This window comes from Nostoc sp. DSM 114161 (assembly GCF_052692665.1).
Window position 1 is genome coordinate 7,337,501 of record NZ_CP195141.1, and the last position, 57,671, is coordinate 7,395,171.

The 57,671-nt window shown below is 42.2% G+C and carries 54 protein-coding genes, 1 rRNA gene and 1 pseudogene (2 of these 56 running past the window's edge); 17 read left to right on the forward strand and 39 right to left on the reverse strand.

Annotated features, from left to right (window positions below; all coding sequences use genetic code 11):
* Positions 1 to 915: ribosomal RNA gene (locus NSTC745_RS30520) — 16S ribosomal RNA — on the reverse strand; it reaches 574 nt to the left of the window's first position.
* A 307-nt stretch (positions 916 to 1,222) separates the two neighbouring features.
* Between NSTC745_RS30520 and nadC the strand changes: the two genes are divergently transcribed.
* From nadC to NSTC745_RS30555, 7 genes are all read left to right on the forward strand, one after another.
* Positions 1,223 to 2,086 (forward strand): carboxylating nicotinate-nucleotide diphosphorylase, encoded by an 864-nt coding sequence (nadC, locus tag NSTC745_RS30525; protein WP_445634344.1) that lies wholly within the window; start codon positions 1,223 to 1,225, stop codon positions 2,084 to 2,086.
* A 64-nt stretch (positions 2,087 to 2,150) separates the two neighbouring features.
* Complete coding sequence (locus NSTC745_RS30530) at positions 2,151 to 2,357, forward strand: hypothetical protein (RefSeq protein WP_445634345.1); 207 nt, start codon at positions 2,151 to 2,153, stop codon at positions 2,355 to 2,357.
* Between the two features lie 130 nt (positions 2,358 to 2,487).
* The gene (locus NSTC745_RS30535; RefSeq protein WP_445634346.1) at positions 2,488 to 2,703 is read left to right on the forward strand and encodes a hypothetical protein; all 216 of its coding nucleotides are present in this window, start codon (positions 2,488 to 2,490) and stop codon (positions 2,701 to 2,703) included.
* A 103-nt stretch (positions 2,704 to 2,806) separates the two neighbouring features.
* Complete coding sequence (locus NSTC745_RS30540) at positions 2,807 to 3,481, forward strand: Uma2 family endonuclease (RefSeq protein ID WP_445634347.1); 675 nt, start codon at positions 2,807 to 2,809, stop codon at positions 3,479 to 3,481.
* A 173-nt stretch (positions 3,482 to 3,654) separates the two neighbouring features.
* Positions 3,655 to 5,397, forward strand: coding sequence for an ABC transporter ATP-binding protein (locus NSTC745_RS30545; protein WP_445634348.1), 1,743 nt, complete (start codon positions 3,655 to 3,657; stop codon positions 5,395 to 5,397).
* Complete coding sequence (locus NSTC745_RS30550; protein WP_445634349.1) at positions 5,394 to 7,223, forward strand: ABC transporter ATP-binding protein; 1,830 nt, start codon at positions 5,394 to 5,396, stop codon at positions 7,221 to 7,223. The genes NSTC745_RS30545 and NSTC745_RS30550 overlap by 4 nt, the downstream gene beginning before the upstream one ends.
* 2 nt (positions 7,224 to 7,225) lie before the next feature.
* Positions 7,226 to 7,765, forward strand: a complete 540-nt coding sequence (locus NSTC745_RS30555; protein WP_445634350.1) for a dihydrofolate reductase family protein — start codon at positions 7,226 to 7,228, stop codon at positions 7,763 to 7,765.
* A 110-nt stretch (positions 7,766 to 7,875) separates the two neighbouring features.
* Here NSTC745_RS30555 and trxA read toward each other — a convergent pair whose 3' ends face one another.
* Both trxA and NSTC745_RS30565 read right to left on the reverse strand, forming a co-directional pair.
* Positions 7,876 to 8,214 carry a thioredoxin gene (gene trxA, locus NSTC745_RS30560; RefSeq protein ID WP_445634351.1) on the reverse strand — a complete coding sequence of 113 codons (339 nt, stop codon included), beginning with the start codon at positions 8,212 to 8,214 and terminating at the stop codon, positions 7,876 to 7,878.
* Positions 8,215 to 8,667: 453 nt separating this feature from the next.
* Positions 8,668 to 8,976, reverse strand: coding sequence for a hypothetical protein (locus NSTC745_RS30565; RefSeq protein ID WP_445634352.1), 309 nt, complete (start codon positions 8,974 to 8,976; stop codon positions 8,668 to 8,670).
* Positions 8,977 to 9,520: 544 nt separating this feature from the next.
* Between NSTC745_RS30565 and NSTC745_RS30570 the strand changes: the two genes are divergently transcribed.
* The 3 genes from NSTC745_RS30570 (at position 9,521) to NSTC745_RS30580 (ending at position 11,798) form a co-directional block, all read left to right on the forward strand.
* Positions 9,521 to 10,486, forward strand: a complete 966-nt coding sequence (locus tag NSTC745_RS30570) for a fatty acid desaturase (RefSeq protein ID WP_445634353.1) — start codon at positions 9,521 to 9,523, stop codon at positions 10,484 to 10,486.
* A gap of 99 nt (positions 10,487 to 10,585) precedes the next feature.
* The gene (gene hisC / locus NSTC745_RS30575) at positions 10,586 to 11,644 is read left to right on the forward strand and encodes a histidinol-phosphate transaminase (RefSeq protein WP_445634354.1); all 1,059 of its coding nucleotides are present in this window, start codon (positions 10,586 to 10,588) and stop codon (positions 11,642 to 11,644) included.
* A 31-nt stretch (positions 11,645 to 11,675) separates the two neighbouring features.
* Complete coding sequence (locus NSTC745_RS30580; RefSeq protein ID WP_445634355.1) at positions 11,676 to 11,798, forward strand: hypothetical protein; 123 nt, start codon at positions 11,676 to 11,678, stop codon at positions 11,796 to 11,798.
* A 24-nt stretch (positions 11,799 to 11,822) separates the two neighbouring features.
* Here NSTC745_RS30580 and NSTC745_RS30585 read toward each other — a convergent pair whose 3' ends face one another.
* The 30 genes and pseudogenes from NSTC745_RS30585 to NSTC745_RS30730 form a co-directional block, all read right to left on the reverse strand.
* Positions 11,823 to 12,032: a hypothetical protein gene (locus tag NSTC745_RS30585; RefSeq protein ID WP_445634356.1), complete on the reverse strand. Its 210-nt coding sequence runs from the start codon at positions 12,030 to 12,032 to the stop codon at positions 11,823 to 11,825.
* A gap of 622 nt (positions 12,033 to 12,654) precedes the next feature.
* Positions 12,655 to 12,837 (reverse strand): hypothetical protein, encoded by a 183-nt coding sequence (locus NSTC745_RS30590; protein ID WP_445634357.1) that lies wholly within the window; start codon positions 12,835 to 12,837, stop codon positions 12,655 to 12,657.
* Between the two features lie 651 nt (positions 12,838 to 13,488).
* A complete protein-coding gene (locus NSTC745_RS30595; RefSeq protein ID WP_445634358.1) occupies positions 13,489 to 14,304 on the reverse strand; it encodes a class I SAM-dependent methyltransferase in 816 nt (271 codons plus the stop codon).
* A 50-nt stretch (positions 14,305 to 14,354) separates the two neighbouring features.
* Positions 14,355 to 14,915 (reverse strand): NUDIX hydrolase, encoded by a 561-nt coding sequence (locus tag NSTC745_RS30600; RefSeq protein ID WP_445634359.1) that lies wholly within the window; start codon positions 14,913 to 14,915, stop codon positions 14,355 to 14,357.
* A gap of 1 nt (position 14,916) precedes the next feature.
* On the reverse strand, positions 14,917 to 15,501 hold the full coding sequence (locus NSTC745_RS30605) for a histidine phosphatase family protein (RefSeq protein ID WP_445634360.1): 585 nt from the start codon (positions 15,499 to 15,501) through the stop codon (positions 14,917 to 14,919).
* Between the two features lie 31 nt (positions 15,502 to 15,532).
* Positions 15,533 to 16,114, reverse strand: coding sequence for an O-methyltransferase (locus NSTC745_RS30610; protein ID WP_445634361.1), 582 nt, complete (start codon positions 16,112 to 16,114; stop codon positions 15,533 to 15,535).
* Positions 16,114 to 16,839 (reverse strand): hypothetical protein, encoded by a 726-nt coding sequence (locus NSTC745_RS30615; protein ID WP_445634362.1) that lies wholly within the window; start codon positions 16,837 to 16,839, stop codon positions 16,114 to 16,116. The genes NSTC745_RS30610 and NSTC745_RS30615 overlap by 1 nt, the downstream gene beginning before the upstream one ends.
* 11 nt (positions 16,840 to 16,850) lie before the next feature.
* Positions 16,851 to 17,095, reverse strand: a pseudogene (locus tag NSTC745_RS30620) (AtzH-like domain-containing protein).
* Between the two features lie 27 nt (positions 17,096 to 17,122).
* Positions 17,123 to 18,340, reverse strand: a complete 1,218-nt coding sequence (locus NSTC745_RS30625; protein ID WP_445634363.1) for an MFS transporter — start codon at positions 18,338 to 18,340, stop codon at positions 17,123 to 17,125.
* A gap of 79 nt (positions 18,341 to 18,419) precedes the next feature.
* Positions 18,420 to 19,196 (reverse strand): sulfite exporter TauE/SafE family protein, encoded by a 777-nt coding sequence (locus tag NSTC745_RS30630; protein WP_445634364.1) that lies wholly within the window; start codon positions 19,194 to 19,196, stop codon positions 18,420 to 18,422.
* A gap of 16 nt (positions 19,197 to 19,212) precedes the next feature.
* Positions 19,213 to 19,869 carry an HAD family hydrolase gene (locus NSTC745_RS30635; protein ID WP_445634365.1) on the reverse strand — a complete coding sequence of 219 codons (657 nt, stop codon included), beginning with the start codon at positions 19,867 to 19,869 and terminating at the stop codon, positions 19,213 to 19,215.
* Between the two features lie 105 nt (positions 19,870 to 19,974).
* Positions 19,975 to 20,946 carry a DMT family transporter gene (locus NSTC745_RS30640; RefSeq protein WP_445634366.1) on the reverse strand — a complete coding sequence of 324 codons (972 nt, stop codon included), beginning with the start codon at positions 20,944 to 20,946 and terminating at the stop codon, positions 19,975 to 19,977.
* Between the two features lie 74 nt (positions 20,947 to 21,020).
* The gene (locus NSTC745_RS30645) at positions 21,021 to 21,617 is read right to left on the reverse strand and encodes a glutathione S-transferase family protein (RefSeq protein ID WP_445634367.1); all 597 of its coding nucleotides are present in this window, start codon (positions 21,615 to 21,617) and stop codon (positions 21,021 to 21,023) included.
* A gap of 59 nt (positions 21,618 to 21,676) precedes the next feature.
* Entirely contained in the window at positions 21,677 to 22,270 is a 594-nt protein-coding gene (locus NSTC745_RS30650; protein WP_445634368.1) for a glutathione S-transferase family protein, read from the reverse strand.
* A gap of 29 nt (positions 22,271 to 22,299) precedes the next feature.
* Complete coding sequence (locus NSTC745_RS30655; RefSeq protein ID WP_445634369.1) at positions 22,300 to 23,673, reverse strand: LLM class flavin-dependent oxidoreductase; 1,374 nt, start codon at positions 23,671 to 23,673, stop codon at positions 22,300 to 22,302.
* Between the two features lie 186 nt (positions 23,674 to 23,859).
* Complete coding sequence (locus tag NSTC745_RS30660; protein WP_445634370.1) at positions 23,860 to 24,774, reverse strand: TauD/TfdA dioxygenase family protein; 915 nt, start codon at positions 24,772 to 24,774, stop codon at positions 23,860 to 23,862.
* A 193-nt stretch (positions 24,775 to 24,967) separates the two neighbouring features.
* Entirely contained in the window at positions 24,968 to 25,768 is an 801-nt protein-coding gene (locus NSTC745_RS30665) for an SDR family oxidoreductase (RefSeq protein ID WP_445634371.1), read from the reverse strand.
* 145 nt (positions 25,769 to 25,913) lie between these two features.
* A complete protein-coding gene (locus NSTC745_RS30670; RefSeq protein ID WP_445634372.1) occupies positions 25,914 to 26,288 on the reverse strand; it encodes a hypothetical protein in 375 nt (124 codons plus the stop codon).
* A gap of 97 nt (positions 26,289 to 26,385) precedes the next feature.
* Positions 26,386 to 27,333 carry a zinc-binding dehydrogenase gene (locus NSTC745_RS30675; protein WP_445634373.1) on the reverse strand — a complete coding sequence of 316 codons (948 nt, stop codon included), beginning with the start codon at positions 27,331 to 27,333 and terminating at the stop codon, positions 26,386 to 26,388.
* Positions 27,334 to 27,691: 358 nt separating this feature from the next.
* Positions 27,692 to 29,524 carry a vanadium-dependent haloperoxidase gene (locus tag NSTC745_RS30680; RefSeq protein WP_445634374.1) on the reverse strand — a complete coding sequence of 611 codons (1,833 nt, stop codon included), beginning with the start codon at positions 29,522 to 29,524 and terminating at the stop codon, positions 27,692 to 27,694.
* Between the two features lie 714 nt (positions 29,525 to 30,238).
* On the reverse strand, positions 30,239 to 31,492 hold the full coding sequence (locus tag NSTC745_RS30685) for an MFS transporter (RefSeq protein ID WP_445634375.1): 1,254 nt from the start codon (positions 31,490 to 31,492) through the stop codon (positions 30,239 to 30,241).
* 748 nt (positions 31,493 to 32,240) lie between these two features.
* Positions 32,241 to 33,209, reverse strand: a complete 969-nt coding sequence (locus NSTC745_RS30690) for a hypothetical protein (protein ID WP_445634376.1) — start codon at positions 33,207 to 33,209, stop codon at positions 32,241 to 32,243.
* A 439-nt stretch (positions 33,210 to 33,648) separates the two neighbouring features.
* Complete coding sequence (locus NSTC745_RS30695; RefSeq protein ID WP_445634377.1) at positions 33,649 to 34,749, reverse strand: LLM class flavin-dependent oxidoreductase; 1,101 nt, start codon at positions 34,747 to 34,749, stop codon at positions 33,649 to 33,651.
* A 221-nt stretch (positions 34,750 to 34,970) separates the two neighbouring features.
* Positions 34,971 to 36,083 (reverse strand): Mrp/NBP35 family ATP-binding protein, encoded by a 1,113-nt coding sequence (locus NSTC745_RS30700; protein WP_445634378.1) that lies wholly within the window; start codon positions 36,081 to 36,083, stop codon positions 34,971 to 34,973.
* Between the two features lie 22 nt (positions 36,084 to 36,105).
* On the reverse strand, positions 36,106 to 37,062 hold the full coding sequence (locus tag NSTC745_RS30705) for a HEAT repeat domain-containing protein (protein WP_445634379.1): 957 nt from the start codon (positions 37,060 to 37,062) through the stop codon (positions 36,106 to 36,108).
* A 9-nt stretch (positions 37,063 to 37,071) separates the two neighbouring features.
* Positions 37,072 to 37,299, reverse strand: a complete 228-nt coding sequence (locus tag NSTC745_RS30710) for a 4Fe-4S dicluster domain-containing protein (protein ID WP_035152298.1) — start codon at positions 37,297 to 37,299, stop codon at positions 37,072 to 37,074.
* 28 nt (positions 37,300 to 37,327) lie between these two features.
* Complete coding sequence (locus NSTC745_RS30715) at positions 37,328 to 37,786, reverse strand: GNAT family N-acetyltransferase (RefSeq protein ID WP_445634380.1); 459 nt, start codon at positions 37,784 to 37,786, stop codon at positions 37,328 to 37,330.
* A 268-nt stretch (positions 37,787 to 38,054) separates the two neighbouring features.
* On the reverse strand, positions 38,055 to 39,767 hold the full coding sequence (locus NSTC745_RS30720) for a fumarate reductase/succinate dehydrogenase flavoprotein subunit (protein WP_445634381.1): 1,713 nt from the start codon (positions 39,765 to 39,767) through the stop codon (positions 38,055 to 38,057).
* A gap of 146 nt (positions 39,768 to 39,913) precedes the next feature.
* Entirely contained in the window at positions 39,914 to 40,879 is a 966-nt protein-coding gene (locus NSTC745_RS30725) for a sulfonate ABC transporter substrate-binding protein (RefSeq protein ID WP_445634382.1), read from the reverse strand.
* 332 nt (positions 40,880 to 41,211) lie between these two features.
* Positions 41,212 to 41,427 (reverse strand): hypothetical protein, encoded by a 216-nt coding sequence (locus NSTC745_RS30730; RefSeq protein WP_445634383.1) that lies wholly within the window; start codon positions 41,425 to 41,427, stop codon positions 41,212 to 41,214.
* Between the two features lie 522 nt (positions 41,428 to 41,949).
* Here NSTC745_RS30730 and NSTC745_RS30735 point away from each other — a divergent pair.
* Positions 41,950 to 43,149, forward strand: coding sequence for an acyl-CoA dehydrogenase family protein (locus tag NSTC745_RS30735; RefSeq protein WP_445634384.1), 1,200 nt, complete (start codon positions 41,950 to 41,952; stop codon positions 43,147 to 43,149).
* Between the two features lie 203 nt (positions 43,150 to 43,352).
* Here NSTC745_RS30735 and NSTC745_RS30740 read toward each other — a convergent pair whose 3' ends face one another.
* The 6 genes from NSTC745_RS30740 to ssuD all read right to left on the reverse strand — a co-directional run bounded on the left by NSTC745_RS30740 (position 43,353) and on the right by ssuD (position 49,503).
* Positions 43,353 to 44,303: a D-2-hydroxyacid dehydrogenase gene (locus NSTC745_RS30740; RefSeq protein WP_445634385.1), complete on the reverse strand. Its 951-nt coding sequence runs from the start codon at positions 44,301 to 44,303 to the stop codon at positions 43,353 to 43,355.
* Between the two features lie 175 nt (positions 44,304 to 44,478).
* Positions 44,479 to 45,426, reverse strand: coding sequence for a D-2-hydroxyacid dehydrogenase (locus tag NSTC745_RS30745; protein WP_445634386.1), 948 nt, complete (start codon positions 45,424 to 45,426; stop codon positions 44,479 to 44,481).
* Positions 45,427 to 45,544: 118 nt separating this feature from the next.
* On the reverse strand, positions 45,545 to 46,048 hold the full coding sequence (locus NSTC745_RS30750) for a GNAT family N-acetyltransferase (RefSeq protein ID WP_445634387.1): 504 nt from the start codon (positions 46,046 to 46,048) through the stop codon (positions 45,545 to 45,547).
* A 361-nt stretch (positions 46,049 to 46,409) separates the two neighbouring features.
* Positions 46,410 to 47,180, reverse strand: coding sequence for an ATP-binding cassette domain-containing protein (locus NSTC745_RS30755; RefSeq protein WP_445634388.1), 771 nt, complete (start codon positions 47,178 to 47,180; stop codon positions 46,410 to 46,412).
* 129 nt (positions 47,181 to 47,309) lie between these two features.
* Positions 47,310 to 48,134 (reverse strand): aliphatic sulfonate ABC transporter permease SsuC, encoded by an 825-nt coding sequence (gene ssuC / locus NSTC745_RS30760; protein ID WP_445634389.1) that lies wholly within the window; start codon positions 48,132 to 48,134, stop codon positions 47,310 to 47,312.
* Between the two features lie 220 nt (positions 48,135 to 48,354).
* Positions 48,355 to 49,503, reverse strand: coding sequence for an FMNH2-dependent alkanesulfonate monooxygenase (gene ssuD / locus NSTC745_RS30765; protein ID WP_445638725.1), 1,149 nt, complete (start codon positions 49,501 to 49,503; stop codon positions 48,355 to 48,357).
* Positions 49,504 to 50,357: 854 nt separating this feature from the next.
* On the opposite strand from ssuD, the gene NSTC745_RS30770 reads away from it, so the two are divergent.
* The 6 genes from NSTC745_RS30770 to NSTC745_RS30795 all read left to right on the forward strand — a co-directional run.
* Complete coding sequence (locus tag NSTC745_RS30770; RefSeq protein WP_445634390.1) at positions 50,358 to 52,337, forward strand: iron uptake porin; 1,980 nt, start codon at positions 50,358 to 50,360, stop codon at positions 52,335 to 52,337.
* A 523-nt stretch (positions 52,338 to 52,860) separates the two neighbouring features.
* Entirely contained in the window at positions 52,861 to 54,498 is a 1,638-nt protein-coding gene (locus NSTC745_RS30775; RefSeq protein WP_445634391.1) for an FAD-dependent oxidoreductase, read from the forward strand.
* Positions 54,495 to 54,824 (forward strand): 4Fe-4S binding protein, encoded by a 330-nt coding sequence (locus NSTC745_RS30780; RefSeq protein WP_445634392.1) that lies wholly within the window; start codon positions 54,495 to 54,497, stop codon positions 54,822 to 54,824. Before NSTC745_RS30775 ends, NSTC745_RS30780 begins: the two co-directional genes overlap by 4 nt.
* Before the next feature lie 19 nt (positions 54,825 to 54,843).
* Positions 54,844 to 55,896, forward strand: a complete 1,053-nt coding sequence (locus NSTC745_RS30785) for an ABC transporter substrate-binding protein (RefSeq protein WP_445634393.1) — start codon at positions 54,844 to 54,846, stop codon at positions 55,894 to 55,896.
* Positions 55,897 to 56,042: 146 nt separating this feature from the next.
* Entirely contained in the window at positions 56,043 to 57,524 is a 1,482-nt protein-coding gene (locus NSTC745_RS30790) for an amidohydrolase family protein (protein ID WP_445634394.1), read from the forward strand.
* Between the two features lie 116 nt (positions 57,525 to 57,640).
* Positions 57,641 to 57,671: the 5' portion of an amidohydrolase family protein gene (locus NSTC745_RS30795; protein ID WP_445634395.1), read on the forward strand. The gene runs 1,448 nt beyond the window's last position; 31 of the gene's 1,479 nt are visible here — the first part of the coding sequence; its start codon is at positions 57,641 to 57,643; its stop codon lies beyond the right edge, outside the window.

Here is a 57,671-nt window from a genome sequence, read left to right on the forward strand (position 1 = left end):
TTGCATCGAATTAAACCACATACTCCACCGCTTGTGCGGGCCCCCGTCAATTCCTTTGAGTTTCACACTTGCGTGCGTACTCCCCAGGCGGGATACTTAACGCGTTAGCTACGGCACGGCTCGGGTCGATACAAGCCACGCCTAGTATCCATCGTTTACAGCTAGGACTACTGGGGTATCTAATCCCATTCGCTCCCCTAGCTTTCGTCCCTCAGTGTCAGTTGCGGCCTAGCAGAGCGCCTTCGCCACCGGTGTTCTTCCTGATCTCTACGCATTTCACCGCTACACCAGGAATTCCCTCTGCCCCGAACGCACTCTAGCCGTGTAGTTTCCACTGCCTTTACGAAGTTGAGCTTCGCTCTTTGACAGCAGACTTACACAGCCACCTGCGGACGCTTTACGCCCAATCATTCCGGATAACGCTTGCATCCTCCGTATTACCGCGGCTGCTGGCACGGAGTTAGCCGATGCTGATTCCTCAGGTACCGTCATTGTGTTCTTCCCTGAGAAAAGAGGTTTACAACCCAAGAGCCTTCCTCCCTCACGCGGTATTGCTCCGTCAGGCTTTCGCCCATTGCGGAAAATTCCCCACTGCTGCCTCCCGTAGGAGTCTGGGCCGTGTCTCAGTCCCAGTGTGGCTGGTCATCCTCTCAGACCAGCTACCGATCGTCGCCTAGGTAGGCTCTTACCCCACCTACTAGCTAATCGGACGCGAGCTCATCTTCAGGCAGCAAGCCTTTCACCTCTCGGCACATCCGGTATTAGCCACCGTTTCCAGTGGTTGTCCCAGACCTGAAGCTAGATTCTCACGCGTTACTCACCCGTCCGCCACTAACTCCGAAGAGTTCGTTCGACTTGCATGTGTTAAGCATACCGCCAGCGTTCATCCTGAGCCAGGATCAAACTCTCCGTTTTGATGAATCGTTTGTAGCTCAATAGCTGCGCTTTTTTAACCTCAGCTTGGTTATCTTATTTACTTGACGCTGACCACTTGTTGTATAATGGCTTTCAAACTATAATATTTTCATGGTTCGGTGTCCTGGCGGCGTCGCTTTTTCGCTTCGCTCTCTCAGGCACTTATTCAATATAGCGAACCAATTTAAGAGTGTCAACCACTTCGACAACTTTTTTTTGGCCTTTTTTTCACCCCCGTGAAAAGCCTTAGATAGCAAGGGTTTTAGGCTATAGTATTCCTGGAAGCTGCTAACGAAGGAATAGGTTTGTGAAAAATTTTGGTGTCTTGCCGCCCTGGATAGTTTTAGATCCGCTGTTGCGTGGTTGGTTGTTAGAGGATATTGGACGGGGCGATCGCACTACAAACACCTTACTTGTAGAAAATGCCACAGCAGGAACAGCCAAGTGGATAGCGAAGGCTCCAGGAATAATTGCTGGCTTACCAGTTGCAGCTAAGGTGTTTCAGATTTTGAATGAAAATGTGAGTTTTACGGCTGTGACGGCTGAAGGCGCAAAATGTGAGCTGGGACAGATAGTCGCTGAAATTCATGGTTCGCTGGATGCGTTGCTGATGGGGGAACGAGTAGCGCTGAATTTAGCTATGCGCTTGAGTGGAATCGCCACGCTGACTAATATATATGTAGACAAAATTGCTGATTTGCCTGCTCGGTTGGTGGATACGCGCAAAACTACACCAGGGTTGAGACTGTTAGAAAAGTATGCGACTGCTGTGGGTGGGGCTATTAATCATCGTATGGGGTTGGATGATGCGGTGATGATTAAGGATAATCACATTGCGGCAGCTGGCGGAATTGCAGAAGCTATTAGACGCGTTCGTTCTCAGATTCCTTATCCTTTGACAATAGAAGTAGAGGCGGAAAGCCTAGAACAGGTGAAAGAAGCTTTGCAGCATCAAGCCGACATTATTATGTTGGACAATATGCGTTTGGATATGATGCGTGAGGCGGTGCAATTGATTCGTCAGCAGGATAGGCGGGTGAAAATTGAGGCTTCGGGAAATGTGACTCTGGAGACTATTCGCTCTGTTGCTGAGACGGGTGTAGATTATATTTCTAGCAGTGCGCCGATTACTCAGTCGAAGTGGTTGGATTTGAGTATGAAGATAGGTTGAGAACTCAACCTATGAATTGTACATCAAATATAATTGGATTTTTTCTCGCCATATAGAAATAAATATGCCAAATTGGCGGATAACCGCAATTATTAATTTTCCAATTGCTATTGTTGAAGATGCTCCTCCTGCACCAGGAAGTTTTTTTCCACAGAAAGTAAAACCTATCAGCCGGATTTCTCAGAAAATTTTTCAAGAGGTTAAAGGAATACCTATAAGCCTTGAACCTTGTTATAGTAATCAGTTTCCGCCTTGCCAAATGTGGGCATGAAATACTAAATTGCCCGATATGTGATATTTCTACATTAAGAGAGGTTAACGGGCATACCATACAAAAGTTTTTAATTGAGAAAAATAGTATCGACTCTAGATTAGCAAAAGAATTATGGAAGATGAGGCAGATGTTTCACGGCGCAAACCATCTCAGTATAAAAGCTACAAAGGAGTTACCAAAATTAACTGTAGCATTGAGATATGCGGCATTGCGATCGCTCAAAGAAGCTTTAGGTATGTTGGAGAATGATTTTCCTATAGTAACAACAGAGGTTCCTAGTATTAGTCCATGTATTTCAATGAAGGGAACACGTGAGATAACAGAGCAAGATTTTGAAACATAATAACTAGGTAATAGAGAAATTTAAACTACGATCTAAATAAGAATAGTGCGGGAAAAGCGATCGCCTTTCCTCCACCTCTAACAATCACCTGAGAATCATCGCAATGGTTACACAGCTAACATCTTCTACACCAAAAAGCATTATCTATCCTGATAGTGACGGACAACCGATGGCAGATAATACTAAGCAGTTTGAATTAATTGTGTGGATTAAAAATAATTTAGAACTGCTGTTCGCCAACGAGCCAAATGTATTTGTGGCTGGGGATTTGTTATGGTATCCGGTGGAAGATGATAACAAGCTGCGCCAAGCTCCTGATGTAATGGTAGTCTTTGGTAGGCCAAAAGGATACCGAGGTTCTTATAAACAGTGGCTTGAAGATAACATTGCTCCGCAGGTGGTGTTTGAAATTTGGTCGCCTGGAAATCGGATTTCTCAAATGGCGAAGAAATTCGAGTTTTATGAGCGCTACGGTGTGGAAGAATATTATTTGTACGAACCTGATGTAGTTGACTTGACAGGTTGGCAGCGTCGTAACTCTCGATTAGAGGTTATTGACCAAATGGTTGGTTGGGTGAGTCCTAGATTGGGCGTGCGTTTTGAGTTAAGCGAGGAAGAATTACAAATTTCTCGTCCTGATGGCGATCGCTTTCTTACTCATTTGGAACTCAACCAACAACTACAACAAGAAAAAGAACGAGCCGAACAAGCCGAGGCTCAGTTACAAGCTCTACATGCTTTACTAAAAGAGCGCGGAATTAATCCAGAGCAATTGTGAGGTAATTTTAATTACAGTGTAAAAAATAGCTAAGGTTACAAATCTATCCTCATAACCTGATTTTCACCTTAAGTAAGTGGTTTTTTAGAATCAAAGTAGGAGATAATTAATTTTCCCAAAACACAGGGTGAACTCCATTGGTTCAGCAACCAGAACTCCGGGAAACTTCGTCAATGCAATCAATCCAGCGTGTGCTGGTTAGTTTGAGTACTTACCGATGGACTTCGTTGGGAGCCTTGGTAAGCCTATTGCTGTTGACGATCGCCAACGCCGTTACTCCGCAACTATTTCGCTGGGGAATCGATCGCGGGATTAGCGAAAAAAACTTAGAAATTGTGCTAATGAGCGCTGGCTGGATGGTAGTCGCAGCGATCGCTCGTGGTTTATTTAACTTTGGGCAAAGCTATTTAGCAGAGGCGGCCTCTCAAGGTGTAGCTTACGATCTGCGAAACAAAATTTTCAGCAAAATTCAAAATCTCAGTTTCAGCTATCACGACCAAGCGCAGACTTCCCAACTGTTAACTCGCGTTACCAGCGACATTGAGCAAATCCGTGCATTTGTTGGTACTAGCCTGATTCAGGTCGTTGGTGGAGTTGTAACATTGGTGAGTATTGCAGTGGTTTTGCTGCTGATGAACTGGAAATTGGCACTGATTACTCTGACAGTAGTACCTTTAACCGCATGGTTAATGGCGCGATTCGTCACTCAGAATAACAAGCTGTTTCGACAAGTACAAGAGCAACTAAGCGACCTGAACGCTGTATTACAAGAGAACTTAATCGGAATACGGGTAGTGAAAGCGTTTGTACGAGAGTCCACGGAAAGGTCGCGTTACACGACCTTGAATGATGGACTGGTCAAGGCAAATATGAAGACCATTAGTGCTATTCGCAATACTTTTCCATTTATCTTTTTGTTGAGTAATTTAGTCACACTGGCAGTTTTCGCCTATGGGGGAGCGGAGGTAGTTGAAAATAGATTCTCCATAGGCGAACTAGTAGCGTTTAACTCTTACTTAGCGTTGATTCTACAACCAATTTTGGTGATTGGATTTGCTGCACCAGCGATCGCTCAATCAGCTGCTTCAGCCGAACGAGTTTATGAAGTTGTGGACGCAGAGATAGAAATTCGCGATCGCCCTGATGCCATCCCTTTTGACACCTGCGGGGGTAGAATCACCTTTGAAAATGTTTCCTTTCGCTATCCGGGAGCAAGTATAGAAACTCTCAAAGAAGTTTCCTTTGAAACCAAGCCCAACGAACTAATCGCTGTTTTGGGCATGACTGGTTCCGGAAAAAGCACAATTATGAACTTAATTCCCCGTTTTTATGATGTCACAAAGGGAGCGATTCGCATCGACGGACGCGATGTCCGAGATTTTAACCTCAAAAGCCTTAGATCTCGTATCGGTATTGTCTTCCAAGAAACCACTCTTTTCTCTGGGACAATTCGTGAAAATATTAGCTATGCAAAACCGAATGCAACCTTAGAAGAAGTGATTGAGGTGGCAAAAAGCGCACAAATACACGATTTTATTATTAGTTTGCCCGATGGCTACGAGACGATAGTTGGAGAACGTGGTGTAGGGTTGTCTGGCGGACAAAAACAACGAATTGCGATCGCCCGTACCTTACTCACTGATTACAGTATTTTGATTTTGGACGATAGTACCTCTGCCGTAGATGCCAGAACTGCTGCCCAAATTCAAGCCGAGTTAGATGGTTTCATGCGCCAAAAAGCTTGCACAACCTTTGTAGTGGCTCAACGTATCAGCACTGTCAAGAATGCCGATCGCATTTTTGTTATGGATAAAGGGCGATTAGTAGCACAAGGTACTCACGAAGAATTGATGCAAACTAGCCCGCTTTATGGTGTAATTTTGGAATCTCAGGTACAGCAAAAGGAGAACAAATGAGAACTACATCTGCCGTTGTTGTATCCGAGGAACAAGCTAGCAAACAAACCTCCACCTTAGGGCGCTTTTTGCAATACCTAAAACCCTATCGTAAAGAGATTCCCATTGCGATCGGATTGGTTTTCATTGGTGCAGTGACCCAGGCAATTGGGCCATTTTTTCTCGGCTGGTCGATTGATAACCTCATTGCTAAAGGAAATTTGCAGGGACTATTGCTGTTATTGGGCCTACTAGCACTGAATTACGGAGTTGGTATCTTAGCAATCCGGGGTCAAGTTATTCGAGTCGGCTGGATTATGCAGCGATTGTTGGCTCAACTAAGGCAAGACATTTTCATTAAAATCCAAAGTTTACCCCTGAGCTTTTTTGACCGTAGCGAAGCGGGTGACTTAATGAGCCGATTGTTGAATGATGTCAATACTGTAAATCAGGCATTTGGGCTGACAATCGCGCAAATGCTGGGTAATACTTTCAGTTTAATTGGCATTGTGATTGCAATGCTCTCAATTAATCTGCAACTTGGCTTGTTGAGCAACCTAGTAGTGCCATTGATGATTTTTACTACAGGCTTGTTTGCACGTTGGGCAAGAGCCAAATTTCGTGTGACGCGACAAACCATTGGGGAACTTTCCGCTAAGTTGGAAGAAGATATTGGTAGTGTGCGAGAAGCACAGGCATTTAATCGCGTACACCTCAACATTGCAGAATTCGAGATTCTCAACGCCGCCAACCGAGATGCTAACGTCCAGGCTGTGGCAATTACTTCGGCCTTTTTGCCCTCGATTGACTTTCTCAACACCTTAGCAACCGCAGGTGTGTTGGCTTATGGTGGTTATCTGGCGGTGACGGGAGCGGCAACGGTAGGTGTAGTGACATCTTTTTTACTTTATGTGCAGCAGTTTTTCCGCCCCATCCAAATTCTCAGCCAGTTTTACACCCAAGCTCAATCTGCATTCGCTGGATTAGAGCGAATTTTTCTGTTATTAGATGAACCATCACAACTCAAAGATGCGCCTGATGCTAAGGAAATGCCACCAATTCAGGGCGAAGTAAGATTTGAGAATGTCAAGTTTGGCTACAATCCCGACCAACTCGTTCTCAAAGGGATAAATTTACACGCTTATCCAGGGCAGATGATTGCGTTAGTAGGGGCGACGGGTTCGGGAAAAAGTACAATTATCAACTTGATTTTGCGCTTCTACGATGTGTCTGGTGGTGCAGTTAAAATTGATGATATTGATGTACGTAGTGTTACCCAAGCAAGTCTGCGGCGTCAAATTGGCATCGTCCTGCAAGACAATATTCTCTTCAGCGGTACTGTTGCCGAAAATATTGCCTTTGGCTGCCCCTATGCTACCCAAGCTGATATCGAAGGAGCTGCACAGGCGGCGAATGTCCATGAATTTATTACCTCATTACCACAGGGCTATACAACTCAATTGGGTGAAAAAGGCGCTCCCTTGAGTCAGGGACAACGACAACTGATCGCTATTGCTCGTGCGGTATTAATTAATCCTCGAATTCTGATACTAGATGAAGCCACCAGCAGCATTGATACCCGTACAGAAGCGTTAGTGCAAAGTGCGATCGCCCGCTTGCTGCAAGGTCGTACAAGTTTCGTAATTGCCCATCGTCTCAGTACAGTTACTCAGGCAGATAAAGTGTTAGTGATTCAACAAGGACAAATTGTAGAGCAAGGTACTCACACAGAACTTATCCATAAACAAGGTGTTTATGCGAACCTTTATGCCTTGCAATTGGGTGCAGCAGACACCGTAAAAGGAATTGAGGAAGATGCGGCGATGCAGAGAATAGCTAATAATTAATTATGAAAGTTACGCTTTATATTGCAACTAGTTTGGATGGTTATATTGCTCGCAGCAATGGAGGAATTGATTGGTTATCAATTGTTGAGGCTCAAGAAGAAGACTATGGTTATGCTACTTTCTACGATTCAATTGATGCTATTGTTTTGGGTAGCAAGACGTATGAATTAGGGCTGAGTTTTGACCAATGGCCTTATCCAGATAAGAAATCTTTCGTTTTCACCCAAAGGGATCTCAAATGCGATCGCGAGGACGTTGTATTTGTCTTTGACACAGTAAAACATGCATTAGAAAATATCAAGACAGAAGGCTTTAAAAATATCTGGTTAGTTGGTGGAGGAGCATTAATTAATTCCTTTCTTACCCACAGCTTGATTGATGAATATATTATTTCGATTATTCCAATTATTTTAGGTGACGGTATACGGCTTTTCCCACCACCTACTCCTGAAGAAAAATTGGAGTTTATTAATTCAAAACAATATCCAAGTGGATTAATTCAATTACGTTATAGACGAAAACAAAGCGTTTATAATTCATAATTCATAATTTATAGTAAATTGATTGCCATCAGAGCAATCCAACTCTTTTGAACTAGGAATTACGAATTACTTAGCTTGCTTCTCACGCCTTGGCGAGTATTACGAATTAGTTAAAGAAGCTTGTCAATGGCGTTGGTGAATTGTTCGTAAGGAGAAACTCCCACAATAGTTTCTGCTAAAACACCATCTTTAAAAATTAAAACTGCTGGAATGCTGCGAAGACCAAATTTTTTGAAGAGTGGTTTGTTGCTGTCAACGTCTACCTTAACGACTTTAGCACGACCTTTGTATTCCTGGGCAAGTTGCTCAATTAGTGGACTAATCAGCCGACAGGGGCCACACCAAGTAGCAGTAAAGTCAACAACAACAACTTGCTCTTCACTTCCATTTAAAACAACATCAAACTCGCTTTCTTGAACGTAAACAACTGTGTGAGTATCAGTAGACATGTTTTAAGTCTCCAATTTAAAACTAAAATTTCATTACAAAGCTGACTATACAAACTATACTTTGTTATGTCTATTAGATTCATAAAATTTTTAAATTGGTAAATCACCACAGAGCGTTATTCCTACTGTCGATCTTGGCTAGGCTAACGGAAAATTGTAGATGCCAGAGGGCTATATTTTTTACTGCATTTGTTTAAGGCTTGGATAGTCAGGAGGTACTGAAAAAAATAAAGCAACCAAGTAATAAGTAATGTTTATGACTACTATTGCTTTTTCCTTGCTGATTATAATGTATATAATTACACATAAAAATTTGGGAAATTAGCTTCTAGCGATCGCTCTTTTTTCATAGTTGTGTTGTAGATATACTGTTAGTAAAGCGAGCTATGCTTGGGTTGACCTTCGTTAATGCATCCCATCTACTTATGTAATTAAATACTTTACATTATAACTTCAGGGTTTTTCCTGAGTAGATAGTCTTTTTTGGATCTGTATCGAATCAATCTTGAGAATAGGTTTATTTGAAGACAGTTGTCTCTCTCTGAGAAATTGAATTTCTCTTTCAAAAGCATTATTTCCTTGTCTAAAAAAGTCTTGAGAGCTAGATTGAACTAAGTCACGAGATAGATTTTGAGCTTGTCTTGGAGTCAGAGTAGGAATAGCTTGTTGAGCTTTTGCAGAAGTTTCCGCAGCTAGGAAAAAGGCTGCTGAAAAAATTAAACCTTTTAATTTTATACAACGAATGAAATTGAGTTTGAACATAATTAAAACATTCCATATTGTTTTCGTCTGATAATAAGTAAGATATAGCGATCGCCTGACCAATTACCTCCTACAAATGGGTTAATTTATTTGCATGAGTTCGATTGATAAATGGATGTTGTGTTAAAGAATTTACATTGGGTATTCGATATTCAATTTACATGACATCGGTGGCTAAAATGCCCACGAACAAAGGCTTAATCAAAATTCAATATGTAAAATTGATGTTTTTTAGCTCGATCGAAGGGTGGCTTCCTGCATGGTAATCCAATAATTATGTTGGTTTGTTGAGTTGCGCTGGGGTGAACCTAGCCTAGTTTCTTTAGGTACAGCATTCGAGATTTTTGGTGCGTTGCGACTACGGGCTATTTTAAAATAAAAAATTAGACTGAAATATAGGTTGTGTTGAGGAATCAAACCCAAAAATTCTGAATTGCCAATTATGCTATATATTGACTCAGTTCCCCTTGCTCAGTTAGGGTTGAGAAGAATTGATTATATTTTGTGTTTGATAGTTACATCTTTACTAAGTGGAGTTTCGATCGTGTCTAATGATGCAATCATTGAAACTGAATTAATAGAAAACGAAGTTGATAAGCAACACAAGCCTCGGCAAATTCTTGCTATGCAAGAATTAAGTGTTTTGAATCCCCGCTACAACTGGAAGGGGCTGGTTCAATTGGCTGGACATCTAGCTGTTATGGGATGCAGCGGTTACATGTGGGGAATGAATTTTGGCAATTGGTTGTTAGCAATACCAGCACTGACAATTTACGGCTTTAGTGTAGCTTCGATGTTTGCACCTTTGCATGAATGCGCTCACAGAACTGCTTTTGCTAACAATCGATTGAATGAAATTGTAGCTTGGTGTGCGGGTTTGCTTTCATTTTACAACAGCACATTTTTTCTCTATTACCACAACCGACATCACCGCTATACTCGCGTTCCTGACAAAGATCCAGAACTGAACGAGCCTAAGCCAAGCGATTTAGGTCAATACTTTTTAATAATTAGTGGTTTACCTTGGTGGTTAGGTAAAATTAGCGGACATTTTCGGGCTGCACTTGGTCAACTTGATGATTATCCATTTTTAACTCAAACAGCACGATCTGAAATTATTCGTTCCACTCGCTGGCAATTAGCTGTTTATGCAGGGGCGATCGCTATCTCCATTGCAGCCGATCAGCCTTGGTTTTTCCTATATTGGCTGCTACCGTTGCTTGTCGGTCAACCAATTCTGCGTTTTATTCTGCTGGCAGAACACACAGGTTGTACTCTTGATGCCAATCTGCTGACGAATACTCGTACAACGCTGACGCTGTTTCCTGTACGATTTTTGATGTGGAATATGCCATTTCATGCAGAACATCATTTGTACCCATCAATTCCATTTCACGCTTTACCTACAGCTCATCAACAGTTGAGTTCGCACTTCACACACATTGAACCGGGCTATATAAAAGTTAACCGGGATATTGTCAGTCAAGCAATTTTAGATTTGAAATTTTAGATTTTGGTAAAAGTTTGAGCTAGGAAGTGCCAATTAATTAATTTGAAACCCAGTGGAAATTGTAAATTATGAATTATGAATTCAGAATTATGAATTAGCATGACCAAGTATTTTCGCCCCAATGTTGATGCAATGGCTAGCTATGTTCCTGGCGAGCAGCCTCAACGTGGGACGCAGATTATTAAACTCAACAGTAATGAGAACCCCTATCCTCCCTCACCTGCGGCATTAAGTGTGCTACAAAATATCGATGGAGAGTGGTTGCGACGGTATCCAGAACCTTTCGGGGGGGAATTTCGCCAAGCTGCTAGTGAAGTGTTAGGAGTTCCCAGCGATTGGATAATTGTCGGAAATGGCAGCGATGAATTGTTAAGCGTAGTGATTCGAGCCTGTGCAGAACCGGGACGCAAAGTAGTTTATCCAATGCCGACTTACGTGCTGTATCGCACGTTAGCTCAAATGCAGGATGCGGATATTGCTGAGATACCATACGGCGAAGATTACAGCTTACCGCTTGAAGAATTGATTGCTGTCAATGGCTCTGTAACATTTATTGCCTCGCCTAATAGTCCGTCGGGGCATTTGGTAGCAATGGATGACTTGCGAGAACTAGCTAGCCAGTTATCTGGAGTTTTAGTGATTGATGAAGCTTATGTGGATTTTACTGAAGAGAATGCATTGGCTTTAGTCAAAGAATATGAAAATGCGATCGTGATTCGGACACTTTCTAAAGGCTACTCGTTAGCTGGATTACGACTAGGATTTGGGGTAGCCAATCCTAAGCTGTTGCATGGATTATTTAAAGTCAAAGATAGCTATAACATTGATGCGATCGCCTGTGCAATTGGCACTGCTGCAATTACTGACCAAGCTTATAAAAATGCTTGTGTGGCAAAAATTAAAGCATCGCGAACTAAGGTAGCAGCAGATTTAAAACAATTAGGTTTTCGTATTTGGGATTCACAAACTAACTTTTTACTGACACAACCTCCAGCAGGAAACGCCGAATATCTTTATCAAAAACTCAAGGAACAAGGAATTTTAATCCGTTACTTCAAGCAGCCAGGACTAGAGGATAAATTACGCATCACTGTTGGGACTGATGAACAAAATCAGGCTTTAGTGGAGGCACTAATTTATTTGTTAGAAACGGTATGAGTGCGTAGGCGCAGCCCGTCGTAGACATCGCTTGACTCAAACAAAAAGGCGATCGCAAGTGCGATCGCCTTTTCCTCTAAGAACTGATCTCTGCACTGACTTCTTTGAAGAAGCCTGTGGTTCTGGTGTATTTGTTCATCGCCTCAGGCAATAGGGGATTGCTGGCGATCGGCAATTGTTAAACTCTTCTGGCTGAATAGTTATAGATATCTTTACCACCTGATGGTCTTGTTCTTACCCAGGTAACAGTCCAATCACCTTCCGCCCTCTCAGTAGGGTTAACCTCGTATCTTGCATTTCCCCATGTTGCTGGAAACCCTCCGGAAATAGTTTCAGCTTGACTAGGAGAAAGTTCGTCAACGTCAACATAAGAAAACTTAGTAATCATTTTGAGCGCTCCTTTGTTAGGAATGTATTAAATGTCTCAAAAGACAGAAGAGATTAACTCAAATTCCTCAAAATTTGGTTGCTCTTGAATTAGCTAAATAACTCTTCTTGTCTTTTTGTAACTGCTCTAGGTTTTCTGATATCTAAGCCCTCTTCTAAAAAACAGAAATGTTTCTTTACATTCATTCTTTGAGAATGTATAGATGCAAAGCGGCTTGTCGTCGAACATCGCTTTCCTCGAACACTTCTGTAACTTTTAGAAAATAACAAACGAATACAGACTCTGGAGCTTTGAATTATCCGAGGTTTGAGGCTTTGTTTTCTAATATCAATTAAAATTTTCAGCCAAAAAGCGAAACACAAAGCTTCAGAATGTTTTTAGGAATTTGGTTCTCCCACTGTGAGAGAAGAAGGCTAAGATGAACTACTACTATCACCAAGAACGAAGATTTGAGCCACAGGTATTTACAGGAAAACGTAGCTCTACCATCTACTATTACATTAGAGATAAGCCAACTAACAAACATAAAACAAACTACTCCCTTCTGTATAAAGAAATGAAAAAATTTCTCTTACCTACAAAGGGAGAGGTGTTAAGTGTAATTTGGTTGACTTACCGATCATTATTGGGGAATTACAAGCGGAATAGATAGTCTATTTATTCGATTTTTGAGATTGTTTTGGCCTCCTCCATCGTTGCCATCTCCAGAACCGTCTTCAGGAGATTCTTGGCCTCCAGATAAAAGCTGCTGTTCTTCTGTGGTTAACTCCACAAGTAAATCCAATGTACTGATTTGCTTTGACATAATTAATTACCTCACTTACTTGATAAGGTGATTATCACCTTCACTTGAATATAAGGAACTTTTGTCTTCAGTTCATAAGTCAAAAGGTGGAACTAGGTTCTATCTTTGTTCTACCTTTTGATATTTTCAACAAAAAAGCTTTAACAAAAAATAGTGATTTACAAGACAAAGATTGAGTGATTAGTTGAATACAACGTGAGTTCGATGGCTCATATCCTAAGCTCAATCAAAAGACCTCTAAGAGGTTTTACTACGTAAAACTGTACCTCTCCGAGTCGGAGAGCGGCAGACTTGAACTTTAGTTCAAAAACAGGAGAGATTCGTCGAATTCACGTTAATACAATGAAGGCGATCGCACTCTCAAAGGATGTTTGGAAAGTCAGTAGGCCGAAAACTTTTGCGATGTCTTCTTTATGAGAGGCTTCTCTTTCAGAGACGCTAACCCGTAGCTTGTTTCCCCGTAGCAGGGTGGTTTCATACAAGAACGGTATTGGGAGTGGGGGAGGATGAGGGAGATGGGAGAAACTTTGCTCAACAGTCAACACTCAAGGCTTCGACTCGCAAGAGCCTTGACCCTGAGCAAGTTGTACCGACTTGTGCTGAGCGAAGTCGAGGTAAGCCGAAGAATCAACACTCAACACTTCCCATTCCCTATGCCCAGTTCGTTACTACAACAATTTTGAACTTACTTTCACCAGACAAATCGTAGTCTAAAGAGCCGTAATGTTGCAAAGACCACTCCTGCAAATCTTGAATTGCACGGGCAAAGATATCATCGGGGATGTGCCAAGTATGGCGATAAATTTTGTTTTTATGAGCATCAATCAATTTACTTACAGTTAGTTCAGATTGCCATTTTGCTGCCACAACTGTTTCTAAATTTGCTCCTTGTTCGCGCAACTCAGCTAAAACCTCTTCTTCTGTTGCACCATAGCGCGGTAAAGGGTAACCGTAGCCAGCAATGATGTCTTGCCAACGTTGCTGAAAATCAAATCTACCCTGATTCACATCTTCACTAAGTTTGCTGTAATTCATATTACCGTGGGTGTAAAGATAAATTCCTCCCGGTTTAAGGACGCGGCGAATTTCTGCTAGTGCTTGCTTCCAAGTAGAAACCAAGTGAAATACATGAATTGTCAACGCCACATCAAAAGAGTTGTCAGCAAATGGTAGAGAAGTTGCATCACCCTTGATTGCTGTTAATTTATGAGATACTCCTTCTAGTTTTTGGTGCAACTCAGCCAGCATCTTTTCTGAGATATCTACACCAGTGTAAGAATAACCTCTTTTGGCTATTGGCACGGCAATTCTACCAGTACCAATTCCAGTTTCAAAAAACTTAGTTTCTTCTGTGGCTGAAACTAGATCTAAAATAGCGTCAGTAACTTGTTCAGAAACTGCTGGTGGTAGTCCTCGTGTGGCGTCGTAGATATCAGAAACTCGGTCAAACGAAATTGTAGCAGTCATCTATTTTTCTCCTTGGTTGATGGTTTGATTGGCAAATCTAAGCCAAATTTTTAATTAATATGCAATTTACCAAGCTTTCTTAAAGCTAAAAATAATGAACTAATATGAAATGCTTGTATAAGAATTCCGTTATCAATATCTTGAATTAATTTTTCTAAAGGCAGCAGAACTACATCAATTTGTTCGGTAATATCTAACTTTAAATCAGCTACAAGTTCCACATCTGTTGCCAAAAAACAATAAATGAGATTATTGTGAGTTGCTGAATTGGGTGATATTATACCTGTCTCAATAAAATTGTTGCTAGTGTATCCTGATTCTTCTAATAATTCCCGTTGTGCTGCTTCAAGTGGAGAGTCATCCTGTGCATCCATTGAACCGCCTGGTAATTCTAAAACTGTTTTTTGTACACCATGACGATATTGTTTGACTAAAACAACTTCTTGGCTTTTGGTTATTGCAACAACATTTACCCATGTTGAGTATTCCAGAACATAAAAAGGCTCAACTACTCGTCCGTCAGGCATTTGACAAGTATCGGCTCGCAAGTTTAGCCATTTATCTTGCACTAAATATTTAGAACTTAATAGAGTCCAATCAAGTGAATCCATATTAATTAATGTTAGGGTTATTGCTTGTTAAAGTAATTATTTCTAATGAATTTAACTCAGGTAAAGGTAGCACGATCGCCATTGGCTGTTCAAGCTGTCGCCAAAACGGAAATGGTTCTTGACCAGTACAATCAGCAATAAATAGAGTCATCACAGTCCCGTGGGAGACAATCATCACATCGCCATCTGGGGTTTTGGCAAGAATATTTTTTATAGCTTGTTGGAAACGTTGAAAAGCTCTGGTTGCTGTTTCTAATCCCATGACTAGTTTATCTGGTGTGGCGAAAAATGCTTCTAAAGTTTCAGAAAACTTTTTTTCCTCTACGAAACCAAAATTGCTCCGGTCATGCTCATTTAAACCTGCAAAAATTTCAACTGGTTTGTTAAATTTTTGGGCAATAATCTGGGCTGTTTCTATAGCTTTTGGTTCAGTACTAGCAGCTATGATTTCAGGCTGGAAATCTGCTAATTTATCAGCTAATAAATGACAGCGTTGTTGCCCTTCTGCTGACAAAGGCCACTCTTTAGCAGGTACATCTAGTATTTTTTCTGGAAGCGAATGTCTAACTAAAATTAGTCTTTGCACGCTCTTTTTTCAAATAACTTTCGTTTGTAATTCAATAAATGCGTGTTGCTAGAATCACTGCATGTCTGGCAGTGACTCTAATTTCTGTAGCAATTATATGGGGATCTTTCAACCAAAATTCGCGTACTGGATCTGTGCGTCCTTGCCACTCTGGTGGCCAGTATTCTTCTGGTGTAAGGTCATCCAGTATAATTAAACCTCCAACCTTTAAAGCATTTATTAATATCTGAGGTTCAACAACTTTTGCGTTTCCGCCATCAGCAAATAACAAATCAAAAGGAGCATAGTCAAGTAAATCATGCCAATCGCCTTGAAGTATGCGGACATTAGACTTATGTGCAAATAACTGTTGCACAAGTGTGGCGCGATCGCCATCGCTCTCTATGGTGATAAATGTAGTATCTGGGTGTAATCCACTCACAATCCAAGCAGCACCAACTCCGCAGCCAGTACCAATTTCAGCAATTTGACCCTGTGTGATGTGGTTGGTGAGGACTTGCAACAAACGGCCAACTTCTGGAAGCGAGGATTGGGAAAATTCGAGTTGTGCAGCCAGCACTTGAGCCTGTTGTACTAATGGTGGAATAGAAGCGATCGCACTATAACTCATCATTACTCCTTCACTAAAACTTCCCGTAACGTCACAGCTAAATCCTGCAATGCACGTTCCCCATCTCCGACAAACGTTGTCCCGTGCATTGTTGCTAGGGTACGGGGTTTGAGTGCGGCTAATTCTTTGATAATGCGATCGGTATGTGTTGTGTATGGTATGTAATTAGGAAAAGGGCTTACTTCATAATTAACTATTGTTTGACGAAAACGCCCAATCACATCAGATTCAGTTATTGGCTCTAAATCTCCAAATTGGTGAAATAGATCTGAGCAAAATAGTGTTTTATTGGTAGTTTCAAAGAATAATCCAGCATCCCAACCGTGAGGAACTTGTGGTGTGTGGTAAAACTGAAAACTATATTTACCAGTGTTTAAAACTTCAGCGTGTTGCATACTTTTGGATGGACGAATGGCAAAATCATCTATGCTCACAAAGCTTGCTAAAGGACTACAAACTGTCTGAGCATTTGGCGCAATAGCCAGCCATTCATTAAGAGAACCACATTCATCTGCTTCAAAATGACTAAAACTAATCCAGCGAATTTGTGATGGCTCAAGAATTTTTTCCACTGCATCACGTACTAGTGGAAACATCTTTTTAAGACCAGTATGAAACAATAATGGTTCTTCGTCCTTGACTAAAAACTGGATAAATTGCAGGTCTATGTTTGGGTCATAGGTTGAGATGCGATAGATATCTGGGGCGATTTCAGTAATAGTTGTCATAATTTTAAAATTTACACAGGTAACAAAGAAACGTGTGCTGAAACTACTTTCCATCCTTCAGTAAATCTATACCAAGTCTGGCTTTGTCGTCCGAAACGCTCAACACCATCGATAATGCGGCGAAACTCTAAAGTGACGGCGCATCCCAAAATAAGCTATCCATGACTTCTAAATTGTTATTAGAAAGCGCTTCCTCATATTGAAGATATAAATCAGTCACTTCAGCTACAATGCCAGGGTCATTTACTGTGGTCATTGTTGTTACCAACTTTTGCTTGTAAGACTAATTATGAACTTTTTGACGAACCAAATCACGGAAGCTAGAAACTTGTTGCATAAATAAAAATGACCCAACAACACAAACACTAGCAGCCAGAATGACACTATTAGCAGCACCAATATAACTTGCCAATGCGCCGCCAATGAGATTGCCTATAGGTACTGCACCTGTTGAGGTCATGACGTAAAGTCCTGTAATTTGACCGCGATTTTCATCGGTAACTAACGATTGCAGCAAAGTGCGTCCGGTAATTATCTGCAAAATAAATCCGAAACCAGCCGCCAACAGGGAAAGCAAGGAAAGCCATAACACACGAGATAAGGCAAAAATAATCAAACTCAACCCTAAAAAACCTATTCCGAATGCCAAGACTTTCCCCAATTGAGATACATTTTTCTGCTTACTTAAGTAGATACCACCAACCAAAGTTCCCAAACTGGAAGCTGTCATTAAGAAACCGAAGGTATTAGATCCGCCTTGTAAAATTTCCTTAGCAAAAATAGGCCCCAACGCCAGATAAAATCCCCAAACACAACAAACTAGAAATGAACCAATCAACACAGTTCGGATTGGTAAAAATCCGATCGCATACTTGAAACTAGCTTTTAATTCTTCTAAAGGTTTGCGTTGAGAAGCGATCGCCCCTTTAGGAGCAAGCCGAATCGCCAATAGAGCAATAATTACAGCAATGTAACTAATGCTATCGATGAGAAAACAAAGTCCTGCTCCCAGCACTGCAATCAATATACCTGCGATCGCCGGCCCAAGCATAGTAGTAACACTCACAAGAGATGAGTAAACAGCGAAGGCATTACCGAGATTTTCCTTACCCACCGTTTCTGGTACAAAAGCTTGGCGAGTCGGAATATCAAAGGCATTAATCGCCCCTAACAGTACACCCAGAAATGCAATCTGCCAAACGTTAATACTACCGCTTAAAGCCAGCCACGCTAAAGCCAAAGACCGAAGCATTCCTAGAATTTGGGCAACCAAAAGAATTTGCTGACGATTCCAGCGATCGGCGACAATACCACCTAGAGGAATTAAAACAAGTGTAGGAATTTGGCTAGCAAAGCCCACCAAACCCAGCAACCAAGCAGAATCCGTAAGGCGATATACCAGCCAACTAGTAGCCACCTGTGTCATCGACGTACCAATCAGAGAAATTGCTTGACCTATGTAGAACAGGCGAAAATTTCTCGAATGAAAAGCAACAAGCATAGGATTAGGGATTGGAAGAGGACGCGGTGAGGGAAGAAGATGATGGAGAGACAAGTTTTGCCCTCATCTTCCCCACTTGCTAGCTAGTAACAAAAAAGTAAATGGTCATGCTGAAGGCAACAACTAAAACAAATTTCCGAATTAATTGGGGTTCAAGTTTACGCGCGTAGTGAGCGCTTAAAAAACCACCTAAAGAACCACCCACTGCCATTAAAATTGCTTGATGCCAAGCAATTACACCTGCAAAAATAAAGGGAATAATTGCAATTCCATTGATACAGCTGCCTAAAAATGTCTTAAAGGCATTCATTGTATGAATACTTTTGATGCCTAAAAATGATAAAGTTGCCAGCATTAAGATTCCTAGACCTGCTCCAAAGAAACCGCCATAAATTGCGATCGCTAACTGAGCCAACACTAAATTAAATAAAGGTATAGACTCCGGTGATGATTTTTGACTTTGAAGTTGCAACCAATTTCTGAGATAATCACCAAAGGTAAATACTAATGTTGCCAGAAGTAATAAATAAGGAATCAGCTTTTTAAACACATCTGAAGATGTGTATAATAAAGCCACAGAGCCAATGGTTCCGCCAATCAGACTGATACCACATAAAAGCAAGAAAACTTCTCGTTTAATGCCTAAATCTTTACGGTAGGCTCCGGCACTGGCTAAAGATGCTACCCAAATCGCAGTATTATTTGTAGCATTAGCCGCGATCGGCGGCACACCTGTGAATATCAGTGCTGGAAAAGTAATAAAGCTTCCGCCGCCTGCTACAGCATTCAGCCCGCCTGCAATAAAAGCGGTACTGAACAAAAGTAAGCTATGAATAAATGTTAAAGATGGCGGCATTCTTTTGAGTGATAAATTAAGAATTACGAATTATAAGTTTAGGAATATTTTCTGGGCAATGAGCTATAAAATCAGCACCATGAGTTTTTAATTCCTCCTCAGTTCCATAGCCATAGGTGACACCAATTGCGGTAATATTATTGCGCTTGGCTCCGATTATGTCGTGCTTGCGATCGCCAATCATCACCACACTAGAAGGCGAAAGCTTTTCTGTCAGTAAAATATGAGAAATTAAGTCAGCTTTTGCGCTTCTAGTACCATCCAATTCGCTACCATAAACACCATCAAAAAGTAATGATAAAGAAAAATGTTCAATAATACGCCTGGCGTAAATATGTGGTTTAGAAGTAGCAACAAAGGTCTTATATCCAGCAAGCTTAATTGCTTTTAAAGTTTCTATAATCAGTGGATAAAGGGAATTTTCAAATAATCCAATAGTGGAAAAGCGACTTCGATAAATTGAAAGCGCCTTCTCAACTAACCCATTATCTGAAGTCTTAAGTAACTGCGAAAAACTATCTTTGATTGGAGGCCCAATACACCAAAGCAATTCCTCAGCCTCTGGTGATATATAACCGAGTTCAGATAAAGCATACTGAATACAGCGAGTGATACCAGGCTTAGGATCTGTCAATGTTCCATCTAAATCGAAAAGAATAGTATCAACAATCATATTTGCTGGGCAAACCTCTGCGTAACTCTGCGTTTTACTCTGCGCCTTCTGCGTTGAAAAACAAAAGTTTATATACCTCAATTAACTTTTTATAATCCCCAATCCTTAGTTCTCATTTCTCCCAATTTTGAGCGATTTAAAAAAGCTCTCTCCACTAAGTAAAGCAATCCCAAAAGTTACAATAACAATACCGATAATTTGAGTCAAATTTAAAGTTTCGCTAATAATTCCCCAAGCAACGATCGCCGTTAATGCTGGACTGCTAGAACCAATTATTGATGCGGTAGTTGCACCAATCATCCGAATTCCCAAATTATTGAAAGTGTGACCGATAAAACTAACTAAACCAGAAAAAATACTACCAATCCACAAAGGTGTCCAGTCAAGTTGAGCAGTAGAAACTGGCCAGAACAATAAGCTAATACCAGATAGTATTAGGGTAGAAGCAAAGCTAATCCAAGTAAAGGGAACCGGATGGAATTTTTCCAAACATTTTTGGGCAATAACGTTGTAAAAAGCATAAACAACCCCAGCACTAACACTCGCTAAAATCCCAACTACAATGCCATGATTGCTGTGGCTACCAGAAGATTTGGGAATAACAAGAACGCAGCCCACTAAAATAATTCCCATCACCAACCAACGGAAAAGTGTAGGGCGTTGACCAAAAAACTTCCAGGATAGCAATGCTGTAAACACGGGATAGATGAAGAAAAGGGTCGTAGCAATTCCGGTGGTAATTAAGCCAATAGCAACGTAGAGTAAGGCAATGTAGACAAACATTAATACTCCACAGCTAAACGCTTGAATCAGAACATTCCGATGTTGGCGATCGAACAACTCTCGTAACTCTATAAAAGCAGATGGATACAGCTTGAATCCCAGAGATGCCATGAGTGGAACTACGAGTAGCATTCGCATGAACATCAGCAAAAATGAATTTTGCAAATCCGGTTTAACGTATCCACCAAGTAAATATAAATTGAGTACGAGATGTTCTGAAAACAAAACCCGCACAGTAATGTTGTGAAACGCCAAAACAAAGGAAGATAAAAGAACTGTCAGGATGCCTAACACGCAAAAAATGTTTTTTGAAACCCGATTGTATTGTTGAAACCACTGGACTGACAGACCAAACGAAATTTGAGTTTTTAAGACTCTGGTTTCGTCGCTTGTAAGGACGGCCGCCCAGAAAATTCATCATACCATTGAGCAAGTTTGGGATAGTTCTGTCTCCATTGCAATTCGGGCAGGCGAATTTCCAATCCAAGTGCAGAGGCGAGGGTGATATGAGCCAGTTTTGGAGTTTGGTCGAGTTTTTCGGAAATCTTCTCGAAGTAGTCTAGAATTCGCAAAGCACGCGATCGCTCTAACTCAATTATCTTTGGCGATTGCTCGCTTTCGGCACGGAATAGTCGCTCCCGTGCCCAAGTACTAATACCATCGATAAATGCAGTTGCGATTCCTTCAAGCTGCTGTGAAAATCCGTCAGAATCATCAGCAACAACTTTGATTTCCGGATTTAAGCGATTCAAATAACTGACGATGATTCGCGTTTCGCTCAAGATGAATCCGTCATCAGTGGCTAGAGTTGGCACTTTACCTGTCGGGTTGTAATTGAGTAATTCGCTATTGGGATCGCGCACTGTAACTTCTTGCAGTTCCACGCGATCGCTTAAATTTAGCTCAATAATTGCAACCCTCGCTATACGGGCGTATTGAGATTTTGGTGTGTAAAAAAGTTTCATAACAAACTGCCATATCCCCAAATCAAGAGCAAAAGTAAAAAATTAAAAAGTCCCAGTTTTTATGATTCTGGTTTTGTCAGTTGAAAGGAGGGTCGTCCAGAAAATTCATCATACCACTGAGCAAGTTTGGGATAATTCTGCCGCCATTGCAATTGGGGTAGACGACTTTCTAATCCCAGTGCAGAGGCGATGGTGATGTGAGCCAACTTAGGAGTTTGGTCGAGTTTTTCTGATATCTTCTCGAAGTAGTTTAGAATTCGCAAAGTACGTGTTAACTCTAACTCAATTACCCCTGGAGATTGCTCAGTCAAAGGACGCCGTAACTCCCGCACCCAAACAGCAATGCCATCTATAAACCCACCAGCTATGCCTTCAAGTTGCTGTAAAAAGCCATTAGAAATGTCAGCGACTACTTTGATTTCCGGATTGAAGTGATTCAGATAAACGCATATTATCCGGCTTTCACTCAAGATAAATCCGTCATCAGTCGCTAGGGTTGGAACTTTACCTGTAGGGTTGTAATGCAGTAAGTCACTGTTTGGATCTCGTACAGCGACTTTGTGCATTTCAATGCGATCGCCCAGATTCAGTTCTAGTGCAGTTACCCGTGCTATACGTGCGTAGGGAGAATTAGGTGTATAGAAAAGTTTCATGAAAAAGTGCGATCGCTCTTTTAGTAAAATTATCTCGAAGCACCCGCCAGTTCTGGAGATGCAACTTTAGCGAACTGATTTACTGGACGAGGTAAACCAAGATTCTCACGCAAGGTACGCCCCTCATATTCGGTGCGGAATAAACCGCGGCGTTGCAGTTCTGGAATCACCAAATCGACAAATTCATCCAAACCACCAGGTAGCCAAGGTGGCATAATGTTAAATCCATCAGCACCATCGTTAACAAACCAATCTTCGAGCTGGTCAGCAATTTGATCTGGAGTTCCCAGAATTGTCCGATGTCCTCGCGCCCCAGCAATCCATAAATATAGTTGCTTAATTGTTAAATTCTCTCTGCGGGCGAGGTCAGTTATCAACTGCAAGCGACTTTTGCCACCATTGGTATCTGGCAAATCTGGTAGTGGCCCGTCCAACGGATATTTCGATAAATCGTGTCCGCCTACAAGTCCTGAGAGTAGTCCTAATCCTACCGATGGATGAATCAACTCTTGAAGTTGCTCGTACTTCTGTTTCGCTTCCTCCTCAGTTCTGCCAATTACCGGAAATACACCAGGCATAATCTTGAGATGGTCAGGCGATCGCCCGTATTTGCTCAGTCTACCTTTGACACCAGAATAAAAGGCTTGGGCTTCAGCAAGAGTTTGCTGGGCAGTAAAAATTGCCTCTGCTGTTTGTGCTGCTAGTTCTTGCCCAGCCTCGGAAGAACCAGCTTGCACAATCACCGGATATCCTTGGATGGGGCGGGCTACATTCAGCGGGCCGCGTACTGAGAAATATTCACCTTTATGGTTGGGGATATGTAGCTTATCAGGGTCGAAATAAATACCCGATTCTTTATCGCGTAAAAAAGCATCATCTTCCCAACTGTCCCAAAGCTTGGAAGTAACTTCTAAAAATTCCTTCGCTCTTTCATAACGCAGTGCGTGTTCTAAATGTTCTTCTCGGCTAAAGTTTTTCGCTGCGGCTTCAGCAGAGGAAGTGACAACATTCCATCCAGCACGGCCACCGCTCAAGTAATCTAGCGAAGCAAACTTGCGAGCGAGGTGGAAGGGTTCGTCATAAGTGGTTGATGCCGTTGCCACCAATCCGATATGCTCTGTCACTACAGATAGTGCCGATAATAAAGTTAGCGGTTCAAAGTGGACGCTGAATTGTCCCGAACGACTAAAAGCCTCTCTTCCTTGTCCTCGATCCCAAACAGCTAAACCGTCTGCAAGAAAGAGCATATCAAACTTACCCCGTTCAGCTGTCTGTGCCAGTCGCTTGTAATGCTGAAAATTCAGGCCTCCGTCCGCTTGAGAGTTGGGGTGTCGCCAAGCCGCTACGTGATGACCTGAACCTGGTAAAAACGCACCTAGTTTAAGTTGTTTTTTCTGACTCATTTTTTATTTCTACAAAAACTTAACTTATGCTTTTTCAAGTTGGGCATTGGGCATTGGGCATGGGGTATGGGGCATGGGGCATTGGGCATGGGGCAAGCAGGAAGTGTGGGAGGATAGGGAAGAAATCTTTCCCCCCTCTCTCCCCATCTCCCCATCTCCCCATCCCCCCATCTCCCCATCTCCTCCTTAAACCGCGACTGCCTCGCGTCGGTTATATGCAGAAGAGTCACCCTTGATGGCTTGACTTTGTTTACCATCAATACCCACTGGAGTGTCGCCAACAATTGTTACTCGCTGAACGTGACGGGCTTGGTTGCCGTAATCCGCAACTGCGTAGTGTTGAGTAGCGCGGTTGTCCCAGAATGCTACATCACCAACTTGCCAACGCCAACGGACTGTATTTTCGGGACGGGTTACGTAAGCTTGGAACAGTCTTAAAATATCGTCCGATTCGGTTGTTGATAGGCCGCGGAACTGGCGAACAAAGCCACCTATAAATAACCCACGTTCCCCAGATTCAGGATGAACCCGTACTACTGGGTGAAGCGTTTCATATACCGTCGAGGTGAAAATGGCCCGTTGAGCCTTTACGTCTTCAGGAAGGTCAAATCCAGTTGCATAGTCATAGGCATTGCTATGTACTGCCCAAAGTTCATCTGCAAGACTACGCAGATGACTTGGTAAATCTTGGTACGCAGTCACAGAGTTGCCCCAGATAGTATCGCCTCCAACTGGAGGAATGACCAGTGCCCGCAAGATAGAGCCAAGGGGAGGACGGTCTACAAATGTTACATCAGTGTGCCAACTGTTGGCGCGGGAAGTAGTTTTGCTGTAATTCAAATCCAGAACTTCTGGGTTGTCTGGAAGTGAGGGAACAGTAGGATGAGCTGTAGTGACTTCACCGAAACGGCGAGCGAAAGCTACCTGTCCATTAGCATCGAGTTGATGTTGATCGCGGAAGAAAATTACCTTGTATTCAACTAAAGTCTTGCGAATATCACTGATAACTTCGTCGCTGAGGTTACTACTCAAATTAACGCCAATGATTTCGGCACCGATACGTCCAGCAACTGGTTTGATGTCAAAGTATTCGGAACTCATCTGTTTTTTTCTCCTAATTTGTTATTAAAGGGCATTGGGCATTGGGCATGGAAAGAGGACAACGAAGACAAGGGGGACAAGGTAGGAATCTTTCTCTCGGAAGTTCTCAGCGCCGGAAGCCGGCGCACCCTGCGGGAAGCAAGCTACAGACTTCTCTCCTTGTCTTCCCCCTCTCCCTTGTCTCCCCATCTCCCTAAACACCAGGCGTAGAACCACCATCAACGAGAATTTCTGCTCCTGTAATCGATGCGGCAAGGTCAGAAACTAAAAATAGAGCCAAGGATGCTATTTCTTCTGGCTGAGCAATTCTTTTTAGAGGAATGTTTTGAATGGTTTCTGCCTTGGCTTGTTCTACGGTGATGCCGCGTGCTTGGGCATTTTGTTGTGCCAAGTGTTCGGCTCGTTCTGTGGCGGTAGCACCAGGTGAAATGGCATTGATTCGGATATTGTATTGGGCTAACTCTTTAGAAATTCCTCTAGTAAAGTTGAGTAGTGCGGCGTTGGTCGTACCACCAGGAACGAAGCCAGGGCGAGGTGTCCGTCCTGCACCACCGATGATGTTAACTATGCGTCCATCACCTCGATTTTTTTGATGGGGTACAACGGCTCTGACTAGGCGAATATAGCCCAATAGTTTTAAGTTCCAAGCATCCAACAAAACATCGTCGGTAAGTTCGAGGAACGAGCCGGCACGAGCTGAACCGGCGTTATTGATCAAAATATCAATCTGACCAAACTGCGCCAGAGTCGTTGAAACAACTTTCTCAACGTCTTCGGCCTGAGTCAAGTCGGCACTGATGGAGATGACTTTTGCTCCTGGTGTGGGTAGCGACTGAATGGCACTGACCGCATTTTCTAGGCGTTCTGGGTTACGAGATGCGATCGCCACATTCACACCTTCACTATACAAAGCTTTGGCGATCGCTAAGCCAATCCCCGCACTTCCTCCTGTAACAATCGCTGTTTTACCTGATAGTTTTAGTTCTAAGCTCATACCATTTTTGATTTTTGATTTTGGATTTTAGATTGAAGATAGCGTTACTGAATCTGGGTTTACTTAATCCATCTATCACAATCATTTTTAAAATTTCAATTACAAGCAAAAATTTTATTTTTCCCAAATTAATTATTTTTATAATTTAAATAGCTTCATCCCGAACCAATAATATTGCTGATTGAGAACCTGTATTATGAATGTTGAAAATTACTCGGTTTTCCTCAGATGTACAGCCTATAAGTATCTTAGTTTCTGTATCCCTCTTTTCTAAGTCAACACTACAAATCAAGGCGGTGACTGCTTTACTAGGCAAGCTTCCTAGCCAGACATCTATTTCCGCTTTATCTCCTGACCGAGTACCTTCCAAATATCCATAATCCAAGGGATAAATAAAAGATGGGTAACGTGGATGTGATGTGCCTTTTCGACGATCTATTTTGATGTTACTGGCAGTTACAAGCTGGTCTAGTTTTAACCAAAATTCAGTATAGTTCGTAGTTCCTAATTCGTAATTCATAATTATTATCCAACGGTTCAAATTAGGTGACTTCAAATAATAAAACAATTTGTTTAATAAAAGTATTGATTACGAATTACGAATTATTCACTAATACTCAATTGGAAACGTGCAATACAGCCTTGCCAGGAAAACTCCTATCTAGTAATTTTTGGGCTACATCAGCTATTTCTGTCCAAGAAACTTCTAAATCGATGTGAGGACGCAGCTGACCTGCTTCTACTAAACTCAAAAGGCGTTTTAGACCCACTGATGCTGATTCAAATCTCAGTTCATCGAACAGACGTAAACCATATAAACTCACGCTACCAGTCCCAAAAAATTGAGCAGCGTTGAAGGTCACTTCTGCTCCCCCAGAGACTCCATACAGCACAGTTTTTCCATCCTGAGCCAATAAGCCAAGAGCTATACCCAAAGTCTTGCCGCCTACTGACTCTACAATCAGATGATAGGGGCCATATTCCCTTGCCGATGATAGGTCTTCACCAATTACTACCGACTGTGCCCCTGCTTTTTTGACTAAAGTCTCATAGCCAGCTTGACGAACGTGTGCCACGACTTCCGCCCCTGATAGTCGTGCCAGTTGGATAGCAAAGTAACCAACGCCTCCTGATGCACCTGTAACCAAAACAGGCCTACCTAAAAGTGACCCACCTTTTAGCACGGCATGATAGGCAGTTAAACCTGCCACAGGCAATGTGGCAGCTTCAGCAAACGACACTGATGTCGGTAATTCTGCTAGAGCGTTGGTGGGAACAGACACAAGTTCTGCCCAAGCACCACTGCGGCGTAAGCCAACTACACGCGCTCCTTGGGGAGGCCCCGACCCATCAATGGCAGGAGTTTCGATGACACCAGCCAAGTCCCACCCAGGTTGCCAACCAGCTTCAGCAGTAGTTGAACGTTTGACCTCTCCCCGATTCAACGAAATCGCTGATACCCGCACTAAAGCTTCATCTGAAGCAGGCTGTGGTGCAGTCACTTCACTCAGTGCCAAACGCCCTGGCACATTGGGGTCAACAATCACAGCACGTATTTTGCTCATAAGGTTGCCCTGGCTTAGAGGTTAATTTCTAGATCGTTGGTTCACAATTTAGCGCTTGCAATAGATCGATTTGATAAGTTACTTATTCTTTCTTTAATATCTAAACTACGATACGGATACCGAGTTACCGTAGTTTTAGTACGTAAAAGGAAAATTATCACAGAAAACTATAACAATCAAGCACCTGGCGAAAAGATTTGTATCATCAATTTAGTCTCTGTTAATTTCTTACACTACTGGGGAATGGCTTCGCCAAGGGGAAAAGTAAAAGGGAAAAGGTTAAAGGTTAAAGGGAAAAGGAATAAATTTAATCTTTGCCTTTTTCCCCTTTGCCCTTTTTCCCAATTCCTAGTCCTCTTTACACTGTGACTTTCGTACCGTCAAATTTAGTAAAGGTGAATCCACTGAATCGTTCGTTATAACCGAGTCTTTCATCCCTAAGAAGGCTAATAGCAACTTGTTCTCCCAAAGCTAAAGCTGCTGAACCATCGGAACGCCAATGAATACCACCGTTACCGCGACCAATGGCATAGTTAGTTGCTAGTTTATTTAACTCACCACCTACGGTTAGAGGCGGGCCGCTGTAGGAAATTACTTTTGTGGGGTCATTGGGGTCAGGTATGACTGGGTTGGGGATAACATAGTTCTCGTCAAAGAATGCTTTTAGGAGTGTGACATTGACAGCAGCAGTGGCCGCAGCACCACCGGTATAGGAGGAATGGAGAGGTGCAGCTTCTGGATATGCTTGAGGTAACAGATAAGTACCGAAGGTTTTGAAGGTGGAAGCTAAAGCTTCTGAATTTAAGACTTCAGGATGAATCGGATACTGGGTATTATTGACAATATTGTTGTAAACTAGCCCGCCATACGCTTCTGGGCGGAGAATGCGGTGTACATAATATTTCTGCCAGTATGATGCTCTAATCACACGCGAACTACCCAAGTTCAGCAAGGCTTGTAATTGTCCGACGGCAAAGGTGGCATTAGAACCAGCTTGGGTCAGGGAATTAACGTAGGGATTGCCTGGATTCAATGGTGCGGCGATACTACCAAGAATTAAGGAGGCTCCTAGGTACGTAGGGCCGCCAATATGAGCATACTCACCTAAATCGCGAACCGTGACTATGTAACGGTTAATCGGATCGTAGTTAATTGATTTGCCTGAACTGCCTCCATTTTGAATAGTCAGCCATTCATTGAAATCGATGAGGAAGTCATTACCAGGAAGAGCAGTACGAATTAGTGGCGAAACAGACTGGGTTCCCCAAACAATAGTCCGCAGGAGAAATTGTGAGATGTAAGGGCTGTCTAGTACTCCTGGGGGAATAACATATTTTACATTCTCACCAGAGCTATCATTGGGTTTGATATAGTTGACGCTACCACGAAATAAAGTTTGAGGAGTCACAAGGCCATTTTGTTTTGGGCCTCGGAACGCCGAAAGCTTATTCAGGTCTGCGACGGCTGCCAAAACTTTTGGATTGTTTGTATTATTTTGGAACTCGGAATAAGGTACATCACGTAGTAAGGCTTGCCAGTAGAGTTCAACAGCTTCAGCAGCCCTTTGTGCGCTTAATAGTGCCGGTGGTGGTGGTACTGCTATCTGGGCTGCATTGATGCCTTCTAAGCTAATTGCCAGCGGCCCTTGAGGATTGACTAGTTTTCTAGCGCCACCCAAGATAATTTTTTCAAAATCATCTGGGTTTTGCGTTGTCAGTGCTTTGGTCAAGGAGTTGTAAGCTTCCAACTTGACTTCACCCCGTGCATCGTGGGGTAATCCCCTGCTGTCGGAGCCAATTTTGTTGGCATAATATCGCCTCTCATCTCCATTGGTAGGATGCGGTGGGATAGGAATATTTTTTTCGAGTGTTGCTGCTTCAACACGCACTTGATAAGCTTTATTAACAAACTTCTGATAGTTGAAGTTTAGTTTTCCATCAGGCCCGGAAGGATTAGTGGCTTGGGCAATATTCCCTCCCTTTTTGGAGGAAACAGTTGAACCTAAAACTCCTCCAACGGTGGTGGCGGCTGTAAATAAACCGATACGCCCCAGAAATGAACGTCTGCTACGGCTAAAAAAGAAGCGTCTGCCACCTGAACTAGCTACAGATGGTTGTTTTGGCTGCTTTATTTCGCTCTGAGTTTGAGCATCTCGATCGGAATTTTGATAAGAATTAGGATCTATTTGCATCTGAAGATGTCTCCACTGGCAAAAACAATACAAAAATTTAGCCGTGAGTGAATCAATGAGTCGTTTCAAGTCATCTGCACCAGAAGTCAGAATTCACGAGTCAAACATACTTTATGTCTGGGCTTCACTAACTTGAAATTTGCTGTATTTGAAACACTCACCACTTGAAGGAGAGAGTAATTTTAGCGAATTTGTTATCAAACTTGGAGCTACTTTACTAGAAAGTAATTCGCACTCTTATACTGTTTCACTTTAAACTTGATACAAATACCTTGGTAAAGGCACACGGCTGTGCGCCCTACGGTAGATCTATATGTATCAGGATTTTCGTGAAATGGTATTAGTTATAACTATGGGCATTTAGTTATGCTATTCAAGGCTCGATCGCATAACTCTTACACTTCTACAGTTTTCAAATCAATAGCATATGCTGTGGTTCAACCTATCGCTGCGACCGCACAGATGGAACCACGATCTTTTTCCAGTTATAGAAACAAAATACTGTAATGCTATCGATTTACCGTTGTTTGCAGTTGTTAAATCAGACTTTCTCACAAACACCTGTGAAAATCAAGTAGTTTTGACAACAATTTAGGTATTAATCTGAGTTTTCTTTAAAAGCAAAGCTGTTTCTGAAGGCAAAAGGCAACAAGCAACGGTAATTAAGGATTGCTTATTATCTAAAGTCTATCTTCTATTGCCTATTGCCTTTGACTATGTAACTATGCCCATGTCTACATAAATTGGATGTACTATTCTTTTAATCGTGCCTAGTTTTCTACTAAAGAAATATGCTCCTACAATGCAACAAGCACCACCAAATAATAAAGCATTGGTGACACCGATGCGATCGGCTAATCCTCCAAAGAATAAATTGCCGAAAGGTAGAACTCCTAAAAAACCCGTTGTAAATATACTTGTTACTCTACCTCTTTTATTTTCATCAACAATAATTAGTTGTAGAAAATTACTAATTGAAGCTAGAGTTAAACTAGTATTCATACCTATAATAAACATAAACACTAGACATATTTCCAAATTTTCGATCCGAGAAAATACGATTAATGATAAACCTAAAATTGCCGCCGATCGCGCGACAATATCTTCCAGCCCTATGGCTTGTTTTCGGGAAACAAGATAAATTCCTGAGACTATAGAACCAAGTGCTGAAGCCGTCATTAAAAATCCCATAGTTTTAGCATCACCGTTCAAAATTTCTTTGGCAAAAATAGGCATTAAATTTACGTGGGTCATTGCCATAAAACAAATAACAATTTGTAGAGCTAATACAGATTTTATCGGTAAAAACTCATATGCAAAAACAAAGCCTTCTTTGAGATTTTGCCAAATATTGGCTTTTTGTGATGAGTTTCTGAGAACAGGCTTTACTTGAATGGTTAAGATAGCAGACAAGAACGGCAAATAGCTAATACTATCTACCAAAAAGCAGGAAGCGGCTCCAGAACTTGCAATTAGTAAACCCCCAATCATCGGACTGACAAACTTAGCAGTGTTAATTAAGAAGGAATGGGAGGCCATAGCACTGTAAATATCTGCTTTTTTCTCTACCAGTCTGGGAATAATTACCTGACGTGCTGGTAAGTCAAAAGCTTTGACTGTTCCTTGAAGCGTACCAATAATAATAATCCAGGTAACAGTGATGCGATCGCTAAGAGTTAAAAACGTTAATGTAGAAGATAAAACAATAGATGTTAGCTGCGTAGTTAGTAAAACATATCGTAAGTTCCACCGATCTAATAGTACTCCTACTAAAGGCGTAATAACCAAGCCCATAGCTTGATTTGTAAATCCAGCTATACCTACTAAAATAGCTGAATTTGTTAATTGATAAACCAGCCATACTAAAGCAATTTGCGTCATCCAAGAACCAAAAAAAGATAAGCTCTCCCCAATAACAAAACAAGCAACATTTGGAGATTTAAGCGCAGATGGAAGTTCAAAAGACACAAACTTAAATTTGTCTTTTGGAAAATTTTCTCTATTACTTGGTAACATCAGCTTTTCCCTGTTTGAAAATGTTTGTAACGATGTGTTGACACAATTAATACGCCATTGACATAAGCGCATCATCAATCCCAGATTAGGCGTTTAATTCTTTACTAAGTTCGCTAATTACCCGATGCGTATATAGTCTCGATAATAAAAAAGACAGCAATTTTATCCTCTTGTTATCAGGAACATGAGGAATTTGGAAGACTTATACAAAGTCCTCAGAATGTTTTTGATAAAGCTCCGCTTGGCTTGTACATCGCAAGCCCCAAGCAATAGTTAACTTTGCTTAATGTTAGATTAACAGAAAGTTTGTATCCTTAGTATCTGCCTAAAAAAAACTCACCAACACAATTAATGCACAGTGAGTAAGCATCATATCATGTCTGTTAAGTAACGACAATTATCGCAGGACAAGGATATGAGGCAATACGGTTGAGTTAAGAAAATTTATCTGTTAAGGCAGGCAGTTAGGGTGTACACACATGTGTGTAGGAAACCAAAATTTTCGTAGATCCTCCTAAATCCTCCTTAAAAAGGAGGACTTTGAGGGTTTTTGCCCCTCTTAAAAAGGGGGATCAAAAGTCTGCGGGGCAACTTTAGAAGACTTGCGCGTAACCGTAGGGCAGGCAGGGGAAGAAAAAGTATTGTTGAAAATGACTCTTTCTCCCCGTGACCTGCACAGCAATTTTGGGTTGGTCGAGTATTAGCCAACGATTACCCAGTACATCCCATCTGGTGCAATTAATCCAAAAGAAGGTTCGGCAAATTCGTTAAGGACGATGGATGTAACGTTAGTAGCGTTGCTGGCGATGACGCGTTGATGAAAAGCGGCAATATCTTCAACTTGATAAGTGAAAAGGCTTATGCCCAAAGAACCTGGTTGAGCGTATTCGCGGCGATCGCTCGTAGGATAAAGTGGACTATAAACTTGAAAAACTCCGACATTGGTTTTTGGTGAAGCGAAAACCGACAGATAAAATTCTTGCCCTTCATCAAGCATCAAAATCTGGCGAGTTGAGGGGTTTTTATAACCAGATAACTTGGGGTTATTTTCTGATGGCACAAGTCCGAAAACCTCTGTGTAAAATGAGGTGAGGCTATGGTCAGAAGTAATGAAACTTGAGTGAGTCCCCTCGCTCACTAATAGCCCAGAATCACGATTAATAGTACCGTAACCAGGGCGGTCATAGTTATATCGCTGGAAAAATGCCTGTCGTGTCTCCTTGCCAATTACAAACATTTCCCTGACACCAACAAAGCGGTTATATAATCCCGTACCCACATTACCAACAAACTCGATGCCGCGCACTGGTTCGGTATAAATCCAGTCTCCACCGTTCGCTTTGTCATCAGCAAAAGCATCGGCGATCGCATAAATATCTTGAGTCAAAGAAGCAAACCAGCGGCTACCCTCCACCACTGGCAAGGTATCACCTAAGCCTTCATTGCGCGGTTGTTTCCACCACATTACCCGCACCAATCCATGATTCGATGAGTTGCCATTTTGCAGTCGCAGCGATGTTAAATCTGAGTCATGGCCGTAAAGTAATTTTGCCTGTTCTGCGGGAAATTCTCCCCTCTTGACCTCTCGATAGCCGAATTCATTCCAATATTTTAGAGTAGCTTCAATATCCTTTGAGCCAACACAATTTTCAAAAATCCCACTAATCATTGTGATTTACCTGATAACTACAGAAAATTTAGATTATTTAGTTTTGATTCTGGTAAGAGCAAGAATATAGTTTCGACTTTGGTTTGTAAATCCTGTTCTGAAAATAAAGAAACTCACCAAATACTAAGAATGTTTTAGCAGTTTAGCGAGTATAAAGTTAGGGATATTGAAGATTGAAAATGAGGTTGTAACTCAAGTTGCTAGTTTGAGGCGTCTGTAATTCCACCAGTTTTGGATTAAAAGCCTTAATTACAAACCTGTTAAATAAAATTACAAACAGTATTATTTATCCAATTTGGTATAATTTTTAGCCATAAATAATTACTCGTTACCTTACAGCACTTTTCATTTCGATGGAATACATGCTTGAATGCTAAATTCTCGTAAGGGCACAACAATGCTAAAGCCCCTACTGTGGTCTATTCATCTGCAAATTACCTTAACTTTTGGCTGCTACTACTTGCTGGTCTCGTCGTGCTACTTCTTTTCGTACTAAAGGAATAACATCACGGCCATAAGCGATCGCATCTTCTAAAGGATCGAAGCCACGAATCAACAAGGTAGTTACACCAGCATCGTAGTAATCAATTAAAGCTTCTGCCACTTGTTCTGGCGTACCGACTAATGCTGTGGTGTTACCGGCTGCACCTGTAGCTGCGGCGATGGGCGTCCATAGACGCTTATCGAAAACTTCTTTTTGGGCTGCAAAATCCAGCAGGCGTTGTGACCCTACCGCCTGGGGTCTAGCTGTGGCAGCAATTTTCGCCCCTCCGCGCAACTCTTGAATTTTTGCCAAAATGCTATGCGCCTTTTCCCAAGCTTCTTGTTCTGTAGCCCCAAGGATCGGTCGCAGCGAGACGCTAAAGCGAATCGAACGACCGGGGGGTAAGGCGGCACGAACTTCAGCGATGCGTTCTTTAACTGCGGCAATTGGTTCGCCCCACAAGGCATAAACGTCACTGTGTTTTGCTCCCACTTTTACTGCTGGACTCGATGCGCCACCAAAGTAAAGCGGGATATGGGGTTTTTGTAGTGGCTTGATTGCAGAGAAAGCATCCTTGAGGCGGTAGAATTCGCCTTCATAATCAAAGGGAGTATCACTCGTCCAGGTGCGACGAACAATTTCTAAGTATTCATCAGTGCGGCGATAGCGGTTATCATGATCTAACCAGTCACCATCTTTTTGTTGATCGACATCGCTACCACCAGTAATGATATGTACTGCTATGCGACCGTTGGTGAAATGGTCAAGAGTAGCTGCCTTGCGGGCTGCTAGAGTTGGTGCGACAAAGCCCGGTCTGTGAGCAATCAAAAAGCCCAATCGCTCGGTTGCAGCCGCAGCAAAACTCGCTACAGTAAAACCATCAGGGCTATTAGAACTATAGCCAATTAATACTTTATCAAAGTCCGCTTGTTCGTGGGCTTTGGCAAATTCACGAACATAAGCCGGATCGATAATGTCATCGCCCAAGGTGCTTGTTGTGCTATTTAATTCTGAAGCAGGTTTTGTCCGAATTAATCCAATAAACTCAACTGGCATAGTTTCTCCTGGGAATAGGAAGTGGGGAGGATCTTAAAGCAGGGAAAGAGTTTTGGAAGTTCTTAAATTATCCCGCAACTATGCAACGCCACCGTCAAATCATCCACATTTATGCAACGCCACACTTTACTGTTTGTAGCGATGCGATCGAATTTGATTGCATATACCTGTAAGTTGCTGGATTTATCGGTGTATTTTATATACTACCATGAACGCACAGATTAGCGATCGCCAATTTTGATACTATTCCCCGAAGATGTTGCCATTTGGGCATTCAACATAGAGAAAAAAGTTGCATCTAAGGCTGCGGCGATTTGGACAAATACTTGGCTTGTTGTTGAGTTAGGGTCAGCAAGTGTTAGGGGTTCCCCTGTATCCCCCCCCTGACAGATGCGGGGATCGATGGGAACTTCTCCCAAAAGTGGTGCTTTGAGTTCATCTGCCAATTTTTGACCGCCGCCATTACCAAAAATCGATGTTTGTTCGCCACTACTATTGATGAAATAGCTCATATTCTCAATAATGCCGAGAACCGGAACCCCCACTTGGCGAAACATATAAATATTGCGGCGCACATCGGAAACTGCAACTTGTTGGGGAGTCGTTACTAATATTACTCCGCAAATTGGGCTTTCTTGAACAATGGTGATTTGGGCATCGCCAGTACCGGGAGGAAGATCTATTAATAAATAATCTAGTTCTCCCCATTCAACTTCGTGGATAAACTGGGTAATAATTTTGTGTAAGACTGGGCCGCGCCATGCTAAAGGACGATTCGGTTCTGCTAAAAGTCCCACAGACATAACTTTAATGCCGTAAGCCTGCAAAGGTAAAAATCTCTGACCGTTGGGAGTATCAATAACTTGAACTTCAGATTTACCCAGTCCCAGCATTTGCGGAACATTTGGGCCATAGACATCAGCATCTAATAGACCAACTTTAGCACCAGATAATCTCAGAGCAGTAGCTAAATTAACTGCGGTTGTAGATTTACCAACTCCCCCTTTGCCACTGGAAATTGCTAAGGTGGTTTTTACCCCTGGAATGGTGCAGACTTGAATGTAAGCTTTTTTGCACCATGATAAGAGTGATAATACTGTTTTAATTTCTGCTTCTAATTGCTGCTGGCGAGAACCAATATAAAGACGTAGGTAAACGTAGTCATCAACAATACGCAGATTTCGCACCATTCCCAAGCTAACGATGTCATTTTTTAGGGTGGGTTCGATGATTTGCTTGAGAAGTTGGACGACTTCTTGCTGACGGGCGATTATTAGGGGATCGGAAGGAGAAGCTTGTAGTTGTTGATGTGATGATATAGAGTTATGCGCCATAATTTTCTGTATGCGATCGCAATCAGTTCTGTTGTTGAATCTTGTCAATTGCCCGTTGCGCGTAAATAGACACATCCCGATCTGGATCATCTAGTGCTTGTTTTAAGGCATTCAAAGCATTGGCATTACCTAAATTACCAAGGGCGATCGCTGCTTCTTTTCGCACATCAGAATATTCATCTGTTAACGCTTCAATCAATGCAGGTAACAAGTTTTCATCTGGCGTTTTTTGTAATACCTGGATAGCAAATTTTCGCACTTGCCAATGTTCATCTTTAAGGGCAATTTTCAAAGCTGGAATTGCTTCGTAATTAGCGTGAATTGCTAGAGATTTCGCCGCATTTCTTCGCACTTGCCAATCAGCATCAGAAGTCAGTGCTTGCGTGAGTAATCCTACAGCTTCTTTGTCTGCTAAATGACCTAAAGTTAAAGTAGCTGCACGCCGCACATTCTCATCGCGATCGCTCATCAAAGACAATACTGGCGGACATATTTCCACCTGATTTAAATAGCAAACAGTTGTTACAGCAGCTTCACGTAATTGGCTATTTTCTGATTCAAAAAAAGACAATACCGCAGGTAGAGACTGAACATCATGAATCTTGCGTAACAAAATTAGTACGTTAAGATTCAAGTTGATATCTTCTTGCTGTAACGCATCTAGCAATAACAGCAAATGGTCTGCGGTAACTAATTCACCTAAAGCTGATAATGCCTCGCTGCGAATTTCTGCATCGGGGGAACTGAGAGATTTTAGTAAAGCCGGAACAGCAGCCGGATCGGCAATTTCCCAAAGCGCAGATACCGCTATTTTTTGTACTGCTGTGTTTTCATCTTGTAAAGCTACAATTAACGGCTCAACTGCTGCATCTTCGCCTAAGTGTTGTAAAGATTTTACCGCAACTAAGCGATCGCTAACATCAGGCGATCGCAACATTTCCAACCACTGATTTAATTCCGAATTTGTATCTACAGTCATTGATAAACCTCAGCGCAACAAAAAGGGAATTTGCACAGTAATCGCATTAGTTGGGCATTCTTTTTCACAAGGTAGACAAAACCAACATTCGTCATATTTCATATAAGCTTTCCCCGTCTCTGGATTTTTTGCTAATACATCCAAGGGGCAAACTTCAATACAAGCAACACATTTTTCTAAACATTTAGATTCGTCAACGATTACGGGGACATCTACTCTTTGTGTAATTAAAGCCATATTTTTACCTGTAGTTTAGCCACATTATTTATAATTTTTTAGTAAAAGTCATTGATTGTTTGATATTTGTATAGCCAATTTTTTCATAAAACAAATGAGCTTCTTTGCGTTTAATATTAGAATTTAGCCTGACTCCATCACATCCAAGTAAACTAGCCCATTGTTCAATCTGCTGCATTAAAATCCTGCCAATTCCATGACTTCGATAGTTTTTGTCTACAACTAAACCAAGAATCATAGCTTGTTTTGGCATTACTATTAAGTCATATATATGTCCGTGTACCCAACCAATTACATCATCATTTGCTACAGTTGCAACATAGACGATGTGAGAATTATTATTTTCAATTTGGACAAGACGCTGTTCTATTTGTGTTTTTGTAGCAGGATAGTTAAGTTGCTCAGAAAGAATAGCTATTTGCTCTGCATCTTGAATTTGAGATTGCCTAGTTTGAACTTGCTTGCCAATGGTAAGTTTATTAACCATAATCTTATCTTAGAGGTTGTTTGAAAAGTGATTTGCTGTGATTTTAATTGCGTTGTTACCCCCCTTAGTCCCACGCCACTTGCTACCCTGCGGGAACGCCAAGGGCGAACAAGTCGGCGGAGCCGCCCAACGCAGTGGCTCCCCTTATAAAGGGGGCAAACAAGAAAAATTCGGTTCCCTCCCCTTATAAAGGGGAGGGTTAGGGAGGGGTAAAAAAATATTTGATACATCAATCATGATTTTTCAAACATCCTCTTATGCAGGGATTTTATCGTACTGCTACATCGTAAAATTCTTTTTGTAAATCTACATCAATAATATAAGGTTCCACTGGACGCTTAAAAAGTACCATTTCACCTGTATCATTCTTTTTCAAATTGACGTGACAAAACCATTCTTCATTATTCTTATCGGGAAAATCTAAACGATAATGATATAAACCCCAGCGGCTTTCCCGACGATATAAAGAGGCGCGTGCTGCCATTTCCGCACAATCACGAATAAAATGCACTTCCATACAGCGCATTAATTCATGAGGATCTCGCGCTCCCATTTGTGCTAGTGTTTCTTCGTAGCGAGCAAAATTTAGTAACCCAATTTCCATTTTGTTAGCAGATTTTGGTGGTTGCAGGTAATCATTCACCAGTCGGCGCAATTTATATTCTATTTGGGTGTGAGGAATGCCATTTGGCTGATTTAATGGTGTATAAATCCTAGATTTTTCTGCTTCTAAAAAATCAACATCTGGTTCTAGATGTTCCAAATTTTGAATATATTCGATTGCATTTTCTCCCGCCAATCTTCCAAACACAAATGCACCAATCATGTAATTATGGGGGACGCTAGCCATATCTCCTGCTGCATAAAGTCCTGGGACTGTGGTTTCTGCTTTTTCGTTCACCCAAACACCAGATGCGCTATGTCCACTACATAACCCGATTTCGGAAATGTTCATTTCAACGCCATGAGTGCGGTAGTCTTCACCTCTACCCTCATGAAAACGCCCTCTACTAGGACGCTCATTTGCCCATAAAATAGACTCAATTTCAGAAATTGTATCCTCATCTAAATGAGTCATTTTCATTTGAATGGGGCCTTTACCAGAGTTTAATTCTCTCCAAATTTCTAACATCATTTGACCGCTCCAATAATCGCAATTAATGAAGCGGTGTCCTTCGGCGTTGGCTGTATATGCTCCAAATGGCCCGGCAACATAAGCACAGGCGGGGCCGTTATAATCTTTAATTAACGGGTTGATTTGAAAACATTCAATGTTGCTAAGTTCTGCGCCTGCATGGTACGCCATCGAATAGCCATCGCCAGCGTTAGTAGGATTTTCGTAAGTGCCGTAAAGATAGCCGGATGCAGGTAGTCCTAAGCGTCCGCAAGCTCCAGTACAGAGGATGACGGCTTTTGCTTGGATGACGACAAAATCGCCGCCGCGCACGTCAAACCCAACTGCACCGATCGCTCTACCATTTTTTACTAGCACTCTTGTAGCCATTACGCGATTAGTCACGTTGACTTTATGGCGCTTGACTTGTCGGGTAAGAATTTGCTTGAGGTCTTTACCTTCTGGCATGGGCAATACATACTTACCTACCCGATGCACTTGCTTGAGGTCATAATTACCTTGGGGGTCTTTTTGAAACTTAACGCCCCAACTTTCCAATTCTTGAATGGTTTCGTAACCTAGCTTGCCTGTTTGATAGACGGCTTTTTGATGGAGAATGCCATCATTGGCAATTGTCACTTCACGCACGTACTGTTCTGGGGTGGAATGTCCGGGGATGACGGCTGTATTTACCCCATCCATTCCCATTGCGATCGCACCACTGCGACGAATATTCGCTTTCTCCAAAATCAACACTTGGCGATCGCTATTGGCCTGTTTAGCTTTAATTGCAGCCATTGTCCCCGCCGTACCGCCTCCAATGACCAGGACATCCGTTTTTATCCACTGTGTATTTATGTTAGTCATACAATTTTGGATTTGAGATTTTAGATTTTGGATTAGACTTGGATTGAAAATAGCGAGTGATAGCTGGGGACTGGTAAAGAAATATTTTCGCTTTTTCTTCTGACTTCTGACTTCTGAATTCTGAATTCTGAATTCTGACTCCTGACTTATTTCCCTTGCCAAACAATTTCTTTAACTTTAATTTCCTTGGGAATCAATTTGATTTTATAAAATGTATCTGCAACTTCTTGTTGTTTGCTAATTACTTCATCTGTCAGCGGAAGTACATCATACTCGCGTCGCTTTTCGGCTATTTCTAATACGGGAGCATCAATACCTAATGCTGGAGAAAGAAGCTTGGCAACATCGCTGGGATTGTTTTTCGCCCAATCACTGGCTTTTTTAACCTCGTCTAAAATTGTTTTCAAAGCATCAGGCTTACTGTCAACAAAAGACTTCGCCGCAAGATAATAACCGCGATTGGGAGCTAATCCCGTTCCATCTGTTAAACTACGTGCGCCTGTTGCTGCTTGTGCTGCGGCTAAGTAAGGGTCCCAAATTGCCCAAGCTTCGACGTTCTTACCTTCAAAGGCAGCACGAGCATCAGCTGGTGGTAGAGTTTTGGGCTGAATATCGCTGTATTTTAGTCCTGCTTTTTCTAAGGCTTTGACTAATAAATAGTTAGCATTGGAGCCTTTGGCAAAAGCAACTCTTTTGCTTTTGAGTTCAGCTACACTTTTAATAGGTGAATCTTTAGGAACTATAATAGCTTCAGCTTTAGGACTCCAAGGATCGTAAGCAACATAAACTAAAGGAATGCCTCCAGCTTGGGCGAATATTGGCGGCGATTCTCCGGTATAGCCAAAGTCAATACTACCTGCGTTTAATGCTTCCAACATCGGAGGCCCGGCAGGAAATTCTGACCAGGTGACTGAAGCGCCGGAGGCTGCAAAGGCTTTCTCTAAATTTCCTTGTGCCTTGAGTGCATAGAGAATAGTTGATGCTTTTTGGTAACCAATACGAACGGCAGTAGTACTGCTTGGTGCCTGGGTTGTTTGGGTTGTTCCAGTGTTGCTCGTGGTTGGAGAACAAGCAAAGACAGCTAATGTTAAACCAAGTCCAACTGTAAACATTAGCAAAAAAGTGTAAATCCTTCGCTGCTTGAATCTCTTGAAAAAGGCAACGGTTTTGCCTACCGCAGGTATCACAATACTGAGCAATCGAGTTGGGAAAAACTTAATCAACGTCTTGACTCTACTTTTAGAGATAAATATTCAACTTCTACCAATCGGGTTGGGAACTGGGCAATCAGCGCCAATAAAAAAATATATGGCTACAAAATAAAGAAAGCGATCGCCTAAAAATCCAGATAATCTATGTATTGCTATTACAAGCAATCTACAGAGTTCCTTTATTAAAGCATACTACGGTAAATGCAGCATATTTTAGTAATATGCGATCGCATTTATTCAGCTTCCGCTTTTGTCTTCCCTGTAAGAGCTTCCGCCTTCCCTGTAAGAGTTTCTGCCTTCCCTGTAAGAGCTTCCGCCTTCCCTGCAAGAGTTTCTGCCTTCCCTGCAAGAGCTTCCGCCTTGCCTGCAAGAGCTTCTGCCTTGACGTTTAAGTATATCGCGCACCCTGCAAGAGCTTCCGCCTTCCCTGTAAGAGCTTCCGCTTTCACGTTTGCGCGTTATACGTAGCCTGTAGCAACTTCCGCCTTCAGCATACGCAACAAATCTAAATCAGGAGCCTTTTGCTCAATCTAATAACTATTTGCATTCACAAACGCATTTCAAAATTTTTATCCCCATCTCCCCACCTCCCCCAAATCTCTAGTTGGCTTGCTGTGTTAAAGCTGTTTATGTCATACTTAATTAAATTCACTAATTACAATATTCCGACTGAGTTTTAGGTGAATTCCATCAATGAATTTACCCTAACCGTTGGTTTCGACTTCGCTCAACCAACTTCAGAGTCGAGAGTTGAGCGAAGTCGAAACTCGTCAGCGTTGGTATTTTCTTCCCTAGAAATCACCTTAGTATTATTCATCACAATTACTAGAAATCTCAGGTTAGAGCTTAAGAACTCGCCTAATTTCCCATCAAAGCATCCCAAGTTTGCAGGAAAATCAACTTTTTTTTCCCAGGACGAATGTCTGGTCGTCTTTAGAAGATTTAAGTTTACCCTCAACAAGGAGTATATTATGTCGCAGTTGCAACAAGAGACGCCAGACACTTTTATAGCCAAAAGCTTAGAAACTAGCCCAAATATTTTCCAACAAGTTGAAGCTTTGGCCAAAGACTTTGCTACCCGTGCAGGGGTACACGACAAAGAGGCTTCCTTTCCTTTTGAGAATTTTACAGCTTTGCATGAGGCAGGATTGCTGAGCCTCACTATCCCGCGGGAACTGGGCGGTCAGGATTTGGGGCTAGAGGCTATTTGCCGAGTCATTGAAGGGATAGCCCACGGCGATGCTTCCACCGCGTTAGTCTTGACAATGCACTATCTCCAACATGCCCATGCAGCTCGTAGTCGCCGCTGGCCTTCCGAAGTATACAAACGCGTATGTCGTGAGTCAATAGAAGGCATTGCGCTGCTGAATGCTGCCCGTGTGGAACCAGAATTAGGTACGCCAGCCAGAGGTGGATTGCCTGCTACCATTGCGGAACGAACAACAGAGGGCTGGCGTTTAACAGGTCACAAACAATACACCACAGGCAGTCCCATCCTCAGCTACTTCGTTGTTTGGGCGCGGACAACAGAAGATGAACCACAAGTTGGCAATTTTCTGGTTCCCCGCGATTTACCTGGCTTGCGAATTGTCGAAACTTGGGATCACTTGGGGATGAGAGCCACCGGCAGCCACGACCTCATCTTAGAGAATGTATTAATTCCCCCAGAATACGCCATTGATATCCGCCCTATCTCTGCTGTGCCTTCTCTCGACCCATTGATTGCCACTTGGGGCAGTTTGACGATCGGTGCCTTGTATCTCGGTGTTGCTAGTGCTGCGCGAGACTGGCTGATCGGGTATCTTTGGGAGCGATCGCCATCTAATTTAGGAGAGCCACTAGCAACTTTACCGCGCTTTCAAACTGCTGTCGGAGAGATGGAAGCACTGCTATTTGCAAACCGCAGACTGATTTATAGTTTGGCTCAAGATTGCGATCGCGGCGATTACGAACGTAACGTAGGATTACAGGCACAAAGCGTTAAATATTTAACTACCACTAACTCGATTCGTGCTGTAGAGATTGCCTTAGAGCTAACTGGTAATCCTGGCATGTTGAAAAAGAACCCCTTAGAGCGACATTACCGTGACGTTCTGTGCAGTCGCATCCATACACCGCAAAATGATGTCATTTGCCAATCTTTAGGAAAATCCGCCCTGAAAGTTAAGTGATTGGGCATTGGGCATTGGGCATTGGGCAGGGAAAAGGTTAAAGGGTAAAGGGAAAAAGAATAAATTTAATCTTTCCCCTTTTCCCCGGTTGGTGAGCTTGCCTGTCCTGAGCTTTGTCGTTGGCGAAGCCTCTCGTAGAGAAGGGTCGAACCATACCCCTTTCCCTTTCCCCTTGTCCTCCTCGTATGCCCCATGCCCAATATTTAATACCCTGCTTTTTTGTCTACGACATTGCGTAATGGCTGACCAGTTTGGTAGCGTTTAAGATTGTCAATAAACAATGCTGCTATGCGTTCTCTTAGCCGTGGTGACAGTGCCGAACAATGGGGCGTGATAAAAGCATTTGGTAGCGACCATAACAGACTTTCCGGCGGCAGAGGTTCTACAGCAACAGTGTCTAATCCAGCACCAGCAATCCATCCTTCACGTAGGGCGGCGAGCAATGCGGTTTCATCTACTATTTCACCACGAGCAATGTTAATTAAGTAGGCAGATGGACGCATAGAACGCAATGCAGCTTCATCGATTAAGCCTTTAGTTTCTGGCGTTAATGGCGTAGCAATAACTACATAGTCGGCTTCTGGAAGGAGCGATCGCCATTCATCGGCGCCGACAATTTTATCAAAATTAGGTAAAGGTTCGGGATGGCGGCGACTTCCCCAAACTCGAACTCCAAAAGCTTTAGCGCGAGATGCGATCGCTTGACCGATATTTCCTGTGCCAATAATTAATAAAGTCGCATCTGCCAACTCTTCGAGAAACACTCCTCTAACCCAAGTGTGTTCGTCCTGCAAAGTTTGTAATTTCCGCAAATTCTTGGCGTGATAAAGCATAAACGCCAGCACAAATTCCGAAATTGGAATGGCGTGAACTCCTGCACCATTTGTCAGGATAATATCCCTTTGCAAAAAGTTAGGCGTGAGAATGTGATTTACACCAGCACTCGGTGACTGTTGCCAACGCAGTGCCGGTGCTGCCGCCAGTACTTTATCAAGGGTAGAGGCCTTGAGGTAGAATCCGTTGACATAAACTTCTGCATCGCTAGCATCGCCATCGATGTTGCCTTCACTATCCACCACCACAAACTCTACATCAGATGGTAACAGCGGCTGAATTTCAGCAATCAAATGATCGGGTAAAATTAGCTTCACCATATTTCGTACTCCCTGATTTTAAAGAGATTGGGTATGGGGCAGAAGAGGCGGAGGGGCAGAGGGGCACAGGGGCAGAGGAGAAAGAACTTGTACAACAACTCTCCTCTGCTCCCCTGCTCCTCTGCTCCCCTGCTTTTCTGCTCCCCTGCTCCTCTGCCCCTCATCTCCCCAATCCCTAATACCCTGCTTCTTTATCTACTACATTTCGTAAAGGTTCACCAGCTTGATAACGTTTAAGATTATCAAGAAATAAAGCTATTGAACGCTGTTTGCTTTTTGGTGAATGACCAGAAGTATGGGGTGTGATAAAGATGTTTGGAAGCGACCATAAAGGACTTTCTGGCGGTAGGGGTTCGGTGGTAACTGTGTCTAATGCTGCACCTGCAATCCAACCTTCTGTAAGTGCTTTGATTAATGCTGATTCATCGATGACACCGCCACGAGCAATATTAATTAAGTATGCATGGGGAGGGAGCGATCGCAATACAGATTCATCAATGAATTCTTTAGTTTCGTGTGTCAGGGGCGTTGCAATAACTACATAGTCTACTGTGGGGAGGAGCGATCGCCATTCATCAGCACCCACTACTTTATCAAAATTTGGTAGTTCTTGGGGATGACGGCGACTACCAATAATTTTTAAGCCGAAGGGTTTAGCACGCGCAGCAATTTCTTGTCCAATACCACCAGCACCAATAATTAGCAAAGTTGCATCTGTTAACTCTTTGATGGCAAAGCCTCTTTTCCAGTGACGCTCTGCCTGTAAACTATATAATTCTTGCAGATGCTTAGCATGAGCAAGTATATAAGTAATTACAAATTCGGCAATAGGAATTCCATGCACCCCCGCCCCATTTGTGAGGATAATATCTCTTTTTAAATAAGTTGGTGTCAAAATGTGATTTACTCCTGCATTGGGGGCATGATGCCAACGCAGTGCAGGTGCAGCTTCTAGTATTTTATGCAGTATGGGACTTCTCGATAAAAACCAACTAAAATAAACTTCAGCATCACTAGCATCGCCATCTAAATTACCATCAATATCTACTCGTACAACTTCTGTATTGGGTGGTAGATGTGGCTCAATATCAGCAACCAAATCGAGCGGTAAAATGAGCTTCATTGTAGATTACCTCTTCCTAATTTACAGGGCTATTTTTATAACTTGCCTCTGTTCGATAAAAAATGAGTAACATTTTTATTGGTAAAAGTTATGATTTTTATGAAAAACTAAGTTCTGATTATTTAATTCCCAAACACATAAACTCTAAATCAAAATATTGATTATTAGATTTATACGCCATTTTTTCTCTGCCATATATTTGAAATCCCAATGATAAATACAGTTGTTTGGCTAAAAAATTATTTTTAACAATATCAATTAATAATATTTCTACTTCGTCAATAGCTTTTGCTCTTTCAATTAATTCATTTAATAATAATTTACCTATACCTCTTCTTCGATATTCTTGTTGAACATACATACTAGTAATATATGCTTTATGCCTGAGTTTTATTCTTGATTCTTGTTGAAATCCGACTATTCCAATTAACTCTTTATCTTCAAAACAACCCAAAATAAAGTTATTGCTATCTACTGGGATTCTATCTCTAAATTGTTCTATAGTCTTAATTGCTTCTTCATGATATGTCGAGCCGAATGAATCTGGATTTTTATATAAAGCTTCTAGTCGGATCTGCCTATAATCTTCTGCATCAGATTTTGTTAATTTTCTAATTCCCATTACAATCAGTAATAAATATTTATATTTTATTTTCAATCAAATATATAAACTGATAATTAGTATAATATTTTACGTTTTAGTCAGGTAAAATGTAGGGATAGAAAGCTTTGTGTTCCTATAAAGTTGTGTACCTCATTTGGTTGACAACCGCTATTTTTTTTAGTTATTCCAAGCCGCGAACATGTAAAAAATCGCGCAGAAGTGCTACAGGCGCAAATAAGAGAGTTGACAATTATTTTGAGGCTGATGAATAATTTGGAATTGTTATAGCTGTTTTTTAAAGATAGCTTGAATCTCGAAGTAGCCTATTTACCGCAGCTACCTCAAGTTTAATATTGATTGGCTAGGAAAAGCTTAAACTTCAGCTACTCAGCTGTAATACCTGGCTGCTTACCTGAGTATTTTCATTGCTCATTACTCGTTCTAAAACTGCTTCTCTAATATTGATGAACAGTTCATTGCTTCTATCTCGCGGACGTGAAAGTCTCACAGGTAAATCTAAAGTAATCCGTCCTGCTTCAATTAAGATCACTCTGTCTGCTAATGCTACTGCTTCTTCTACATCATGAGTAACTAAAAATGCTGTAAACTTGCGTTCTTGCCACAAATTTTCAATCAAATGTTGCATTTCTAGGCGAGTGAGAGCATCCAAAGCTCCCAAAGGTTCATCTAACAGCAACAAACGGGGCTGACTTACTAATGCTCTTGCCAATGACACCCGTTGGCGCTGTCCGCCAGATAGTACGTGAGGCCATTCCTCAGCTCTATCTTCAAGTCCCACTTTTTGGAGTGCCCACTTAGCTCTTTCACGCCAATTCCCTTGCAAGCCTAACCCCACATTTTCAATCACCCGCTTCCAAGGTAATAAACGAGGATCTTGAAACATTACGGTTACAGAACGGCTGAGTTTACGGAGTGGTTCCCCATCTAGTAGTATTCCACCCGAACTCGGTTTATCCAATGCTGAAACTAGACGTAATAAGGTACTCTTACCGCAACCACTACGTCCTACAATGGCAACAAACTCACCAGGTGCAACTTCTAAATTCAATGAGTTTAAAACATTTTTTTTGCCAAAATCCTTCGTCAGATCCAAAATACTTAGTTGTGTACCTTGTACATTTGAACTCACTCGAAAAACCTCCATTATTTAGAGAGTAGCTATGATTTTTATTGTCAGTAAATGCATATTGAATATGCAAGCTTTTGCGATCGTTCCTAACTCAAATGAATAATTTCCCGTTTTGACTAAAACTGAAAACTATGCACGTTGGTAATTAGGATTCCAAGCCAAAAACTTTCTTTCTAATGCTCTGGCAGTGGCGTCTGCTAATTTGCCTAGCAAGGCATAAATAACAATACTCAATACCACAACATCAGTTTGCATAAATTCACGAGCATTCATCGCCATGTATCCAAGTCCAGAATCTGCTGCGATGGTTTCTGCAACAATTAGTGTTAGCCACATAATTCCCAAGGAAAAACGAACGCCAACAAGAATTGAAGATAAAGCCCCAGGAAAAATGATTTGCCACAAAAGTTGTGGTGTTTTCAATCCATATACTTTTCCCATCTCAATCAGTCCGGGGTCAACACTACGAATGCCATGAAATGTATTGAGATACAATGGGAAAAATACCCCCATAGATACTAGAAATAATCTGGCTTGGTCGCCAATACCAAACCAGAGAATTACTAGCGGAATTAATGCCAAGTTGGGGATTGTGCGGAGCATTTGCAAGGAACTATCTAATAATCTTTCCGCTAAACGAGAAAAGCCATTGAGCAAACCCAAACCAAACCCGATGCTGCCACCAACTATAAAACCAGATATGGCACGCCCAGCACTAATTCCTATGTGTTGAAATAATTCTCCAGTTGAAGCTAATCTAAATGCTGTGGTAATTACACCACTAGGGGCTGGTAAAATTCTTGTTGAAAGAAGACCAGTTCTCGAAGAAACTTCCCAAAGTACTAGTACGAGAACAGGGACAATCCAAGGGACTATTTTATCGGCTTGTGGGCTGTTTAGCAGCCCACTTAGGGATATATTACTACTTTTGCTGTGTTTGAGGGTGATAGTCATAGTAGTATTTTGGATTTTAGATTTCGGTTTTTAGATTCTCTTTAACGAGAAATCTAGAAATGTGAAATTATTGATTTTGACAAGAATTCAGCACTCAAAATTCAAAAAAAAGTCATTTTTTTAGTATAAGTATGATATTTTTGAATTATTCTGAATTCTGAAGATTTAGACTTAGGATTTAGCGTTTTTACCCAAGATCTAAAATCTAAAACTCCTATACTTATGAGGCAGCGGTGAGTTGTTTAGCAAGTTCTTCATTGGCAGATGTTTCGCTAAAATGACTCAAAACTTCTGCTGGTGGAGGTGCAGGTTGGTTTTGCAAAGGTAGACGCGGAAATAATAATTCTGCGGTGCGATATGCTTCTTCTAAATGCGGATATCCAGAAAAAACGAAGGTTTCTATTCCTAGTTCTTGATATTCCAGCATCCTAGCGAGAACGATATCGGCATCTCCGACTAAAGCAGTACCAGCACCACCCCGCACTAATCCAATTCCTGTCCATAGGTTGGGGCTGATTTCTAAGGTTTGCCTTGAGCCATTATGTAGTTGACTCATGCGCCGTTGTCCTTCAGAATCAGAACTAGCAAAGTCTTTTTGAGCTGTGGCGATCGCTTCTTCATCCACATACTTAATCAACTCATTAGCTGCATCCCAAGCCGCAGACTCGGTTTCTCGGACAATTACGTGCAAACGAATGCCAAAACGTACTGTTCTACCTTGTTCTGCCGCCAGTCGCCGAACTTCAGCAATTTTTTGTGCAACCTGCTGTGGAGGTTCTCCCCATGTCAGATACACATCTATATGTTTAGCAGCAACGCGTTTGGCAGCAGCAGATGAACCACCAAACCACAAGGGTGGATAGGGTTTTTGAATCGGTGGGAATAGGAGCTTACCACCTTTGATGTCTAGGTAGTTTCCTTTAAAATCAACTGTTTCACCACTGACGATACCCCGCCAAACATGCAAGAATTCATCGGTTAGATCGTAGCGATCGTCATGACTCAGATGCAAACCATCCCCAGCAAGGTGTACGGGATCTCCACCTGTCACCACATTAATCAACAATCTTCCTTTGGAAATTCGGTCGAATGTTGCTGCCATACGTGCCGCAGCACCAGGAGAAGTAATTCCTGGGCGAATTGCCACAAGAAATTTCATTTGCTTGGTAACAGATATGAAAGCCGCAGCAGTAATCCAAGCATCTTCACAAGAACGCCCTGTAGGTAGCAAAGCCCCTGTATAACCTAGACTATCTACAGCTTGGGCAATTTGCTGCAAATAATCAGGCGTAGCAACACGAGAACCAATATCTGTGCCTAAATAGCGTCCGTCACGAGATCCAGTAGGAATAAACCAAAGAATTTGCATGTTTATCAGGGTATCAGGTTCGCAATTTACGTTTTTCCGATCGAAATACCGTAGTTTATAGGTCAAATTCTATCCGATATTACGTAAAAATCAACCCTAATTTAATCATTGGTAAAAAATGTTTGTTTGCTGCCTAACTTTATAGCGAGCAGATGTGAGTACATAACTTTGCTAGCATGTACTATTTTGCCACTTTTGTGGTCAGAATGACTGTATTCTAAAACACAACTTTCTACTCATAAAACCATAATTATAAAGAAGCACAGAGAGTAACGAGTGGGTAGCGCAATTAACCCTTGTCTGTACGGTGTGGGGCAAATGAGGAGATGGAGAGGGTGACAGATCGAAAACTACAAGGACATCAGGGGCGAATAATAATTCCTCAACTAACAGTCAATACTTAACACTCAACACGGGCTAAACGCCCCGCTACCGCTAACAGAACTCTTCATAATATTTTCCGATCGCGATAAGTACTAGGTCTTGCATTGTAGCAACCTCTATGCAAATATATTTCTAAAGAAAATCCGGTAAGTCTATCGTTTTACCGGGTTTAATTAATTAATTGATGCTGTCAAAATATAGCTGATTAGCATTCACCAATTTTCAAAGATCGTCTTACTATCCTTTCAAGCGGCAAAATTAACAATTTACTGCGACTTTTGGATTGTACATTGAACAACTGCTTAGTGGTGGTTTCGATATCTGAGATTTGTAATTTTTTCATCAATGAAACCTTTACTAAATCCAGTATCTAATGGTTTAGCATAAACATTGCATCAAGAAATTATGGTGGTTTTTTGTGCAATTTAGAGCTAATTTATTCGTTTTTCAGGTTGAGGAGTTAAAGAGTCATGTCCAAGTCTCGTTGGAACTATAGATCCATAGTGTTTCTGCTGTCTTTGCTAGATATTCTAGCTATCCTGATTTTGAATCCGGCTAAAAGCCACGCGCAACTCTCTAAAGAATTAGAAGTAAACAAACCTCCAGAAGCAGTTGTCGATCGGACAGTTGAAACTCCTATTTCGGAATTAGAAGTAAACAAACCTCCAGAAGCAGCTGTCGATCGGACAGTTGAAACTCCTATTTCGGAAGTAGAAGTAAACAAACCTCCAGAAGCAGCTGTCGATCGGACAGTTGAAACTCCTATTTCGGAAGTAGAAGCAAACAAACCTCCAGAAGCAGTCGTAGATCGGACAGTTGAAACTTCAATTCCAGGACTAACTAGAAAAAAAGGTAAGAAGCCAGAACGAGTGACGCCTGTCTCCGAATTATCTGGAAATGCGCCACCACCTAAGAAAAAACCTACCAAGAACTCTGCTGGACAAGTGACATCTGTCTCGCAACTATCAGATGTGAATCCAACAGATTGGGCATTTCAAGCACTACAGTCTTTGGTGGAACGTTATGGTGTAATTGCTGGATATACAGATGGCACATTTAAAGGAAATCGTAGTTTAACACGCTATGAATTTGCAGCTGGCTTGAATGCAGCTTTAGATCGCCTCAATGAACTCATAGCGACATCAACGACAGATTTAGTCAGACAAGAAGATTTAGATACCATTAAGAAATTACAAGAACAATTTTCTCCAGAACTTGCTGAAGTTCGAGGACGCGTAGATAACTTAGAAGCGCGGACTGCACAGTTACAAGCAACTCAGTTTACAACTACAACCAAACTCATAGGTAGAGCGCAGATTGTCTTTGGCTCGCTTCTAGCAGGCAATAATGTCGTGACTAAGACACCTGCACCTCGCAATCCCACACTTCAAGGCTCAGCTTCCTTACGCTTCAACACAAGTTTTAACGGTAAAGACTCACTCAGCTTATCGTTGTCCGGTGGAAGTATTGAATCTTTGGGACAAACAAGAGCTGGGTTATTAGGAACTTACGAAGGAAGAACTGCTGATAACGCCAGTATTACTTTTGCACGCAATCAGATTACTCTCGGTGGTGTTCGCTATCGCTTTCTACTTACTCCAGATACTCAAGTCAACATTTATGCCCTATCCGATGGAGCTAGTGAGATAGGTCTTTCTGGCCCGGTAAACCCATATTTTGAATCGTCTTCTGCAACTGGCGCTAATGGGATTTCACGATTTTCACGACGGTCTTTGGTCTATAACTATGGAGATAGCGGCCCTGGACTTGCCATACTCCAACGACTAGGTAAACAGGTTCAACTTGGGGTAGCCTTTAGCGCCCCAAACGGTAACAATCCACTACTTAATAATGGCTTATTTACAGGCAGGTATTTAGCTTTAGCACAGCTAATATACTACTCTGCCGATCGCAATTTTCGGGTAGCTGGAACTTACGTAAATACCTATAGCCCACCAAATACCCAAGGTTTTAGTGGCACAAACTTCGGCCCGGCAGTTGGAAGTAACCTCGTAAACAGCACTGTGGCTGGAGCCGGAACCGTAGGCAATCTTTATGGACTACAAGCGTTCTATCAAGTAAGCCCTAAGTTTGCAATTAATGGATGGGTAAGTTATGGCTCCCATCGCTACATAGGACGCGGAGATGGCGCAGCTCTAGATTGGGCGGTAGGACTCGCATTCCCGGATCTTTTTAGTGAAGGCGCTCTAGGGGGAATTTTAGTTGGTATGGAGCCGAAACTCATCCGTCTGAGTGATACTGTAAATTTGGGGGCAGGTTTCGGACAAGCAGATAAAGATACCTCCCTACATGTTGAGGCATTTTATCAATATAAAATCGGAAATAATATTGAGATTACGCCGGGTTTAATCTGGATTACTGCACCAGACTCTGATAACAATAATCCCGATAGTTTATTTGGTTGGATTCGTACTGTCTTTAGGTTTTAGTCATTAGTCCTTTGTAAGGACTAGGGCATAGGGCATGGGGCATGGGGGAGGCAGTGCGTTGCGGGGGTTCCCCTGTTGTAGCAACTGCCGTCATGGGGCAAAACCCTTCGGGTAGGGAAAAGGGGTACGTGAGGGATCTTTTCTTTGCCCTTTCCCCCTAGTGAAGCCATCTCCCCACTGCCTCTCATAGCCTCCCATACACAAAATTACATAAAAAGCAAGTGTATATTGAGGGATAGAAAGTTTATTTTACAGAAATTTATGTTGAAATTTATCTGTGGAAATACTTGCTTTTTCTCAAAAATTGTGAAAAGCTTTCTTATGTCATAAACTACGGTTAATCGCTCAAGTAGGAGTAGTTTAATAAAACTTAATCTACTGGCAACCTGAAATAAAGGAGCCATAAATCAAGGGTAGTAGAAAACCCTCAACTAAGTAGGCAAAAAGATTTCTGAAGTGCGTGCGGCATCGATAGGGTGAAGATTTGATGCTCAAGACTCGATGGATAGGGGAAATATTTTAGATGCTGAAGACGTTAACAACCGATTTTGAACTCGATCTGCAAGCAGATGTCCTAGTAATTGGGGGCGGCCCTGCTGGAACTTGGGCAGCTTGGAGTGCTGCGTCAAGTGGAGCTAGAGTCGTCCTCGTAGACAAAGGGTATTGTGGGACGACTGGATGTGCTGCTGCGTCTGGGAATGGGGTGTGGTATGTGCCACCCGACCCAGATGCGCGGGAAACAGCCAAGGCAAGTCGGGAATCGTTGGGTGGGTTTTTATCCGATCGCAATTGGATGGATCGGGTACTGAATCAGACTTATGTCAACGTCAATCAGCTAGCAGAGTGGGGTTATCCCTTTCCCACCGACGATGAAGGCAAACCCTATCGGCGATCGCTCCAAGGCCCCGAATACATGCGGTTGATGCGGCGGCAAATTCAACGGGCCGGAGTCAAGATTTTAGACCACAGCCCCGCCTTAGAACTATTGGTAGATGAAGACGGTGCTGTTGGGGGTGCTACGGGCGCGAACCGTCAGACTGGTGGGAGATGGATGGTGCGATCGCGTGCCACAATTATTGCCACTGGTGGCTGTGCGTTTCTGAGTAAAGCGTTGGGATGCAACGTCCTGACAGGGGATGGTTATTTAATGGCTGCTGAAGCAGGTGCCGAGATGTCGGGTATGGAGTTCTCCAACGCTTATGGCATCTCCCCAGCTTTTTCTTCAGTTACCAAAACCCTCTTTTACAATTGGGCAACCTTCACCTACGAAGATGGCACCGCGATCCCTGGTGCTGGTTCTCAAAGAGGACGTTCGGTAATAGCCAAGACATTACTGGAACAGCCAGTTTACGCCATTTTAGATAAAGCAACCGAATCTATGCGCCCATCCATGCGTTTGGCGCAGCCTAACTTCTTTTTACCCTTTGACCGTGCAGGTATCGATCCATTTACCCAACGTTTTCCCGTTACCTTGCGCCTAGAGGGAACTGTACGCGGTACAGGAGGAATTCGGATTGTCGATGATAGCTGTGCAACTTCCGTGCGGGGACTTTATGCTGCTGGAGATGCAGCCACACGGGAGTTGATTTGCGGCGGATTCACTGGCGGTGGTAGTCACAATGCAGCTTGGGCAATATCTTCTGGTTATTGGTCAGGTAAATCGGCTGCTGAATACGTCCATAGTTTAAAAGAACAGAAAGCACAACCTCACCTCAAGGGTGTTGGAGAAGTAGCATTGAATAGTCAAAGCGATCGCTCCCAACAATTCGCAACTGATGAAGTGATTCAAGCAGTCCAAGGTGAAGTATTCCCCTACGAAAAGAATTTATTCCGTACAGAACAAGGCCTAACTGAATCTTTAGCAAGACTAAATTACCTCTGGCAAGAAATCCGCAGTAGCCAGGTAACATCAAATCAAGAACTGATTCGGGCCAGAGAAGCGGCTGCGATGGTAGCCACAGCACGATGGATGTATAGCAGTGCCATTGAACGTAAAGAAACCCGTGGTATGCACAAACATTTAGACTATCCCGAACAAGATCCCAATCAACAACATTACCTAGTTAGTGGTGGATTGGATCGAGTCTGGGTGAAGACTCAGCCGCTAAATACTACACCAAAAGCAGAAAATCCAAAATTTCAAATAGGAGCAGCAGTGTGATTGAGTTGGTCAGCGAATCGCGGTGCATAAAATGTAATATCTGCGTAAACGTTTGTCCGACCAACGTGTTTGACCGCGTACCTGATGCACCGCCAACTATCGCTCGACAAAGTGACTGTCAAACCTGTTATATGTGCGAATTGTATTGTCCAGTTGACGCCCTTTATGTAGCACCCCAAAGTGACATGCAGACTTCAGTCAATGAAGCAGAATTGGTAGAAGTCGGTTTACTGGGTAGTTACCGTGAAAACGTTGGTTGGGGATATAAACGCACATCAACAGCAAAAAGCGATGAAACATTCCAAATTCTCAAGCAGATGAAATAGTACAGCGGAGAAAATAGTCATGCTGTCGTTCATGTTAGCAATAGGTTCTGTCAGTCAAAATAAATTGAGTTTCAAATTTTCAACTTCAGTCGCTTGTCTATTACTGTTACTAACTACAGCATGTAGCCAAGGAAAAAGTGAATCGGCTCAATCGATTGAGGCTATTAATGCCAATAGTAGTAGTTCTGTTGCTGCATCTAATAATGTATCTACCTTGCGTATAGGTTATGTAGGTAGCGCTCAACCAACAGGGCCGCTTGGTTGGGCTAAAAAAAAGGGAATATTAGAACGCGAATTCAAAAAAGCGGGGTTTTCAAATGTTACTTTTGCCCGATTTCCTAACGGGCCGGATCTCAATGAAGCCCTTGTTGCAGGTCAATTAGATGTTGGTTCTTTAGGAGATACACCAGCGATAGTTTTGAGAGCTAGAGGGGAACAAACTCGGCTATTGCGGATTACCCAATTTAATACAACCGCTTGGCTAGTAGCGAAAAAGAATGGGCCGCGATCGCTTGCTGAACTTAAAGGGCAAAAAATAGCTACCCAGAAAGGTTCTTATATGCATCGATACCTACTGGGCCTATTAGCTGAAACTAAAATTGCTAAAGATGTAAAAGTCGTTCACTTGATGACAACTGAAGCAAAAGGAGCATTAGAACGTGGTGATGTTGCCGCTTATGCAACTTCAAGTGATATGGGGCCTTATCTAAAATCCCAAGGATTTCCAATCATTGATTCTTCAGCTAATCATCAAGGTTTATCAGGAACTTCGTTAATAGTAGCAACCGAAAAATTTCTAGCGAAACAACCTGACTTTCCAGAGAAGTTTAATACAATTCTGACAGAAGCAGCGAAAGATTTAAAAGCTAATTCCGAAGAATATTATCAGTACCACGCTGAAATTACTAAGTATCCCGTCGATATCATCAAAACATCCTATCCACTTAAACAAATATCAGAAGAACCTTTACCACCTGAAGGAGTAAAACTTTTAGAAGGTACTAAAAAGTTTTTAGTTTCGCAAGGTTTAGCAAAGTCCGACTTTCAATTAAAAGACTGGGAAGCGAAATAGGGAGTGGGGAGATGGGGAGATGGGGAGATGGGGAGCAGGGGAGCAGGGGAATAATAATTCTTAACTCCAAACTCCTAACTCTTAACTCCTAACTCTTAACCTCTATGCCCAATGCCCACAGATTGAATAATTTAGGGTAAATTATCATGACTATTGCCTTAGAACGTCCAAAAAAAACCAAGTCTGCTCAGATTCGGGAAAAATTGGGTTATCCAATCATTGATACTGATGTGCATACCCAAGAATTTCCGCCGGCATTCTTGGATTATTTAGAGCAAGTTGCTGGAAGTGCGATCGCCGAACGTTTCAAAGAACACTTACCTGGTGCATCTCGCTCTAAATGGTTTAAGCAAACTTGGGAAGAACGCCGCAATTATCGGACTGCACGTCCTCCTTTTTGGACTCGTCCCACTAAGAATGCTTTAAATTTAGCCACCATTAGTTTACCGAAGTTGTTACACGAGCGGTTGCAAGAAGCAGGTACAGACTTTGCAGTTGTGTACCCCAACTTGGCAACAATGGCGCCACACATCGGTAATGAAGAGATGCGGCTGGCTGTTTGCCGTGCAGTTAATACTTACCACGCTGATATTTTCCGTCCTTATAGCGATCGCCTAACGCCAATTGCTGCTATTCCGATGAATACGCCCGAAGAAGCGATCGCAGAGTTGGAATATGCAGTAAATGTGCTGGGACTCAAAGCAATTCAAATTCCCGGACATATCCGCCGTCCGATCCCTGCCTTCGAGAAGTATGGCGAAGAAGTAGCAAACGAAGCTATTTGGATTGATACCTTTGGCTTGGATAGCAAGTATGACTACGATCCATTCTGGGCGAAGTGTGTAGAACTCAAAGTAGTACCCACCACCCACTCTTCTGGTATGGGATGGATAAATCGGCGTTCCATTAGCAATTACCAATACAACCATATCGGTCACTTTGCTGCGGCTGGAGAAGCGCTGTGTAAATCTCTATTCTTTGGTGGTGTAACTCACCGCTTCCCCACACTGAAGTTTGCCTTCTTAGAAGGAGGCGCGGCTTGGGGTGCTAGCTTATACACAGATTTGATTTGGCATTGGTACACCCGGAATAAAGACCATTTGGTGGAAAATAACAATCCTGGCAATATCAATCGGGAAGAACTGCTAGAGTACTACACTCGTTATGGTGGTGAATTAGTACATGGTCGTTTGGATCGATTAGGTAGTGGTCTAGGTTTCCACGCCGACTTAGTAGCCCCATTAGAACCAGGCGATTTAGATGAATTCGCCTTAGCAGGAGTTAGTAAGCCAGAAGATATTCGCGATCGCTTCTTGAATCATTTCTACTTCGGCACAGAATCAGATGATACCCGTGTAGCTCAAGCATTTAACCGCAAAGCTAATCCTTATGGCGACAGAGTAAAAGCCTTCTTGGGTTCCGATTCTGGGCACTGGGATGTACCTGATATTACTGCGATCGCTGCTAACACCTATTCGATGGTGGAACGTAAAATTATCAGCGAAGAAGATTTGCAATATTTCCTGTCAATCCATCCTTTGGAGTTGTACACCAGCCTGAATCGTGACTTCTTTAAAGGTACGGCTGTAGAAAAAGCCGCAGATGAATTTTTGGTTTCTAGGGATTAGGGAGATGGGGAGATGGGGAGACAAAAAAGAGAAGAACTCATAACTCATAACTCATAACTCTTAATTCCTCACTCCTAACTCCTCGGTCAACATTTGAATAACTACGGAAAACTATCATGACGATCGCTCTTGAACGTCCGAAAAAAA

What these genes read in the sequence shown, in the direction of transcription:
- NSTC745_RS30680 (WP_445634374.1), bottom strand. Translation starts at nt 29,524, where the DNA reads ATGCAAATAGATCCTAATTCTTATCAAAATTCCGATCGAGATGCTCAA.
- NSTC745_RS30600 (WP_445634359.1), bottom strand. Translation starts at nt 14,915, where the DNA reads ATGGATTCACTTGATTGGACTCTATTAAGTTCTAAATATTTAGTGCAA.
- NSTC745_RS30695 (WP_445634377.1), bottom strand. Translation starts at nt 34,749, where the DNA reads ATGCCAGTTGAGTTTATTGGATTAATTCGGACAAAACCTGCTTCAGAA.
- NSTC745_RS30725 (WP_445634382.1), bottom strand. Translation starts at nt 40,879, where the DNA reads ATGTTTACAGTTGGACTTGGTTTAACATTAGCTGTCTTTGCTTGTTCT.
- NSTC745_RS30615 (WP_445634362.1), bottom strand. Translation starts at nt 16,839, where the DNA reads ATGACAACTATTACTGAAATCGCCCCAGATATCTATCGCATCTCAACC.
- NSTC745_RS30715 (WP_445634380.1), bottom strand. Translation starts at nt 37,786, where the DNA reads ATGGTTAATAAACTTACCATTGGCAAGCAAGTTCAAACTAGGCAATCT.
- NSTC745_RS30700 (WP_445634378.1), bottom strand. Translation starts at nt 36,083, where the DNA reads ATGGCGCATAACTCTATATCATCACATCAACAACTACAAGCTTCTCCT.
- NSTC745_RS30555 (WP_445634350.1), top strand. Translation starts at nt 7,226, where the DNA reads ATGAAAGTTACGCTTTATATTGCAACTAGTTTGGATGGTTATATTGCT.
- NSTC745_RS30770 (WP_445634390.1), top strand. Translation starts at nt 50,358, where the DNA reads ATGTCCAAGTCTCGTTGGAACTATAGATCCATAGTGTTTCTGCTGTCT.
- NSTC745_RS30595 (WP_445634358.1), bottom strand. Translation starts at nt 14,304, where the DNA reads ATGACTGCTACAATTTCGTTTGACCGAGTTTCTGATATCTACGACGCC.
- NSTC745_RS30625 (WP_445634363.1), bottom strand. Translation starts at nt 18,340, where the DNA reads ATGCTTGTTGCTTTTCATTCGAGAAATTTTCGCCTGTTCTACATAGGT.
- trxA (WP_445634351.1), bottom strand. Translation starts at nt 8,214, where the DNA reads ATGTCTACTGATACTCACACAGTTGTTTACGTTCAAGAAAGCGAGTTT.
- NSTC745_RS30720 (WP_445634381.1), bottom strand. Translation starts at nt 39,767, where the DNA reads ATGACTAACATAAATACACAGTGGATAAAAACGGATGTCCTGGTCATT.
- NSTC745_RS30610 (WP_445634361.1), bottom strand. Translation starts at nt 16,114, where the DNA reads ATGATGAGTTATAGTGCGATCGCTTCTATTCCACCATTAGTACAACAG.
- NSTC745_RS30690 (WP_445634376.1), bottom strand. Translation starts at nt 33,209, where the DNA reads ATGATTAGTGGGATTTTTGAAAATTGTGTTGGCTCAAAGGATATTGAA.
- NSTC745_RS30635 (WP_445634365.1), bottom strand. Translation starts at nt 19,869, where the DNA reads ATGATTGTTGATACTATTCTTTTCGATTTAGATGGAACATTGACAGAT.
- NSTC745_RS30660 (WP_445634370.1), bottom strand. Translation starts at nt 24,774, where the DNA reads ATGAGTTCCGAATACTTTGACATCAAACCAGTTGCTGGACGTATCGGT.
- NSTC745_RS30740 (WP_445634385.1), bottom strand. Translation starts at nt 44,303, where the DNA reads ATGGTGAAGCTAATTTTACCCGATCATTTGATTGCTGAAATTCAGCCG.
- NSTC745_RS30530 (WP_445634345.1), top strand. Translation starts at nt 2,151, where the DNA reads ATGCCAAATTGGCGGATAACCGCAATTATTAATTTTCCAATTGCTATT.
- NSTC745_RS30645 (WP_445634367.1), bottom strand. Translation starts at nt 21,617, where the DNA reads ATGAAACTTTTTTACACACCAAAATCTCAATACGCCCGTATAGCGAGG.
- NSTC745_RS30535 (WP_445634346.1), top strand. Translation starts at nt 2,488, where the DNA reads ATGTTTCACGGCGCAAACCATCTCAGTATAAAAGCTACAAAGGAGTTA.
- NSTC745_RS30785 (WP_445634393.1), top strand. Translation starts at nt 54,844, where the DNA reads ATGCTGTCGTTCATGTTAGCAATAGGTTCTGTCAGTCAAAATAAATTG.
- ssuC (WP_445634389.1), bottom strand. Translation starts at nt 48,134, where the DNA reads ATGACTATCACCCTCAAACACAGCAAAAGTAGTAATATATCCCTAAGT.
- NSTC745_RS30585 (WP_445634356.1), bottom strand. Translation starts at nt 12,032, where the DNA reads ATGATTACTAAGTTTTCTTATGTTGACGTTGACGAACTTTCTCCTAGT.
- NSTC745_RS30705 (WP_445634379.1), bottom strand. Translation starts at nt 37,062, where the DNA reads ATGACTGTAGATACAAATTCGGAATTAAATCAGTGGTTGGAAATGTTG.
- NSTC745_RS30630 (WP_445634364.1), bottom strand. Translation starts at nt 19,196, where the DNA reads ATGCCGCCATCTTTAACATTTATTCATAGCTTACTTTTGTTCAGTACC.
- NSTC745_RS30790 (WP_445634394.1), top strand. Translation starts at nt 56,043, where the DNA reads ATGACTATTGCCTTAGAACGTCCAAAAAAAACCAAGTCTGCTCAGATT.
- NSTC745_RS30735 (WP_445634384.1), top strand. Translation starts at nt 41,950, where the DNA reads ATGTCGCAGTTGCAACAAGAGACGCCAGACACTTTTATAGCCAAAAGC.
- NSTC745_RS30540 (WP_445634347.1), top strand. Translation starts at nt 2,807, where the DNA reads ATGGTTACACAGCTAACATCTTCTACACCAAAAAGCATTATCTATCCT.
- hisC (WP_445634354.1), top strand. Translation starts at nt 10,586, where the DNA reads ATGACCAAGTATTTTCGCCCCAATGTTGATGCAATGGCTAGCTATGTT.
- NSTC745_RS30545 (WP_445634348.1), top strand. Translation starts at nt 3,655, where the DNA reads ATGCAATCAATCCAGCGTGTGCTGGTTAGTTTGAGTACTTACCGATGG.
- NSTC745_RS30675 (WP_445634373.1), bottom strand. Translation starts at nt 27,333, where the DNA reads ATGAGCAAAATACGTGCTGTGATTGTTGACCCCAATGTGCCAGGGCGT.
- NSTC745_RS30745 (WP_445634386.1), bottom strand. Translation starts at nt 45,426, where the DNA reads ATGAAGCTCATTTTACCGCTCGATTTGGTTGCTGATATTGAGCCACAT.
- NSTC745_RS30665 (WP_445634371.1), bottom strand. Translation starts at nt 25,768, where the DNA reads ATGAGCTTAGAACTAAAACTATCAGGTAAAACAGCGATTGTTACAGGA.
- NSTC745_RS30750 (WP_445634387.1), bottom strand. Translation starts at nt 46,048, where the DNA reads ATGGGAATTAGAAAATTAACAAAATCTGATGCAGAAGATTATAGGCAG.
- NSTC745_RS30550 (WP_445634349.1), top strand. Translation starts at nt 5,394, where the DNA reads ATGAGAACTACATCTGCCGTTGTTGTATCCGAGGAACAAGCTAGCAAA.
- NSTC745_RS30650 (WP_445634368.1), bottom strand. Translation starts at nt 22,270, where the DNA reads ATGAAACTTTTCTATACACCTAATTCTCCCTACGCACGTATAGCACGG.
- NSTC745_RS30565 (WP_445634352.1), bottom strand. Translation starts at nt 8,976, where the DNA reads ATGTTCAAACTCAATTTCATTCGTTGTATAAAATTAAAAGGTTTAATT.
- ssuD (WP_445638725.1), bottom strand. Translation starts at nt 49,503, where the DNA reads ATGCAAATTCTTTGGTTTATTCCTACTGGATCTCGTGACGGACGCTAT.
- NSTC745_RS30670 (WP_445634372.1), bottom strand. Translation starts at nt 26,288, where the DNA reads ATGAATTACGAATTAGGAACTACGAACTATACTGAATTTTGGTTAAAA.
- NSTC745_RS30710 (WP_035152298.1), bottom strand. Translation starts at nt 37,299, where the DNA reads ATGGCTTTAATTACACAAAGAGTAGATGTCCCCGTAATCGTTGACGAA.
- NSTC745_RS30775 (WP_445634391.1), top strand. Translation starts at nt 52,861, where the DNA reads ATGCTGAAGACGTTAACAACCGATTTTGAACTCGATCTGCAAGCAGAT.
- NSTC745_RS30655 (WP_445634369.1), bottom strand. Translation starts at nt 23,673, where the DNA reads ATGAGTCAGAAAAAACAACTTAAACTAGGTGCGTTTTTACCAGGTTCA.
- NSTC745_RS30590 (WP_445634357.1), bottom strand. Translation starts at nt 12,837, where the DNA reads ATGTCAAAGCAAATCAGTACATTGGATTTACTTGTGGAGTTAACCACA.